This window comes from Arthrobacter crystallopoietes, from assembly GCF_002849715.1.
In the GTDB taxonomy this organism is placed as follows: Bacteria; Actinomycetota; Actinomycetes; order Actinomycetales; family Micrococcaceae; genus Crystallibacter; species Crystallibacter crystallopoietes.
The window spans coordinates 3117823-3175493 of sequence record NZ_CP018863.1; the positions used below are offsets into that span (position 1 = coordinate 3117823).

Genomic DNA, 57671 nt, shown 5'->3' on the forward strand with positions numbered 1-57671 from the left:
GCGCAGCTGGAAGCCTGCGTGCCGACAGTTGTGCGCGGTGCAGTCCACGAACTCGATGCCTTCACCCTCAGGATGAGTGTCCCACGGTGCGGCGGTCATCTCGGTTGCTGCGCCGCCGATGACCTTGAGTGCGCGGGGCACACCGTATAGGCCGGGGCCGCCGGTTGTGGTGAAGGCGTGCCTGCCCTTCCTGGCGATGAAGCCAGAGATTACGATGTTCTCGCAGGGGCCGAAGACGTTGACGCCGTACCCGACGAGGCCGATACCCGTATTGTCGGGCTGGTTCGCGGTTGAGCATGATTCCACATGGCTGTCAATGACGCTATCGAAGTAATAAGCTTGTGCCCACCGCAACCATCCGAGTGGACATCGCGGTGGGTGATGTTCTTTGCGTGCTTGAACTCCACGTTTCCCGCCGAGTGCTGCCCCGGCTCTGAGTCGGCAAACAGCATCGACTCCACGCCGCCACCTTCGTGCATGACGACTTTGCGGAGTGATGCCTCAGCGGCGACCGCGTAGTTATCTCTTACGGCACCGTGCAGTGTGATCTGCGTGGCGCTATTCACTGTCATCACGCGCACATACTCGCCTGCGTTCGCCACGGATGTTGGCGTGAATAGCCGGTCCACGCCAAGGATGAAGTGGTCGCCAGCTTTGATGCCAGTGGTTGATGCCACGGTAAGAGTTTTAGCCCCGCGCACAGCATCAGCGGTGAGTGTGGTGGTAGGCGTTGGCGTGTAGACGCCCTTGCCTCGGATGATGCTGCTGAGCGTCCAGTTCTTACGGAGAATCTTGGTCGCCTTGCCGGCGCCGCGCAGTGTTACCCCAGCGGGCAGCTCGACGCGACCGGAAGAGGTGATGCTGTAAGTTCCTGGGCGAAGGTAAACAATGTCGCCGGCTGTTGCGGATGCCGCCAGGGCAGCAATTGCAGCCCACGCATCCGTTGCCCCGGTGTTATCCACGCCGTTGGATACCGCGTCGATGATCGTTCCACCCGGTTTGATGGTCGTAGCCTCGTCCGCAATTGTGGCAATAAGTGCAGCTTGAATCTCTCCGAGAACCGTCACCCTCGCTCGATTTTTGGCGATAACGGGGATGGGGCCATATCTCGACCGAAAGTGCGAAAGCGTTGCGCCGGCTCGTTGCATGCTCCTTAAGGCTCAGCGAAGCCCAAGGTTTCGCCAACCCCGCGTTGCTAGAAATGGAGCGTCTCGTCACCATCCAGAAAGGTCCGGTGTGCACATGGTTACTGTTTCCATCACCAAGTCTGTCCGCCGGCACCTTAGCGCCGGGTCAGTTGTGCGGATATCCGATGCCGTTGCCATTACTCTCTCAATCTGTGTCGGCCTGTTCCTCGTGCCGGCATCGGGAGTGGGAGCGGAGGCGAGCTCCGATTGGGCAGCCTTCGTGCTCGGCTTCGCCTGGTTCTGTGCACTCGTCCTTACCTACCGGAGCGACATCCTGTTTCCACGCCGGGTAATGGCTGAGTGCTGGAGTGCAGTCAAAGCTACTTTCTGGGCCTACGCCTTCTTCGCCGCCTGGGTACTGCTCGTAGAGATCGACGTCGCACTGGGACTCTTCCTGATCGCCCTACCGCTCGGCGGCGCGTTCCTGATGACTGCCCGCTACCTGCTGCTGCGCGAAAAGTCGCGGAACCTGGACTGGGTTGATCGTGCTCTCGCCCAAGCAAACATCAAGGCGCCCAGCGACTCGGTATGACCGCAGGCGGAGCCAGCCGCTAGAGTGCTGGAATGATCCGCATTCTAACCATCTGCACTGGGAACGTCTGCCGCTCTCCAATGGCGGAGCGGTTGCTGCAGCAAAAACTGGACCAAGTCCGCCCCGGCGTCTTCGACGTCCGCAGTGCCGGTATTCAAGCCCTAGTCAATTCACCTATGGACACCCGTGCAGCTGGCCTGCTTCATGTCCTCGGAGGATCTTCTGAAGGTTTTACCGCCACACAACTCCAAGAATCTCATCTGGCAGACGTCGATCTGGTGCTGGCCATGAGCATCGAACACCGGGACCGGATCCTCAACCTGATGCCGCGCCTGCTCAAGCGGACCTTCACCGTTCGTGAACTTGCCCGCATGATCGACGCCCTCGAAGCGGACCCGGATGCGGAGATCCCCGGCGGGACATCGGACGAAGAAGTCGAATACCGGTGGAAGCGGCTTCCTCATCTTGCCGCGCTCAAGCGCTACCAGGCCCGCGCCGCAGACCAAAACGAAGACGAAATCGTGGATCCGTACCGCCGCGATGACTCCGTTTATCAGCAGATGGTGAAGGACCTCGTGCCTGCTCTGGACAAATTGGTCGCGTTTGAAGCGAGGATTACTCCCGACCTTAGATAAACCCTTTGATCGCCCGTATACTTCATACGGGAATGGCCTGTCGGGGAAAGGCAGGCATCGTAGGGGGAGCTTCAATTTAATGGGTATAACCGTCGAGGAACCGAGTCACGACATCAGGGAACACATTCGCACCGTGGAACCAGAACAGAAAACGGTCGGTTCATTGCCGGCCCCGTCACCAATGTCTGCAGGTACTGCTGGGCAGGACCGAAGCTGGGGGAGATCCCTCAAGAACAGACTGGTTCTGACCGACACAGTTGTCGTAGCGGCTTCTCTGTTCCTCGCCCAGCTTCTGCGGTTCGGTGTGACAGATCAGGAACTCCAGCTCGCCGGTGCCGCACAGACCTATGCAATGGTTTCTGTCGTCCTCGGGCTCATGTGGCTCGTCGCGCTCATGATTACCCAAAGCCGCGCTCTTCCTGTCCTCGGCGTCGGGAATGACGAGTACCGTCGGGTCATCAACGCCACCATCGGGACATTCGGCGCCTTCGCCATCGCCGCCATGCTGTTGAAATACGACGTCGCGCGAGGTTACCTCGCCATCGCCCTGCCTGTAGGACTCGGTCTGCTCCTCCTATCCCGGCATGCTTGGCGCCTGTGGCTGGGCCGGCAGCGCTCCAAGGGAAACTACACAGACCGCGCTATCATCGTTGGCTCGGTCTCGGACGTTACTTTCGTGGGCGACAAGATCTTTAAGTCCCCGCAGACGGGCTATCGGCTGCTCGGTGCCGCCATTCGAGGAACTGAGGAATCTCAGGTCACGCTTTCCACAGGCCACAGCATTCCAGTCATCAGCTCTCCGGAGTCCGTCGTTCAGGCGGTCAAGGACCATAATTTCGACACTGTTATAGTGGCCGGCACAGCACAGAACGGCCAGCGTTACCTCAAGGAACTGAGCTGGGAGCTCGAGGGAACCAACACATCCCTCGTTGTCGCCAGCAAGCTGGTCGACGTTGCTGGTCCGCGAATCCATTGGCGGCCGGTCGAGGGCCTGCCGTTGATGAATGTCGAGATGCCACAGTACGACGGCGCCAAGTTCACCTGGAAGCGGTCCCTCGATGTCGTTGCTTCGGCCTTCGGCCTTATCGTTCTTTCACCCGTCATGCTCGCCATCGCCATCGCGATCAAGCTCGACAATCCGGGCCCGGTGTTTTTCCGTCAGGAGCGCGTAGGCATCCAGGGCAGCCGGTTCCACATGATGAAGTTCCGGTCCATGGTTGTTGACGCCGAGGCACGGCTGAAGGAACTGGCGGAGCAGAACGAGGGCAACGGCACGCTGTTCAAGATGAAGCGTGACCCGCGGGTAACCCGCGTCGGTGCTTTTATCCGCAAGTACTCCCTCGATGAAGTACCCCAACTCTGGAACGTCCTGATTGGCGACATGAGCCTGGTCGGCCCGCGTCCGCCATTGGAGCGGGAAGTTGCTGTATATGAGCAGCACACCCACCGTCGACTTCTTGTACGTCCCGGCATTACTGGTCTGTGGCAAGTCAGCGGCCGCTCGGACCTCTCCTGGGAGGAGAGCGTACGCCTCGACCTTTACTACGTGGAGAACTGGTCCTTGGCCGGGGACCTGACCATCATTATGCGGACCATTAAGGCCGTTGTCGCCAAGGATGGCGCTTACTAAGAACGACGGCGGCGCCTTGCTTATGCACGCGCGTCACCTTCCGGGCGATAGGTAGCGAACAGGACCCCGGCTTCTGTGACTTAGTTAGAGAAGCCGGGGTCCTTTTATCTCGCCCGCATGCGACGACCGAGCAGTCTGCCGCTGTTGGTGGACTGCCTGCCGTGCCTCTGCTCAGCCGCGGAGGTAGGCTGCGACTGGCGAGAAGACCGCATTGCATATGGGCTAAGCCGAAAACATTTCGCCCCTGGTATCAAACAGATACCAGGGCCGAAGTTCGCGCTAGGAACGCTGGAACGAGAAGAACTAGCGACGCGATTGAGGCGTGCGACGCGCCGGGAGCGGTTCACCGCTCAGCAGAGCGGTAAATTCCTCTTCTGAGCCCGAATCGAAGTTTGCCACCGGTGCGGAGGCCGGCGCGGGAGCGCGGCGCGGCTGCTTCTGCTTCCGGCGGCCGCCCTTCTGCGTGGGCTCTTCTTCGTCCTGCTGATAGTACTGGCCGTAGTAGCCGTACTGTGCCGCATCTGCCCCCTGTGTAGGCACACGGTTGAGAATAGCGCCGAGCACGTGGGCATCGACCCGGGCCAGGTTACCCAGCGCCTTGTCGAAGGCGTCCACCGTCGTCTTGCCCGCGTTGAGGACCACCATTGCGCCGTCTGCCACCTTGGACAGAATCGCGGCGTCGGTGACGGGCAGGAGCGGGGGAGCATCGATCAGGACCGTAGCGTGCGCCGCGAGCTGCTCAAGCATGTCTGCCATGGCGTGGGAGCCAAGTAGTTCACTGGGATTCGGAGGCACTCGGCCCGCGCCGAGGACGGCAAGATTTGGAACTTGGCCCCATACCTGCAGTACGTCTTCGAGGTCCGCTTGACCGCTAAGCACATCTGTGACGCCGGCACCAGGAACCAAGTCGAACATGCTGGTTACAACCGGCCTCCGCAGATCGCCATCAACAACTACTACCCGCTTACCGGAGGCCGCGATCGTAACCGCAAGGTTAGCCGTGACAGTTGACTTGCCTTCGCCTGGCATCGAGCTGGTGACAACGATGATCCTTGGGGGATTGTCCACATCGACAAAACTAAGGTTCGTACGAAGTTCACGCAGGGCCTCTGACATTGCGTGGCTTGCTCGGTCACTCTGGAACTCAACGGTTCCGGTCTCGACAACCTTGCGGCGGTCCAGCATCCGCTTATCCACAGGAATAGTTCCGATGACGGGGACGCCAAACTGCTTCTCAATCATTTCCGCCGAACGGATTCGCCGATCCAAGTGGTTGCGAATCAGTGCATAGGCAAGGCCGAGCATCAGACCAATAACGGCCCCGATGGCTAAGGTGAGTTTGACGTTGGGTGAGACAGGCGAGGTCGGGAGGGCCGCATCTGCCAGCGCGACGATCTGCACAGCAGCTTGCTCTGCGCCGGTGCCGGAAGTCTCGATTTCTTCGACCTGGTTCATCAATGCCGTGACCCAAGCGTCGGCCAGGTTGCGCGCGTCAGCCGGGTCTTCGGAAGACGCCGTGATGCGGAGCTCCGCGGTGTCCAAAGGAGTTTCGACTTCGATACGCTCGATGAGCTGCGCCGGTGTCGTGTCGAGGCCTAATTCGTCGATGACGGCTTGGGCGACAGGACGCGTAGTGGCAACACTGGCGTAACTCGTCGCCTTTGACTTGGCGAGGTTGTCGCCGGCCAAAGTCTGATTGATGTCTTCACCCGCGCCGGCCGTCACCAGACCCATGGACTGAGCCTCGTAAACAGGTTTCTGCAGGAACGTCCAGCCGAAGGCCAGCAGGGTTACCAAAAGCGTAATGGCGATGATGCCGCGCCAGTATGTGTGCAGGACCCTAAGATAGTCCCGGAGTTCTAGCCCTTGCGGCTGCTCTTCGGTTTGGTTCAATTCCACGAGACTCTTGCAGTCCTTCCAATGGCGGTCATCTGGCCCCAAGTCAGCCTAAAGTCTAACGCAGGTTACATGAACGGAACGTAACGAGGTGCCGCCTAAGCTCATTCGAGTTAAAGATTTCACTCACGGGCCGCCCAGTGCGGATTCGGCGTTCGAGTGGCACGCTGATAGACTGTTTGCCGATGCCTAGGCGAGGGAGCTCCGCAGTTCTTGTGGAGTGTCCGTTATCGACGGTGGCTAGATAAGATCTTTCTAGACATTTTCCTGTAGCTCCGGCCATTGAACCGTTGAGAATCCTATTACTCCCAAGGAGACAGATATGTCTGATCTGAAACTGGCTGCTGAAGTCCGCAGCGAATTCGGCAAGGGCGCTGCCCGCCGCGCCCGCCGCAACGAGCAGATTCCCGCAGTGATCTACGGCCACGGTGCTGAGCCGATGCACATCCTGCTGCCTGCCAAAGCAACCACCCTCGCACTGCGTACGTCCAACGCCCTGTTGACTCTGGACGTCGAGGGCGAACAGCATCTCGCCCTCGCCAAGGACATCCAGCGCGATCCGATCCTGCAGATCGTTGAGCACGTGGACCTGCTCACCGTCCGTAAGGGAGAGAAGGTGCACGTTGACGTCAATGTCCATGTTGAAGGCGAAGTTGCTCCGGGCGCTGTCCTAGAGCTGGAAGAGTACACCGTAGCAGTGGAAGCCGACGCTACTGCGTTGCCTGAGTCGGTTACCGTTAACGTTGAAGGGCGCCAGGTGGGCGAGCACATTTACGCCCGCGACTTGGAACTGCCGCAGGGCACCACCCTTGTGATCGAGGCCGACGCCTTGATTGCCGCGATCTCCGCTCCGACCGTTGCTGAAGAGACCGAGGGGGCTGAAGGCGCGGCTGCAGAAGCTGCTGCTCCCGCTGAATCCGCTGAGTGATTCCTTTCAGTGAATAGCAACACCTGGCTTGTAGTCGGGCTCGGGAATCCCGGGCCCGGCTACAGCCGTAACCGGCACAATATTGGGCAGATGGTGCTGGACGAGCTCGCCACTAGAATTGGGGGATCGTTCAAGTCCCACAAAGCTCATGCCCAGGTCCTCGAAGGCCGGCTGCGGCTCGGCGGTCCCAAGTTGGTCCTGGCCAAGCCGCTCACGTTCATGAATCTCTCTGGCGGTCCGGTCTCGGCGTTATCGAAGTTTTTCGATATCACGCCCGACCACGTTGTAGCAGTGCATGACGAGATCGACATCCCCTTCAATACCCTCAAGCTCAAAATCGGTGGCGGGGAAGGCGGCCACAACGGTCTGCGCGACATGTCCAAAGCTCTCGGGACGAAAGACTATTATCGGGTCCGCGTTGGCGTGGGGCGTCCTCCAGGCCGCATGGATACGGCGGATTATGTACTCAGGGATTTTGGAACCACAGAGAAAAAGGAACTGCCGTTCCTGCTTGATGACGCTGCCGACGCCGTCGAGTTGATGGTCGAAGAGGGGCTGCTGGCAGCCCAACAGAAGTTCCATTCGAAGATCAGCTAGACGAAAGTGAGTTGAACGTCTAGTATCGATTGTCGGGAGGGCGATAGCCATCCTGCCGAGCGCTCTTGTCGCTCACAGCCTTAGTGGCTCCGAAAGCGGGGGCCGACGATGGGCGGCCTCTGAGACTGGGCCACCCCCATCCCATCGTCGGTCCCTTTTTCATGCCCGAATGCGATTCATCCGGAAGCAAATTAGGCGCCACTCACATGACCTCGGAGGGTAGGTCATGGGAAGATTAGGGCAGAGTTGTCTTGCGTATTCAGACAACGGATACTACCCAGTCAATCAAGGAGCACCCGCAGTGCCTGTGGTTTCCACTCCAACAACGCTGAAGCACTCTGTCGGCGCCATCGATAACGCGGAGGTCTTGCGTATCCGCAATGATTTCCCCATCCTGAACAGGGAAGTAAACGGACGCCCTCTGGTTTATCTCGACTCCGGAGCCACTTCCCAGAACCCGCTGAGCGTCATCGAAGCCGAGCAGGAGTACTACGAGCAGCGCAACGCCGCCGTCCACCGCGGTGCACACAGCCTTGCAGTCGAAGCCACCGACGTTTACGAGGCGGCGCGTGAAACTGTCGCCGGCTTCATTGGCGCCCGTACCAACGAACTGGTCTGGACTTCCAATGCGACCGAGGCCATCAACCTCATCACTTATGCTTTCTCCAACGCCACCGCAGGTCGTGGGGGAGAGGAAGCCGAGCCCTTCGTGCTGAAGCAGGGCGACGAGATCGTGGTGACCGAGATGGAACACCACGCGAACCTGATTCCGTGGCAGGAGCTGGCGTTCCGCACTGGTGCCACCCTGCGCTACGTGTCAGTGGACGACGACGGCGCCCTGCAGCTCGAGCGCGCCAACACGGTGATCACGCCACAGACAAAGATCCTGGCGTTCACGCACGCATCCAATGTTCTGGGCACGATCAACCCTGTTGAGACGCTGGTGACTATGGCTCGAGAGGTAGGGGCCTTTGTTGTACTGGACGCATGCCAGTCCGTTCCGCATCTGCCCGTGGATGTGAAAGCGCTCGACGTCGACTTTGCTGTCTTCTCCGGGCACAAGATGCTTGCGCCTACGGGAATCGGCGCGCTTTACGGAAAAGCGGAGCTACTCAACGCGATGCCGCCCTTCCTGACGGGCGGCTCCATGATCACCACGGTCACCATGAAGCACGCAGCCTACCTTCCCTCACCCACACGTTTCGAGGCCGGAACACAGCGCATCTCGCAAGCCGTCGCATTGGCGGCCGCTGTGAACTATCTGCAGGAAACGGGCATGGACCGTATCCACGCGTGGGAACTGGAGCTCGGTCAGCGCCTCGTCACCGGACTGGAGCAGATCGATGGCATCAGGGTCCTCGGCCCGGACGCTGGCTCCGAAAGGATTGGCTTGGCAGCTTTTGATGTCGACAGCGTCCATGCCCACGACGTTGGCCAGTTCTTGGACGATAAGGGCATCGCGGTGCGCGTTGGCCACCACTGCGCGCAGCCCCTCCACCGCCGGCTCGGCTTGGTGGCTACCACTCGGGCCAGTACCTATCTGTACAACACCACGGACGACGTCGAGGCCTTCCTGGAAGCCGTCGCCGGAGTCCGCCCGTTCTTTGGAGTGAAGTAAGTGAGTTCCGAGCTACAGCAGCTGTACCAGCAGATCATCCTTGAGCATGCCAAGCTGCGAAATGGCGCTGGACTGGCCGATACACCCGAGGGCGACAAGATGGGGGAGTCACACATGCTCAACCCCACCTGTGGTGATGAGATCACACTGCGAGCTTCTATCCACACGGACGGCGACGCCCGCACTCTTTCAAGCATCAGCTGGGACGGGCAAGGTTGCTCCATCTCCATGGCGTCCGCCTCGGTCCTCTCGGAGATGGCACTCTCCATGGAACGGGATGAACTGATGAAGCTTGTAGACCAGTTCCGGGAGGTCATGCGCTCCCGTGGCAGCATAGAGGCGGACGAAGAGACCCTTGGCGATGCAGCAGCCTTTTCTGGAGTTGCCAAGTACCCGGCGCGGGTCAAATGCGCCATGCTTGCCTGGGTCGCGCTGGAAGAAGCGCTCCTAGCAGCGAATCAGAACTGAACATAGAAGAAGGTCCGGAACCGTTGAACTGGTCCCCGAAAGTTGGACTGGCTAAATAGATACTAGGCCGCGAGGGCCTGGGCACGGTATTGCACCGGGCTCAGGCCCTCGAGCTTTGTCGAGATCCGGTCGTTGTTGTACCAGCGAATATACTCGTGCAGATCCGCTGCCAATGCGTCGGTGCTGAGGAACCGGATTTGGTGGAAGAGCTCTTCTTTGAGGTGTCCGAAGAAGTTTTCCATCACAGCGTTGTCGTAGCAGTTGCCCTTGCGGGACATTGACTGAACCGCGCCGGCACCCTCAAGGAGATCGCGCCAGGAACGATGCTGGTACTGAAAGCCTTGATCCGAGTGCACGAGTGGCTGCTCGCCGGGATTCAGACATGTCAGGGCCTGACGCAGTGAAGCGTTGGTCAGGGCCAGGTTTGGGGATGCGCCGATCGTGTAGGAGATGATCTGACGGTCGAACAGATCCATAACCGGTGAGAGGTAGAGTTTCCGCTCATTGACGCTGAACTCGGTCACGTCGGTTACCCACTTCTGGTTCGGCGCCGTTGCGTCGAACTCCCGGTTCAGCAGATTGGACGCCACGACGCCTTGGTCGCCCTGGTAGGAGTTGTAGCGCTTCTTCCGCCGAACCTTGCATTCCAGTCCAAGGACACGCATGAGCTTCAGAACGGTCTTCTTCGCGACGTTCCAGCCCTGTTTGAGCAGTTCTGTGTGGATGCGCCGGTGCCCGTACCGGGCATGATTTGCCGTGAAGATGCTCGTGATCTCGGCTTTGAGTGCGGACTGCCGGTCAGGCGTTTGGAAACGCGCCTGGTGGTAGAAAAACGTGGAGCGGGCCAGCCCGGCAATGTCCAAAAGCACGTCGAGGCGGTGTTCGGCCTTGAGAGCGATGACGGCGCGAACCTTTAGCGCCGTTCCTCGTCCCTCAAGGCCTGCACTTTTCCCAGGAACGCCACCTCGGCCCGCAGGCGCTCGTTCTCACGGCGAAGCCGCGCCAGCTCCGACTCAGGTTTCCTTGCTGCCCCGGGATTCGTCTTCGGGCGGCCCTTCGGCTTGGGGCGCAGCCCATCTTCGCCTTCGGTCCGGTACTGACGCGCCCACTTCTCGATCAACAGCGGAGAAGAGAGCCCAAGCTCCTTCGCAAGGGCGACTTTGGGCTCACCTCCGCGGTATCGCTGCACAGCATCAAGCTTGAACTCAAACGAGTACACCGGTCGGGTTGGCTTCGCCACCAGCGTCGAACCTCCGCGTATCCGCCATCGACCGTACAACCGTTTGATGGCACTTCTACCTACACCGAGCCGGGTCGCTACCGCCCAAGCACCCCAACCCGTTTCAAACAACGCTACCGCCGCCTCGCGCTGTTCCTCGGACAACGAACTTCTTCCATGCATAAAACTACTCCCCGAAAGTCAGAACTGATTTCTCAGTCCAACTTTCGGGGAGCTGTTCACGTTTGGTTCCGGACCTTCTTGCTAATTCAAGTTCGACTAGGCATTCTTGCGGCGCGACACTACCACTGCGGTAGCACCTGCACCGAGAGCCAGCACGCCAGCGCCACCCCATAGGAGAGCACTGGAATCAAAGCCGGTCTCGGCCAGACGGTCTCCGTTTGCTACAGCTTCGTTGTTAGCAGCAGAATTGTCGTCAGCGCCGGTGCCAACGTTGCCGCCCATACCAGCACCACCAGCAGTTGCCGAGGACACTTCCACGGTTGCGGACTTGGTAACGCCAGATTCCTGACCGACTGCCGTGAGGGTATAAGTGCCTTCCTCATTCAGCGTCACGGGCAGGGAGAAAGAGCCGTTCTCATCAGCGGTTACGGTCTCGTTGTCGACGACGGAAGCAGGAAGGATTACACCGGACAGGCCAGCACCGAAGGCACCACCGAGGCCAGCGCCACCCGCTGCGCCGGATGCGGCGGCGTCCGGAACAAAGGAGATGGTAACAACGATAGTTTCACCAGGAATGAATCCAGCAGCGCTGAAGGTAAAGGTTTCCCCCGGTGCAGGGGTGCTGTCAGACACCTCAGCGACGGCTGGAGCTGGGTACAGTGCGTCGCCAGCCTGAGCTGCGCCGCCACCAAGGAAGGTCAGCGATCCGGCGATGGCCAGTGCGGTCAAGGTCTTTTTCATGTGTGATCCCCCGTGGGTCAGATTTAAAGGTGCAGGTGTGAAGACAAACTAGCTTTGTTCGAGTATGACGCTACATCGATGAATCGTTTGAAGCAACTTGGTATAGGCAAAATCTATCAACGTTTAACCACACGTTAATACTAGGCAGTGCAGTTCGGGCCGGATTTCGTTGGAATCACCACTTCCGACCGAGCTTGCACAGTAGGAGTCACTCGTAACTGGGGCTCGTCCGTCTCGTACAAAGTTGAAAATTCAAACTCAACAGTAGTGGATTCCCCAGCCTTAAGTGAGACAGTCAACCCGGCAACAGGACTGTCCCCGTGACGATAGGAGCCGAACGATGACGTCTCGCCATCGACGCTAGCTGATTCAAGAAGCCACTCCGACGGACCATAGGCATACACGTTAGTCCTGATCGTACCTGGGGTCACGCCGAAGCTGCCTCCTCCTGTTACATATTCAGGCAGAGACTCCGCGGCATCCACAGGTGCGTTGTTGGTCAGCGTCGTCTGAACCGCATATCTATAGTATCCGTCAGGCTGGCAACGCTTAATGAGTTGAACTTCGCGTTCCACGTAGTAATCCATCTTGGCGCCGGTGCCGTCGTTGAAATAAACCCCAACAGTGGGCTCTTCCGCAGGAATGGAGCCGCTAAGGGTCGAGGCGCTAATGACTGCCTGCTCATCTTCGAACTCGGACCATACGAATAATCGCTGGTCCATAGCGCTCTGCTGTACGGCCTTTAGCATCTGCAGCGCATCAGTGCTCCCGTCTGACAAGTCAGCGAAGGTGTCGCTGGCGACTGCAGCAAAATAGGCATCTTGAGCTTGAGGTTCTTCGATTTCCCGGTACACATCGGAGAGCAATGTCTGAACCACGTTTGTGCTGTCGAGCGTTGTTGGGAGGCCACCGGTAGCTACGGGTAGGGAGTCGAGTGAACTTAACTTAACGGGGCCTGTGGCTACCAGGAGTTGCGACAGAACGACAGGGTCCAGAGCAATGACACCGTCGATCTCAGTCTTCGGGTGCTCCTTCTCCCACATTGCCTGCGCAGTAGTGGCTGCAGTCGGAAAGTCGGGAGTGAGGTTGACGTTCTGCATGTATGCACCGAGGCGGGTGGTATAAATGCGTTCCTGCTCTTGATCAACTTCCAGTGGGGGCTTAAACCTGCCGAGAGCTGACGCGCTGCCATGGTCGGTGAACTCGATCTGCCCGTCGCTCGTTTTGAGCACAACCAGCGCCCCTGGAATACCACCAGTTGCACGAACTTCAGCGTTGTTCTGTACCAAAACAAGATAGTTGCGGTCACCTTCTCCTCCAAGCATTGCCGGGAGGATCTCAGATGCCGAGGCCGCGCCGTTCAAAGTCCCTTGGACTCCCTCTAGCGCTGACGTAGCTTGACCAAGTGGCTCGGATAGTTGTGGGACGAGCTGGTTCTCATCGATCTGCTTGAGGCTTTCGTATGCGGCTGTCACGGTATCGGATGCTCGTGTCAGCTTTGGGGCAAGTTCCTGAAGAGGCCCTAACTCGATCTTTCCGTCTTTGGGGACGAACGCATCGAGTCCCCCAGGCCCGAGCGAATCCATGAGGGGAACGGCGGCGCTAACCACGACATCGGTGGCCACAGTTATGTCAGTCACTGCTGCAAAGTTTTGACCGAACCAAGGCAACATGCCGGCTGCCCTCCACAGCGGGTCGGTCCCGGCGCTACGTGCTTCAGCTGTGTGGGATTCCATCTGATTGAGCCTGACGGTGGCTTCTTCGATGTCGCCCGCTGCCATTGCCTCTTGCATCTTAGGCAGCAGTTGCGTAGTTAGGTCCAGATTGTCTTTTACCTGAAAGGCCCGAAAAGTTAACCAACTAAGGGATAACAGCACAAGGAGGACGATTATTGCGAGGGGAATAACTACTCGCATCAATTTTCGCTTGGAACGATGCCGCTCCCCGCCGGATCGTCGACCCATTCTCGTCGCCGCTGTTCTTCCTTGACGTGCTTCAGTTGTGGCATCTGCGGCGCCTGGCATAAACGTCCTTCGTGAAAGCGGGAGTGAGACCTCGACAATGCTATCCAACCGTCATAAGGGCGCCCAATCGGAGTGGATCCAACATACGTCAGAGGACGTCGGTGTCGCCGCTGGCGCGGAGGGATTCGACGGCCTTCTTGACCTGCTGGGCGTGTTCCTTGGTGGTGATCAGCAGCGCGTCCGGGGTGTCCACGACAACGACGTCGTTAATGCCGATCAGCGCGATCACGCGTTTGGTGTCGGAGACCACCATGCCGGTGGAGTTCTCCGCATACACCCGCGCGCCCTCGCCGAGCACGGTCAGGTTGTTCGTCTCCGACGCGGCGTTCAGCCGGCCGATCGCGGCGAAGTCCCCCACGTCGTCCCAGGAGAAGTCGCCCGGAATCATCGCCACGTCCCCGGCCGCTGCCGCCGGCTCGGCGACCGCGTAGTCGATCGCGGTCTTCGGCAGGCCGGGCCAGACCCGGCGGACCACCTCGCGGCGCTTGGGTGTGTCCCAGGCCGCGGCGATCTCCATCAGTCCGGTGTAGAGCAGCGGCTCGTTGGTCTCCAGGTGCTTGAGCAGCAGTTCCACCGGGGCCACGAACATGCCCGCGTTCCACGAGTACCCGCCTTCGGCCAGGTAGGCCTGCGCGGTTTCGGCGTCGGGCTTCTCCACGAACTCGGTCACCCCGAGCGCGTTCGGCGCGGAACCGATGTCCAGGTTCCCGTTGGTGCGGATGTAGCCGAACCCGGTGGAGGGGTGCGTGGGGGTGATCCCGATGGTGACGATGTAGCCCTCGGCCGCGGTGTGGATCGCCTCGCGCACCGCGTCCTGGAACTTCTCCACCGGGTTGATCACCTGGTCCGCGGCGAAGGAACCCATGATGATCCGCGGATCCCGGTGGTACAGGATCGCCGCGGCCAGCCCGATCGCGGCCGCGGAATCCTTCGGCTCGGACTCGAGCACCAGGTTGTTCTTCGTCAGCTCCGGCAACTGCGCGAGCACCGCCTTGCGGTGCGCGGTACCGGTGACCACCATGGTCCGGTCCCCGCACAACGGCTCCAGACGCGAATACGTCGCCCGGATCAGCGTGCTCCCGGACCCGGTCAGGTCATGCAGGAACTTCGGCGCCGCCGCCCGCGAGAGCGGCCACAACCGGGTCCCCACCCCGCCGGCCGGAATAACACCGTAAAACAGGTCAAGTGCATTCGACTTATCGGCACCGATCGTTGTCATCTTTGGTTATTCCCTTACCAGGTTCAGGACGGTGTCCCGGACCTTGTCCAGTGTTGCGGTGTCGATGGCTTCTGCGTTCAGGCGCAGGAAGGGTTCGGTGTTGGACGGGCGAAGGTTGAACCACCAGGAGCCGTCGCGGGCGGTGAAGGTCACGCCGTCGAGTTCGTCGATGTCCACGTCCTCGCCGGCGAACCGCGCGCGGACGCGGGCGACGGCGGCGTCCTTGTCCTCGATCTTGGAGTTGATCTCGCCGGAGGAGACGTAGGGCTCGTACTCGTGCGCCAGGGCGGAGAGCGGGGTCTCCTGTTCGCCGAGGGCGGCCAGGACGTGCATCGCGGCAAGCATGCCGGTGTCGGCGTTGAAGAAGTCGCGGAAGTAGTAATGCGCCGAGTGTTCCCCGCCGAACACGGCGCCCTCGGCGGCCATGACGGCCTTGATGAAGGAATGCCCCACCCGGGTGCGCACGGCGCGGCCGCCGTCGGTGGCGACGAGTTCGGGCACGGCGCGGGAGGTGATCAGGTTGTGGATGATGACCGGGCTGTCCTCCCCGGCGGCCTTGGCGCGGGCGATTTCGCGGCGGGCCACCAGCGCGGTGACGGCGGAAGGGGAGACCGGGTTGCCGGTCTCGTCGATCACGAAGCAACGGTCCGCGTCGCCGTCGAACGCCAGGCCGATGTCCGCGCCGTGGGCGACGACGGCGGCCTGCAGATCGCGCAGGTTTTCCGGTTCCAGCGGGTTGGCCGGATGGTTCGGGAAGGTGCCGTCGAGCTCGAAGTACAGTTCGACGATCTCCAGCGGCAGGGCCGGCAGCACCCCGTCGCCCAGGACCGCGGGGGTGGTCAGCCCGGCCATGCCGTTGCCGGCATCGACCACGACCTTCAGGGGCCGGGAACCGGACAGATCCACCAGGGAGCGCAGGTAGCCGGCGTAGTCGGCCAGCACGTCCTGGTCGCTGAGCGTGCCGGGGTCGGAGGCGGGGATGCCCTCGGTCAGGTAGCGTGCCGCGATGTCGCGGATCTCGAACAGCCCGGTGTCGGAGGAGACCGGGACGGCGCCGGGCAGGGCCATTTTCATGCCGTTGTATTCGGCCGGGTTGTGCGAGGCAGTGAAGACGACGCCGGCCGCGGACAGGGTGCCGCAGGCGAAGTAGAGCTCGTCCGTGGAGATCAGGCCCAGCATCTTCGGATTCGCCCCGCGGGCAGCGGCACCGCGGGCGAAGGCCTGCGCGAATTCGGGGGAGGACGGACGCATGTCGCCGCCCACCAGGACGGTCTGTCCGGCCAGTCCGAGGACGTCCACAAAAGCGGCGCCGGTGGCCTCCACCGTGGCCGCGGTAATCGTTTCGCCAACGATGCCGCGCACGTCGTACGCCTTGAAGGACTCCTGGAAAGAAACACTAAGATCGAGACTCGTCACCGCCCTAGCTTATAAGGAACCCCTGTGGATAACCGACAGGACTGTCAGGCGCGGCTGAAGTGATCAACTTCTCATCGGGAGGTAGAAGAATGGAACGTGTTCCCTGTGCCGAGAAGGCTTAAGTTCATGAGTGGGCAGGGATGGCTGATAGCATATCCACTGCGCCGAGAGCTTTTCGCACCAGCCTCATAGGTTTCTAATGCCTGAAGTCATACAGGGTTATTACAAAATAAGTCTGGTCGTAAATTGAGAAATGCGAAGGAATGAATTCGCACGATTAGCTAATTGGCGAAAAAGTATTTGATGGTTATCAGTTTTGATATAACATCGTAGCCCCTACTGGTGGCATGAGATGGGTCGGGGGAGTCAAGAAATGTATTGCTGGTTTTTATCATCAGAGGGAACTGAGGCAAGCAGCTAGTGTCAGGAATCATCGTCCATGAGTGGCTGGAAAAACACGGTGGAGCCGAAAAGGTCTTAGATGAGTTACTTGAATCATTCCCGACCGCTTCGGTTAAGTGTCTCTGGAATGATGATCCCACTCGCTATGAAGAGAAATCGGTTTCTGAGACTTGGTTGGCCAAGACCCCATTGAGAAAGAATAAGCGTCTCGCTCTTGCTTTCATGCCGTCGACATGGCGTCATCTTGGTGACGCAACGGCTGACTGGATTCTTTGTAGTTCGCATCTTTTCGCGCATCATGCGAGATTTAGCGGAGCCGCTGCCGAAGCACCGAAGTACGTATATGCGCACACACCCGCACGGTATATCTGGACTCCCGACTTGGATTCAAGAGGAAGGGGACTTATCGCACAAACGGCCTCAATCCCACTTCGTTCACTAGACAAACACAGGATCAAAGAAGCCACTGCAGTGGCGAGTAATAGTCAATTTGTCAAGGAGAGAATCGAATCGACGTGGGAGCGCGACGCTGTTGTTATATATCCACCAGTTGATGTTGCTGCATTTGCAGTGGATACAGCAATGGAACTAAGCCCGACAGATGAAGCTGCGCTCTATAATCTCCCCTCGGAATTTATTCTAGGCGCTTCTCGGTTTATTCCTTATAAGCAGTTGGACGAGGTCATCCGTGCTGGGCGGACATCCAACATCCATGTCGTTCTCGCAGGGAGCGGACCTAGCGGTCACGCTCTGCGAGCCTTAGCCGCGGAGCAACCCGGGCAAGTCACCTTTATTGATCAGCCTTCCAGATCAATGCTTCGCGAGCTCTACAAGCGGGCCCTTGCGTATATATTTCCGCCGGTAGAGGATTTCGGAATAATGCCAGTCGAAGCGATGGCAACTGGTACCCCCGTCGTAGCAAGAAACTTGGGTGGCGCAGCAGAAACCGTTGTCAACGGTGTGACAGGGATTTTAGTTGAATCATTTGATGGTAGTGAGATCAGAAATGCGATATATGCGGCAGCGAGCCTTCGTGGCGCTGAATGTACTCGTCGCGCATGGGAGTTTGATAAGTCAGTATTCCGAACAGAAATAAAGAACTGGGTTACGGGTTAGTTTTCTGCTTCGATTTGTCCTTAGAGAATAAATTTCATTCTGGAGTCCCATGAGCAACATCCACGTCGTGATTGTAACGTATAATTCAAACCGCTATTTGAAAAGACTTGCCCAAAGTGTGCGGGAAGCGTTCCCATTCGACGGCGTAGTGATCGTCGATAACAACTCCGCTGACAATTCGGTTGAATTAGCCCGTGAACTTGACTGGGGCGCTCCTCTTAGTCTGATCTTCAATAGGGAAAACACAGGGTTCGGCGCAGCGATGAACATCGGGGTACGTTCGCTGCCACAGTCCACAGACTATGTTCTGCTTGTGAATCCCGACGTTGAGCTAGACAGACAAGCCATACGATCGATGTGGGAGACAGCCGAGTCAGATGACAATATCGGCTGCGTGGGCGCGCAACTTGTCACGAGTGATGGCTCGCCCGTGTCTTCAGCTCGTGAGCTTCCAACTATTCTATCGGTAGGCATGCGGAAAGCCTTTGACATCGTCCCGCAACCGGATCAGGTACTCGATGCAGGCTGGATCTGTGGCGCATTGATGTTATGGCGTTATGACAAGTTCCTCCAGCTTGGCGGTTTCTCTCCCGACTACTTTTTGTACTTTGAAGATACCGATATCTGTCGTAAAGCGCACAATTTCGGGATACGTACCGTAATTGACGGTGGCTCAAAAGCCATTCACGACCAAGGTCATGGCGAGCGTCCCCACAGAAAGTTGCGTGCTATCAATAGGCGTAGTAGGTACCTATATGCGAAAAAGTGGCTTGGTTTGGGGGGGCGGTTTAGCGCTCGAATTGCGAATTGCATTGAAATTATTCGTGAAGTTGGACGAGATTAGAGGGTAGCATGAAGGTAATGTTCGACGGTCGCTTACTGAAATCGAAACCCTCAGGTGTAAGAGATATAGCTGTCGGTCTATCCAAAGGGTTGCGCGCTCTTGAAGGGGAAGGACGTCTTGATCTGATTGTTGCCGGTTCGCCAGGTGCGGATTCCTGTGACCTTCAGATCGAAAGCCGTGGATTTATGCACTTCGGCTTGCCAAGGGCAGCAAGGCAAAAAGGTGCAGATCGCATTCTTGTGCCACGTCAAACGATTCCTATTATCTCTAAAATTCCTATAGTGCCAGTTTTTCACGACATAGGTTTTTTGCGTCTCCCAGAGAAATACCGTCGCAATTTCGTGCGAGACTTTACGACAAAGATGGCGGGAAAGACGAGCACAAGTTTGGCAGTATCTGAGTATACAGCCAATGAAGTGTCGGAGTATGGGTTTCCGGTATCAATAACGCCGCTTCCCATACAAGCTATACATGATATTCGTTGGGCTCCCGTATATGACGATCCCTACATACTTTGCGTGGCGGCGCATGAGCCACATAAAAACTTAGTAGGTCTTGTTCGTGCTTGGAAAGCTGCAGATATTCACGACGCTCGACTTATTATTTGCGGAAGGTCGGGTGTGGAAACAACAGCGCTTATGGCTGCAATCGATACGGAAAACATCGAGAGGATCGAACTTGTTGCGAACCTGGAGGATGAAGCGTATGAAGAACTCCTCTCAGGGTGCGTAGGTTACATCCAGCCTTCCTTCGATGAGGGTCTGTGTATCCCGGCACTCGACTTGGCTGCAGCCGGCGCACCGACCGCTGTCAGTAGTTTAGGGAACTTAGGCTACATATATTCCAAAGGTGGCGCAGAGGTTTTTGACCCATACTCAATCGAGGAGATGGCGAAGCATTTGAATCGTCTGCTATATGACGAATCTTTCAAACGGGCAATTATTTCTTGGAATAAATCCAATATTTCGCTAACGGACTGGCGAGAGGTTGCGAATGTAGCGCTTGGAGCGATGTCATGAGGGATTTCACCGTGGTGACGGTAACTTACAATTCCAGCCACATTATTGGTGATTTTATTGAGAAGATGGGTTTTGAGAATGGTAGCGACACGAGGCTAATCATAGTAGACTCCGGTTCCGATCCTGAAGATGCCCGTAGAACTAAGGCGATAGCGGATCAATACGGTGCAGAGTTTATTCTGAGCCGCGAGAATATAGGCTATGGCGCAGGTTCGAACATTGGCGCACGTCTAGCCAAATCTGATTGGCTGCTGTTCATCAATCCTGACGTAGCTATATCTTTAGATCAGTGTGCCGCTTTGGTGACTCATGCGCAAGATGGCGGTGTTGATTGCTTGGGTCCACGTGTTCTCGACACTAATGGCCGGCTCAAGATTAGTTGGGGTAGAACCATCACACCTCCTTGGCGCACTCGACCTAGTGGAATCTCCTCACACCGAAATGGGCTTTCTATAACTGAGACTATAAGCGGTTGCTGTATGGCGATTCGACGTGATGTTTTCGATCGTTTAAACGGTTTCGATGAGAATTTCTTTTTGTTTTGTGAAGAGATGGATTTGCACCGCCGATTGAATGATGTAGGTGGCGTTGTAGCCTTGACGGATAAGGTCGAGGTGATCACTCCAGGTGGTGCTAGCTCCACTGGCGTAAGTGAACGTTGGCGCCATGTAGAGCGAGCCGTCGGCCACACGAATTATATGAGGAAACACTTCTTTCGCCTTGAAGGCTGGATTGCCGTTATATACAACATTCTTCGCATCGCCGTGCAGCCGAGGTTCCGGCCCATGCTAATGAGCCTTAGGCAGTACAATAAGGGAATCAGGAGACAAAATTGAGGATTTTTCGAGTGTTCCACGGTGGTGGAGTCGAGGCTTATCAGGCGCGTGATTTAGAACTGGCCAAGTTAGGCCATTCAATCATGCTTATGGTGCCGCGGGTGTTTCGGGAATTACCTACAGCCACCAGGGCGGTCCGACGTTCGGATGAAATCGAAGTCGTTCCCGTTGCACTTTATGGCTTTCGCAGAAATCCGTTCTTTTTTTACAACCCAGTGACTACGGCCCGTCTGATTCGGAAATTTCGTCCCGACGTTATCGATATACATGAGGAGCCTTATAGTCTAGCTGCGGCTTCCGTCGTCCTGGCTCGGTATTTAGCCAGAACAAAAAGTGCATACATTTTCCGCTCTAGCCAGAATGAGTTCAAAAAGTACCCTTTTCCCTTTTCCGCAATCCAGTCAACCGTCCTAAAGTTCAGCTCGGCTGCGTACGTACCATCCAATCAAGCAAAGGAAGTACTCGTTCGCAAGGGTTATAAGCCATCGATCTCGGTAATTGGAAATGGGGTGGAAGTTCCGGTTGGTATAGCCAAGACTGAATCATCAGGTCATATTCTTCGGGTGGTTTATGTTGGCAGGCTGTCGGATCGAAAAGGTGTTGAAGAACTTGTCCGAGCCGTCGTCGAAATTGACGGTCCCTTGGAGCTCACCTTGGTTGGTTCCGGTCCTATGGAGGACGAACTGCGTCAAATTGTTGAGAACAATAGGGAAGCGAAAGCCCGCGTGCATTTTGTCGGTGCTGTTCCTCATGAGTCCGTAGTCGACTGGATGAAACGATCAGACGTCATATGTGTTCCTTCACGGGAGCTTCCTGGTTGGAGCGAGCAATTTTCGAGAGCGTTGGTAGAAGGCATGGCAAATTATTGCGTCCCGCTCGTATCAACTTCGGGTGCATTGGAAGAGGTGTCCGGTGGGATAACTCGTCCGTTTGTATGGGGACAGACTCAGGATCTGGTGTCTAGATTGAGGGAGCTTCTCGCCCTTGAGTCTCTTGACGGGCTTAAATCGAAGGCGAATCTACAGGCGCAACGCTATTCATGGACGAAGACTAGCGAGCAGATCTCGGACATTTATGAGGAGGTAGCTAAATGAGCGAACAAGGCAGTTTGCTGTCCTTGGCTCATCATATGCTTGATGAAGAATTCCTCGGTCAGATCGAGTCTAAGGGAGCATATCAAGTTGTTACGCTCGCGCCGTGGCAGATGTGGCTGGCCCGGAGGAATCCGCTTTATGCAGACAGCATTAGGCATTGTGACGCAACGACGATCGATGGACGTTGGCTCAGTGCAATTCTGAAGCTTGCAGGACGGCAGCATGACGTATTGACTGGTCGTGAGATTGTTGAGGCAGTGTTCCAACGACACGTTCAGGGCCGAATCGCGGTCGTTGGTTCATCCGTGCAGTCCCATGAACGCCTCTCGGTACTCCGCCCAAATTGGCTGTGTATCGGTGGCTCGTTCGGTACAGAAGTTGACCTTGAAAAGTTGGAAGAGGTTACTAAGCGCATAACAGAGTACGGTGCCTCCGTTGTATTCGTAGCCCTTGGCAGTCCTAAACAAGAGGCTTGGGGACGATACTTAGCTGACCGGGCTAATGTGACTGTCATTGGTATTGGCGGTGCGATAGAAACGGTGGTGGGCCTTCGAAAGCCTCCTTCAAAAGGAATCCAGCGAGTTGGCGCAGAATGGCTTCAACGCACTATTCAAGACCCTGTACGCTTTCTACCTCGAATCGTCCAAGCCTTATCTGTCATGCCACGACTTGTCCTTGAAGCGCTGACGATACGACGAAGCGCGAACACTACTGAATTCTGAGCCTACACAACCTGCCCCCGTGAACGCGCCCATAATCGGCATAACACCAGCTCCGGCATAAAAGTGGTCTACGGCCACGGCGGTGCGCGGCAGCCACATCCTCAGTGCCTTGCGGAACGCTGCCGACGGGTCGATCGCCACGACTTGGCCGCCCAGGCGCCACTGCAGCGGCCGGGCGAAGAGCCACCCTCCCACGCCCTTGGAGTCGCGGCCGTTGACGCGCAACAGCACCTGCCCGGCGCCCAGGTCCACGATCGTGGTCATCCAGGGCTCGTACCGGGTCCAGGTCTTCGTCTCGGGATTCTGGAAGTAGCGCACGGACCGGAAGCGGTGTTCGTCTATGCCGATCGCTGCAGAGCCATGCTGTCGACGTCCGGAAGTCTCACCGCGGCGGCGCAGTCGAGCGCACTGCGGACCAGCCACCACGAGACTCCGTATGCGGCGGCGGTCTCGGAGACCGGGACTGCCCCCGGTTCAGTTGACTCCTGACTTGTGAGGATTCATTCCTTACAGAAAGGATGTTCCTGTGCCCAAGCCCTATCCCGCCGAGTTCCGCCGCGATGTTGTTGCTGTCGCCCGGAAGCATGAAGCACCGCTGGCGCAGATCGCCAAGGACTTCGGGATCTCCGAAGCGACCCTGCACAACTGGCTGAAGAAAGCCGACATCGAGGACGGCAGCAGCCCCGGCGTGACCGAGAAGGAAGCCGCCGAACTGCGGGAGGCAAAGAAACGGATTCGCCTGCTTGAGCAGGAGAACGAGATCCTGCGCCGGGCCGCGGCGTTCTTCGCGAGGGAACTGCCCCCAAAATGACGTACCCGCTGGTCCTTGACCTTGCCGCCGACGGAATCCCCGTGGCGGTGGCCTGCCGGGTGCTGGGCTTCTCCAAGCAGGCCTTCTACAAATGGAAGACCAGTCCCGTTTGCGACCGGGACCGGGCGGACGCGCATCTGATCAATGCCGCCCTGGACGTCCATCTGGATGACCCGGCGTTCGGGTACCGGTTCATCGCCGACGAACTGCCGGCCCTGGGCATCAGCGCCGGCGAGAACCGGGTCCAGCGGCTGTGCAGCAGCCAGCGGATCTGGTCCGTCTTCGCCAAGAAGCGCGGTCTCAGCCGCAAGGCCGGCCCACCGGTCCACGAGGACCTCGTGGACCGGGACTTCACTGCCACGGCACCGAACGAGCTGTGGCTGACCGACATCACCGAACACCGAACCGACGAGGGCAAGTTGTATCTCTGCGCGATCAAGGACGTCTACTCCAACCGAATCGTCGGCTATTCCATCGACGAACGGATGAAGGCCTCGCTGGCCGTCTCCGCGCTGCGCAACGCAGTCGCTTTGAGATCACCACGGGGAACTGTGGTGCATTCCGACCGCGGGTCTCAGTTCCGCTCCACAGCGTTCGTCAGGGCACTCAAGAGCAGCGGGCTGACCGGATCGATGGGACGGGTTGGCGCATGCGGCGACAATGCCGCCATGGAATCATTCTTCGCCCTGCTGCAAAAGAACGTCCTGGATCGGCGGCGCTGGTCCACCCGGCAGGAACTGCGCCTGGCCATCGTGACCTGGATCGAGAAGACCTACCACCGCCGGCGTCGTCAGCGGACTCTTGGCCGCCTCACACCCATCGAGTTTGAGACAATCGAAACCGGCCTTCAAGCCGCCTAAACCCATCAACCCCGAGAGTCAACGAAACCCGGGGCAGTCCCACCGCCCTTCCGGATACGAGTACGGCCGATACGACCTTCTCCCGCAGCCGGCCGGTGCTCCGGGCGTACCGGGGCACTTCCGCCGTCGATTCGAAGAAAGACAGCTGATCACACAGCGCCTCGTCGCAGAACCAGCGGTACTTGGACCAGATCAGTTCGAGCGGGCCGGCGACGGGAATGTCACGCAGTCGCTGCAGGCGCTGTTCCTTCCGGCGGGAAGAGGCCACTCCGCACATCGGGCAGCCGGGCGGCAGGTCGGTGCAGATCAGCACCCGCCGCTGGCCGAAGTCACGGACAGCGACGGAAATGATATGGAAATCGGGCAGGTTGAACAATACGGAGGCAGCGTCAACTGACACCCGGGTAGGCTCTATCAAGGTTTGTGGTCCCTGCTCCAGGATGAATGTTTAGACACACTCATCCCAGCAGGGCCACGGGCCCTTTTGCTAACTACGTCAGGAGATCATCTCCCCACGAACCTCGAAGAGCCCCCCAATGCTCAGCCGGCGGACGTCCGCCAGCGTTCGACCCAGGTATCTACAAGAAACGCAACACCGCTGGACGCGGCTTCAACCGGCTCAAGCACTTGCGCGACACAGCCACTCACTACGACAAATACGCCACGACATTCCTCTCGGCGGAGTCCTACTCAGCGAAATGATCACATTCCACTCCGTCCACAGGTCAACAGGCAGAACCTAAACGCGAGGAGCCAACAAAAGCACCTAGGCTCGTCATAATCTCTCGAGCCCGGCTGCTGCAGAATCTGGCAGGATGGTATGTGTGCGTGTTCACAGGTCACAGGAGAACGTCTTGATGGTTTGTCAAGACAAGCTTTTGGCAAGTGACCAAGCATCACGGGGGCTTATGAACAAATAGCGTGTCAGCCGCTGGCGGGTGATATGTCGATTCGATAGGTATAGGAGTGCACCAAAGCTGAGAATATTGCCTCCTAAACTAGCAAATGCCGCTCCAACGATACCGAAGATTGGATACAAGAAAAGAACTAGCGCAATAGTAGTTGCTATAGCCGTGGCTTCGCCGACAAGAGGACTTTGAGGGCGACCGTAACCTATCAAGCACTGGGTTACCACAATGATGCCAGCACGTGGAACCTGCGTGAAGAGGAGAACCATCATGACTGGGACGGCCGGCAGGAATTCATCGCCGAGTACAAAGGAGACGAGCCATGGGAGGCCGGCTGTGACGAAGCTCGCGACGATAAGCGTGCAAGATACAACTGTTGCTGTCGTCTTGGGAACCCTTGAGTTATCCCCACGAGCGACATGATTCCGCGTAGGAAGTGCTACAGCATTTGCTAATGCAGACAATATTGCCGCCAAAGTGGTGGCGACGGCGTAGTATCCGAGATCGGCGGCGCTGGCCAGTACGGTCAACAAGAGGAGATCGATGCGCTGGTTGAGTAACGATAGAGAACCGGAGGGCCAGCCTCGCAGTCCGAAAGATGTAGCGAGCCGCATTCTGCGTAACGAACTGCTTATTGGCGGAAAGAACTGACGACGGAATAAAGGTATAAGCAGACCTACTAGAGATGTACTGATGAGAATTAATCCAACATAGAGTGCGGATACTAGGTCCAGAATCAGCATACCTAACATGCCTAAGACTGCGACCGCCTGGGGAAGTACCTTCAGCACAGCGACCATGCGCCAAAAAGAGGCACCCATTGAAATCGCCGTGACGCAATATCCAAAAATAAACCCTGGCGAAAGAATGGCGTAAGCCATGAGAAGCCACCATGCTGTTGTTCCGTAAGGCTCAAGTACATTGACTACTACAATGTAAGGACCTACAGCCACTATCCCAATAATAAGTGCAAGACAGCCGGCAGTTCCTGTTAGGCGGCGCATATCATCGCCCTTAGCCGATCTTCTTGAAAAGTAATCGGGGAGACCCATGCATAATAGCATCGCGAAAATGCTGCCCGGAACCATCGCTCTCGCAAGTTCCCCTCGGCCCGCGGGTCCCAGAAGACGTGCTTGAAGCGCGGCTGACGCAAGCCCGAGAATCAAACCTACAATGTTCGAAGCAATTAGAAGCACACTTGGGTTGCTAAAGAGTTTTGCGACGAGTCGCATCGGCACCTTTTTCCGTTAACCATGATTTGGGAGGATGCGGCCATCGGGCAGCAGTCACAATAGCTAGTAGTGCAAGGAGCCCGCCAGAAGACCAGAGAAAGGGGACGGAGATACTGACGAATGCAATGGCAGCTAGTACGGCGATCATGGACCGGGCCAGCGGATGATTAGTTCGATAGAGCCTGACGCACAACGTAAAATACGGAATGGAGAACAGGAGAATTCCGATACTTCCCGACTTCAGGAGAATGTTCACATAGACATTATGGGTGTCACGCTTCTTTTCACTAATATCTTCACCGCTGAAGATGACCATTGACCCGGGTCCAGAGCCGATCAACATCGTTATAGGGTCTTCCGAAACTATACGTCCGACAGTTGCCATTTCTGTGACACGGTAGTTGGCCGAAGCCTCATCGGCCCTAGCCAAAAGGTTGAACCTAGATTCGGATCCGATAGCTCCTCCAGCCAAGAGCGCCGTTGTCAGCACTGCGATCAATGAAAGGGCCCTCAGCGTGAGCGATGTATGCCGCCAGTTGAGTATCAAACCGAAGGCAATACCAACGGCAGCAGCCAATACGATGCTAAGTGTTTGACTGATCAAGATTTCTAATATGACGAGGGCGAAGGACAGAATCTTGCTATTTAGCAAGAGAGGAGCTTTGCCAAAGGCGAGAAGTATCGCTAGAACCGGGATCAAGATCTCTCCACCTGGCCGGATATCCCCTGCGGCGCTGCTCGACACATTCACCAAAGCATAGGCACCCGGCTCAAGTACTCCTAGTACTCGAAGTACCCAACTCACTACCGCGACGAAGCACGTGCCGTAGGCCAAATAGCAAACCCATCTAGCTAAGTAAGTCCCACCGTATCGACGCGCGATAACTCCGAGAGGTATCAGGGCTAGGAAAGTCGCAATAATCCGCAGATCAATAACGGGCCCGGTGGTGTCAACATTACCCAACACCGGAAATGCTGATCTAAGGAGAAGCCACAGAGGCCAGGCTAGGAGAGGGGCCCATATTAGTTGTGGACCTGCTGAATTGGCACGCTTAAGATAAAGCCGAATGGATGCGACGAGACCCGCTATAAGGAGTAAATCGACCTCACTTAGTGTGCTTCCCGCTAATCCCATGGAAATAAGTTCTTCGCCGGGGCGGACCAAGATGATCCACCCGAGGCTCATAAGAATGGTCAATCGGGGTAGTAGCAGCGGAACAGCGACAGCAACCGACACGAGGCCGATAAGCGGCACTATCGACCCTGGCGACATTGCTCGCTCCTTATTGATTCTAAATTCATAGCCGGATCATGCTGCCCTATTGAAAGAGGGCACGACGGCTTGTATCGAGTCTGTAGGCGACGCGTGGCCTCTCTTTGACAGGTTTTGCAGGAATACCAAATGCAATAGTCCATTCCGGTATGTCTTTTGTGACGACAGCACCGGCGCCGATAACAGCACCAGCTCCAATTGCGACTCCTGGAAGTATAGTGACTCGGCTCCCGATGAAGGCATTGTCGCCAATGCTGACTGGCCCACCCGTCTGTTCGAATGCTTCAGAGGCTACGTCATGTTCAGCCGTCCAAATCCGAACTTCCGACGCGATGTTTACATTATCACCAATCAATATGCCGTTTCGACCATCCAAAAAAGCATCATTGCCTATAATTGAATTTTCCCCTATGACAACACCTTCTGGCTTGAAAAACCTAGCTCTCCAATAAAGTATTGAATTCTTTGGAAGGGTGACTCCAAGGAATCTTCTATAAAAGAAATTCCGCAGTTTATGGCTGGGCAAACGTCCCACAATCGTGGCAGCGTACAGGCAGCCCCAGTATCTGACATGGCTAAGTTTGGCTCTCGAATCCATTAAGGTGACGTTATCTTTCATCGTGACTCCTAATCACTTCGTTTTTTCCTGCTCCAGGAGACGAAGAAGATACGTTCCGTATCCGCTTTTCAAGAGGGGTTTTGCCAGTTCTTCCAGTTCTTTATCACTGACAAACCCATTACGCCATGCAATTTCTTCGGGTGCCCCGATTTTCAAACCCTGGCGGGCTTCAATTGTGCGGATATAATTGGAGGCATCGTTCAAAGATTCAAATGTTCCGGTATCGAGCCATGCAGTACCGCGAGGCAGGACTTCGACCGACAGCCTCTCTTGATCCAAGTAGATTCGATTCACATCGGTTATTTCAAGTTCACCCCGTTGTGAGGGGCGAAGGCTTTTAGCGATGCTGATAACGTCGTTGTCATAAAAATAGAGTCCTGGCACCGCATAGTTGCTTTTTGGAATGAGCGGCTTTTCTTCGAGAGACAAAGCGCGGCCCTCACCCGAGAACTCCACCACGCCATAGGCTGTGGGGTCAGCCACCCAGTATCCAAAAATGGCTCCACCGTTGATATTTGCATACTTCTGCAACTGGCTCCCCATGCCATGGCCGTAAAAAATGTTGTCACCGAGGACCAAAGCGGCAGAATCATGGCCTATGTGTTCTTCACCGATGATAAAAGCTTGAGCGAGACCTTCTGGTGACGGTTGTACTTTGTATGAAAGATTGATGCCGAAGCGCGATCCGTCACCGAGCAATCGTTGAAACTGATCGCTGTCCTGGGGTGTCGTGATGATGAGGATGTCCTGTATGCCTGCCAGCATCAACGTGGAGAGCGGGTAGTAAATCATAGGTTTGTCATAGACCGGTACCAGTTGCTTGCTGATACCGTGCGTAATCGGATGTAGGCGTGAGCCGGTTCCTCCGGCAAGAATGATTCCCCGCATGATAGTCATGTATATAGTGGCCGCAGGCCCCGCTGCAAACCCGAGGACGTTCAGCGGGTATCGTTTGATGTGTGAAAAAACTCTTGGTTACCGGGGGAGCCGGTTTTATTGGGTCGAACTTCGTGCGCCATGTGCTCGACAACACAGATCAACACGTAACCGTCTTGGACAAGTTGACCTATGCCGGGAACGAGACTTCGCTCGGAGGTCTACCAGACGAGCGATTCCGTTTTGTACAGGGGGATATTGTCGATGCGGCAATTGTAGAAAAGCTTGTCTCGGACACTGACGCTGTGGTTCATTATGCAGCGGAATCACACAACGACAATTCTTTGCAGGATCCGTGGCCCTTCCTAGAGACCAACATCATCGGCACTTATACACTTCTTGAAGCCGCACGCAAGCACAACAAGCGCTTCCACCACATCAGTACGGATGAAGTCTACGGTGATCTTGAGTTGGACGATCCAGAGCGTTTTACAGATTTGACGCCATACAACCCGTCGAGCCCCTACTCGTCGACGAAGGCGAGCTCAGATCTGTTGGTCCGGGCATGGGTGCGTTCCTTCGGGCTGCAGGCAACCATCAGTAACTGCTCGAACAACTATGGCCCGTACCAGCACGTGGAGAAGTTCATTCCGCGTCAGATTTCCAACGTTATCGATGGAATCCGCCCGAAGCTCTACGGTAGCGGCGAGAATGTCCGCGACTGGATCCATGCCAATGACCATTCTTCGGCCGTGCTGACAATCCTCGAGCACGGCCGTATCGGAGAAACCTACCTAATCGGTGCCGACGGCGAAAAGAACAACAAGGACGTCGTTGAACTGATCCTGACGATGATGGGTGAGCCTGCCGACGGCTACGACCACGTGGTCGACCGGCCCGGCCACGATCTGCGCTATGCGATAGATTCCACCAAACTCCGAAGGGAATTAGGCTGGACCGCGAAGTTCGCAGACTTTGAATCCGGGTTAGCGAGCACAATCGAGTGGTACCGGAACAATGAGGCTTGGTGGCGGCCTCAGAAGGCAGCGACCGAAGCAAAATACTTGGCCTTGGGGCGGTGAGCAACGTGAGCATCGAATTCTCAAAGAAACTTGCTGTAAGCGAAACACCTATCCCAGGCGTGTTGCTCTTCGAACTGCCGGTCCACGGTGACAACCGCGGCTGGTTCAAGGAAAACTGGCAGCGCGAAAAAATGCTTGCCGCTGGCCTGCCCGATTTCCAGCCGATCCAGAACAACATTTCGTTCAATGAAAAAGCGGGCACGACACGTGGCATCCACGCTGAACCGTGGGACAAGTTTATTTCCGTCGCTTCCGGGCGCATTTTCGGCGCATGGGTGGACCTGCGGGAAGGCTCGACCTTCGGCACGGTGTTCACTGCCAATCTGGATCCTTCGCGTGCTATCTTTATTCCTCGTGGAGTCGGCAACGCCTTCCAGACTCTGGAAGACAACACTGCCTACTCCTACCTGGTCAATGACCACTGGTCTGCCGATGCCCAGGGCCAGTACACGTTCCTGAACCTCGCCGATGAAACCGCCAACATCCCTTGGCCTATACCCCTGGAGCGGGCGGAGCTCTCTGACAAAGACCGCGTTCACCCCAGCCTGGCGGATGTGTCAGCCATGCCTCAGCGGAAGATTCTGGTTCTTGGTGCCGACGGGCAGTTAGGCAAAGCCCTCCGGAAGGAATACGGAGACCTGGAACATGTCGAATTTGCTGCGCGAGCAGACTTCGATCTGTCCGACCCAGAGGCGTATCGAACCAGGAACTGGCGCGACTACGACACCATCATTAACGCCGCCGCATATACCGCCGTCGACCAGGCCGAAACCGGTGACGGACGACAGGCGGCCTGGGCGATCAATGTGACAGCCGTCGCCGAACTGGCCAAAATTGCTACCCGTTACAATCTCACGCTGGTTCACGTCTCCAGCGACTACGTTTTCGACGGTACGACGGGGATACACACAGAAGAGGAACCTCTGACGCCGCTTGGTGTGTATGGGCAGACCAAGGCCGCAGGCGATGCAATCGTATCGGTAGTGCCCAGACACTACATCGTCCGCACTAGCTGGGTCATCGGCGAGGGTAACAACTTCGTCCGCACTATGGCGAACCTTGCCGCAAAGGGCGTGAGGCCCACCGTTGTCAATGACCAAATCGGCCGTCTCACCTTCACCCCCGATATAGCGGCTGGGATTCGTCATTTGCTTGAGTCGGGCGCTGGCTACGGTGCATACAATCTGACCAATAGCGGAGAGCCGCAGGCATGGGCCGATATCGCCAAAGATGTGTATCAATTAGCTGGAAGTGATGGGGCGGCAGTCACAGGTGTAACGACGGCCGAGTATTTCGAAGGCAAACTGGCAGCGCCGCGTCCTCTGAACAGCTCCCTTGGTCTGGACAAGATCCAATCGACAGGATTCTGCCCTGAGGCCTCTAATGTCCGTCTCAAGGAGTATCTGAGTAATTAGGGGACGAGGAAGTCTCCCCACTTGTGGATTTTAGTGGCCAGGGTCGATCCGTAGTAGGTAAATTCGGCAACTCCAGGAAAAGGCTCTACTGCGGGGCCAAGTTCCGGGAGCCGGAAGGCTGCATGAGCTGGGTGAAAACGGGTGCCTCGGCGTGGAAGGGCCACAACTTGGTCATCGCACCCGGCGACTTCAACGGTGAAGGGCGGGACGACTTGGTCTCCCGCAAGCCCGACGGAATACTGTGGTTCGCCCCGGGGTAACTTCGGCAGGTTGGTCCGGGTCGGCACCGGCTGGCAAATTTACAAGGAGCTGACAGCTGTTGGTGGGGGTTACAACCGTGGCGATAAGAACGACGTCCGCGGCGCCTTCAAAAACGGAACGCTGTGGTTCTACGCAGATACCGGAAAGATCGGCCGTGGCAACGAGGGCTACAAGCGCCAGGTCGAGATCGGCAGCAGCGCCTGGGCCGACTTATTCCGGCTGGAAGGCTTCGGGGAAATCAACCGGGACGGAAAGAATGACCTGCTGGCCGTCCGCCCCGATGGCAAGACCTACCTCTACATGGACCGGGCACAGGCCGTAGCCACAGCCGGCAGCGGTGGCTGGAACGGGTACAGCCGGCTCTTCTGCGCCGGTGACTTCAACCGCGACCGAAAGGCCGAAAGGCTGGGCACCAAGAGGGACGGTTAGGGATGGTTCTACATCGGTGCGCAGTTCAAAGTTGCCGGGGCTGTTGAGGGCGGGATCTACAGGACAAGCTTTGACTGTCCCGAGAGAATGGTGCCCGGCCTCGTTGGGGAAAGGCCGGGCACCGAGCTTGACCGTTCTCCTGCGGGTGCCAGCTCCCGCCGATCAAGATGAAGTAAGTCTGTCGTGGAGTGCTTGGAAAAATCCGAGTCACCAAGACGGGGGAGAGTCAATCCCCATTGGGTACCTAAAGTTGGGTATGGCTGGTCGTCTGTACAACGCGGCCCGACCCTTTTCGTTCCACCGGACATAGCCGGAACCGGGACTGACTAATAGTGTTCAACCTGGCTCGCGGTAGACCGTGGTTGGGGAGGGTAACGTCAGCATGAAAGGCAGCACTATGAGCAGCGCTCTGTATCGGGACTGGAACGAACTGCCCGGTCTGGAAGTCGAGATCAAGAAGGACGGGCGAAGCGTCCGCACCGGTTATGTCGGAGCGGTCACCCGTGGGGCCGATGCGCTGTGGCTGGAGAACCATGGGGCGCAGATGCGGACCCTTTTTGAGAAGGCGGAAGGCTATACCGCCTGGCCGCTGTCCGGCGAGAGCGAGTTGGCTGCCCGATGAACGCTCCCTGTAACACCACCATCGAGGTCCGGGCGGAGAGCCGGGCCGCCAGGGACGAGAGGCTCAATGCCGCCGTCGAGGAAATGACGGGGCTGGCGAAGATGTGCCGGACCGGTGGCATCCTCGTCACCCGCCACGAGCCCGGGCGGTTCACCGTGGCGATCAGCGATTCGGTTCCCTACGGCTACACCGAGCAGCTCGACTTCTGTAACTAATTTCGTTGTGGATCCATCGTCTGGTGGATCTGCAACGCAAACCATAGCTGGGCCAAGGACGATGTCTCGGCCATGTCCAGCCCGGTCAGCTCGCTGATCTTCCGGATCCGGTAAATGACGGTCTGCCGATGGGTGAACAGCGCTGCGGCGGTCTTCTGCCACGACCGTTGATGGTCAAGGTAAGTTTTCAAGGTCGTGAGCAGATCCGGCTGCTTGCCCCGTTCATACTCCAGGATTGGTCCGAGCAGGCGCTGCACCATCGCCTGTCCTTCTTCCATGCTGGTCAAGCCCAGCCACGAGGGGCCGTCCCCGTAGCGAACCAGTGTCCTGCCCGTGCTGGCCGCCGTGCCCAGCGCCCACAGTGATTCCTGCAAGGCGCGCTGCATTCCGGTGGCGCCGGTGGGCCGGCTCATTCCGATTCTGGCGTCGTCGGGCAGTGTGTGCCGCAGCTGGTCCTCGGTGCACTCGGGCGGCAGGATGATGTGCAGGGTGTTGGACTGGCGCAGACTGACATTCGCCAGGCCATGGCGCCACAGTTCGGCGTGGATGGTGGCGAGACTTTCTTCGTCCAGCCCCGAGATGGACACGATGAGAAACTTCTCGGCCGGTAGCTGGAAACTCGTGAGCCGGCTTTCCAGATCCGTAAGGGCATAGCGGCCTTCGAGTGCTTGGGCCAGGAACTCCGCTCCCAGGCGCCGCTGGTCTTCCAGGGCGAGCATGGTGCGGGACAGCTCCAGGCCCAGGACGGAAGCCGCGTGCAGCAGCACAACTGCGTCCGGGTGCGGCTCCGACAACGGCAGGACCAGCAGCAGCGCGTTGTCATGGGTGGGAACGTCCATCATGAGGACGTGGCTTCCATCCACGTGGTGCCACTGGAATTTCTTGCCCGACGCCGGAGCCGTTGCGATCAGCGGCTGCAGCTGCCCGGCGAGTTCGGCTGGCAGGGCTTCTCCGCTGGGGTGCCAGGGGTGGAGGCAGCGGCGGTCCACGACATAGAGCCGGGCATCCAGCTGTGCTGCTACCCCTTGGACCAGGGCCTGCCACTGGTCTGCGCGCGGGCCGGCCAATCGCAGCAGGTCGTAGATCCTGGCCGTTTGCCGCAGCCGGCGCGACTCCTCCAGCAGGGAGGACTCGGCCACGGACCGCGCGATGGAAATGAACGGTAGCGGGTACGGCACGTTGATGACCGGCAGCGGCAGCCGGTCGCAGGCTTCCAGGAATTCGGGTGTGAGTTCCGGCGCGTGCATCTTTTCGCCGATGGCCAGCGCGCTCGCCCCGGCGGCGACCAAGGCCTCTGCCAGCGCGACCTGGCCCGCGGGGTCGGCCGGGATGGAGAGGCCGTTGGTCATCATGATCTCCCCGCCGGTCACCCACTCCCACAGCCTCGGCAGGTCCGAGGTATGCGCCCACGTGATCCGCTGCTGCAGGCCGTCCGAGCCGGCCAGCAGACTCAAACCCAGCTGCGGCTCGGCCAGCAGCTCGGCAACCGTTATCGACATACGCGCTCCTGGAAGCGGGCAGAACGCCGTCGTACTTTGCGGCTTTTATACATATGTCTAAGTGTCCTCTCTCTTTGTAGTCAATCGAAGGGTACTGGCAGTGAGCCGGATCACGAATGATTGAACCATCACGATCCAGCTCAACGATGAGCATTCACGAGAGAGGGCGGCTATGAGCGCAACGAGCAATCTCATTGACGATGCCCCGCTGACCACATTCCATAAGAAACTGACCTTCTTTGCCTCGGGCGGTCCGTTCATTGACGGGTACGCGCTGTCGATCATCGGGATTGCCTTTATTACGATGACGCCGGGGCTGGAGCTGAGCACCGGGGAGATCGGGCTGATCGGCGCGGCGAGCCTGATCGGCATCTTCTTCGGCGGGGCCATCTTCGGCTGGCTGACGGATAAGATCGGCCGGCACAAGATGTACATCGCCGACCTGATCGCGCTGGCGCTGTTCTCGCTGCTGAACGGCTTCGCCACCGAGGTCTGGCACGTTGTCCTGTGCCGGTTCCTCCTCGGCATGGCCATCGGCGCGGACTATCCGATTGCCACCTCGCTGCTCGCGGAGTTCCTGCCCCGCAAGGTACGCGGCCGCCTGCTGGGCGCCACGTTTGTGGTCTGGGCGGTTGGTGCTGCGGCGGCTTTCGCGGTGGGCTACCTGCTGCGCGACATGGGACCGGACGCCTGGCGGTTCATGGTGGCGAGCCCGGCGATTTTCGCCGTCGTTACTTTGCTGTGCCGGCTGGGAACGCCGGAGTCTCCGCGCTGGCTGCTCTCGCGTGGCCGGCAGGAGGAAGCCCGTGCGGTGATCAAGAAGGTCTACGGGGAGCAATACGACATCAGCGACATTTCTTCCGACGCCGAGGCGGACGCCAAGAAGGCCAGCTTTGCCGATATCTTCAAGGGCCAGTTGTGGAAGCGCACGCTGTTCGTCTCCATCTTCTGGACGGCCCAGGTGATCCCGCTGTTCGCCGTTTACACGTTCGCGCCGGACCTGCTGGCCTCCTTCGGGCTGACCGGGGATGCCAACCTTTACGGCGGCTCCTTCCTGATCTCCATGCTGTTTGTGATCGGGGGAGTGCCGGGACTTTGGCTGGTGGAGAAGATCGGGCGGCGCAAGCTGCTGCTGGGGTCCTTCGGGGTCATCGCGGTGGCGCTGGCCATCCCGGCCTTCATCCCGGATGTGCAGGCCGGCCCGCTGTTCCTGGCGCTCGCCATCTTCGCTATTGCCTCCGGCGCCTCCAGCTTCCTCGAGGTGGTCTACCCGAACGAGCTCTTCCCCACGGAAATCCGGGCGACGGCGGTTGGCTTCGGCACCGCGATCAGCCGGGTGGGGTCCGCCGCAAGTACATACCTGATGCCGGTGGCGATCATCAGCTTCGGCGCCGCGGGCTCACTGCTGATCGGGGCCGTGATCTCCCTGGTGGGACTGGTAGCCACGTTCCTGCTCGCGCCGGAAACCGCCAACAAGACACTTTCCGAACTCACCTCTGACAAGAAGCCGGCCTTTCCGGCAGAACGTACCAAGGAAGGATCCTCGCTATGACCACCCACGATCCCATCGGACCCGTCGACGCCACTAAAGTTCCCCGCTACGCAGGTTTGGGCACGTTCGCCCGGCTGCCCCAGATTGATAGGGTTCCGGACTACGACATCGCCATTGTCGGCGTACCGTTCGACGGCGGAACCTCCTTCCGCCCCGGCGCGCGTTTTGGTCCGGCCGGGGTCCGCGAGGCTTCGCGGCTGCTGCGTCCGGGCTACCACGTGGAGCTCGACGTCGAACCCGTGAACGAGACCCAGGTGGTGGATGCGGGCGACATTGCCTGCACGCCGTACGACATCACCCGGGCTGTACAGGCGATCGAGGAGCAGGCGTTGCCGCTGCTCGGGCTGGACAAGCGGCTCATCTCGATCGGCGGGGACCACACCATCGCCCTGCCGATGCTGCGGGCACTGAACAAGGTACACGGACCGGTGGCCCTGCTGCACTTCGACGCTCACCTGGACACCTGGGACACCTACTTCGACCAGCCGGTCACGCACGGCACTATGTTCCGCCGAGCGTTCGAGGAGGGTCTGCTGGTGGAGGATCGGTCGATGCATGTGGGCATCCGCGGGCCGGTGTACGACCGGAACGACTTCCTGCGGGACCATGAGTTCGGCTTCCAGATCCTGCGCTGTTCGGACCTGGATGTCATCGGTGTTCCCGCCGCAATCCAGCGGGTCAAGGACCGGCTGGGCGACACTCCCGTCTACGTCTCCATCGACATCGACGTGCTGGATCCGGCCTTCGCGCCGGGGACGGGCACACCGGAGATGGGCGGACTGCACTCACGCGAACTCCTGGCGCTGCTTCGCGGGCTGAACGGCATCAACATTGTGGGGGCCGATGTGGTGGAAGTTGCGCCGGCCTACGATCATGCCGATGTGACGACGCTGGCGGCGGCGACGGTGGTCTTCGACCTGCTGGCCCTGATGGTCAACCGGGACAAGGGTGCCAAGTTTGTGGGGGAGGAGGACCTGCAGGGGGCAGCTGTCTAATCTGCGTTGTGTTCTGGCTGTTGCTGTGGGCCGGTGGGACTTTCCCACCGGCCCACAGCCATGCCTTGGATGTACGCGGTGCCCACAGATACGCTGATCACGGTCGCTGCCGCACCTGAGGTGTCAGGACAACCGGCGGATACCCCCGCGGATCAGTCTCCAGCTTGGCGTCGGCGAGTCCATATCGGGCTCCTGACCGGATGCGGATCGCAACCCGTCCTCGTGGCTCCTCATGGCGCTCCTAGCGGGACCTGGTTGTCGCTGTCCGGGTCGTGTAGCCGGTCAAACTGACAGTGACCTTGACGGTGATCTTCTTGCCGCGGTCCCGTGCCTGCAGGGTGTACCTGGTGCCTTTGACATGGGCGATCCGCTTGCCGTCGCGGAACCACTGATAGGTGTATTTCTGCGGGGCCGGTGACCAAGTGCCGGTGGAGACCCTCAGGGTCTTGCCTACGGCCTTCGTCCCGCTGATCACCGGCGCTTTCTTCAGGGCAAGGGTTCCGGCTCCGACCCGGACGGAGTCGCTGGCACGGCCAATGGCCATATAACCGGGCCGCTCGTGCCGGATCGCCACGTGTATGCGCTTGCCGTAGTCGCGGGCGGTCAGCTTGTAGGTCTTTGCGGTGGCTCCGGCAATCGGCTGACCGTTCGAGTACCAGCGGTACGTGGTCTTCGCCGGTGCTGGCGAGACGGCGCCCGGGTTGGCGGTGAGCGTGTTTCCCACGGCGGCCTTGCCTGTGGCGACCGGCTCGGGTGCCTTGAAGACGCCCTGGATCGGGCCGGGCACCTGGATGGTCAGGGTCCGCTGCGGATAGTAGGGCTGCTCCGCGGCGGTTCCGCCGATCGTGACCCGGGCGGCCAGCCGGCGGCCGATGTCGGCTGTCGTGTATGTGTAGAGCATTTCGGTGGCGCCGGGTATGACCGCGCCGTCACGGGTCCACTGGACGGCGATCGGCGTGTAGGTCAGGGAGGACAGGACGGCGAAGCCGCCCATCTGGGGATCCGAATGGAAAAGGAATGGGCCGCGGCCATCGGAGAGATCCACCGCATCGCGGGCAATAGCGTCCTGCTTGATCAGGCGGGTGATCATCACGTCACCCATGGCTGCCGGGTGGGCGCGGAACGGAACCCACGTGACCAGGCCAGGGCCGAGCCGGGTTGCCGTTGCCTGGACCGGGTAAAGGCCGGGATTCTCATCGTCGTACTCAAGGAAGCCGTCATACGGGTGCGGGTGCAGCGGTTTGCCATCGAGCCAGATTGGGGCTTCAACCATGGTCGGCTTGCCGCGCAGCAGCTCCAGCACTCCGTCACGGTGGGTAGTTACGTTGAGCCGATAAAGGTTCGGGATCACGCCCAGAGGCGAGAAGTCATGCACTTTGGTGTCGTAGAGGCCGAGATCTCTGACGGTATGCCTGTCCCGGTTGACGGCGGACAGGGGCGTCAGGTCGGTGATCCCGGAACCGCTCATGTAGAAGGTGTTCAGGAGCCCGGCGACACCGTTCACCCCGACGCCGGCCTCGGCTATGTCACTGTTGTCGACGTCGTAGACGTAAAGAGTGTGGAGGTTTGGCAGTTTCAGGACTTCCAACATGGTTCCTGGAGCGGGAGCCGTCAGCCTGATGGTGTGGACCTGTTCAGGTGAAGCCAGGCCGTCGAGGGTTCCGGTACAGGTGCCGCCCCAGATATATCCGTTCGTATTGGGCAGGCAGCCCGAATGCGCCCCGGCGGCTTCGGCATGGGCAGGTGTTGCAACCAGCGTGAGCAGGCCCAAGGCAGCGGCCACGACGGCCGCGACAATGCGTTTCAATTTTCCCCCAACGGTCAGCCACCAGACGATGGCATCACACTGAGAATAACCGATCCGCAGTGCTCTGGGTAGCAACGATTAACCCGCCTTCAGCTGTTCCCAGCCGCGTGCTGTCTCCTGCTGCCTAAGACAAAAGCTTTCGGTGGCAGTGCGTCTTCAGCTTGATGGCCGGCCTTCGGAATTTTGACGGTGACCCTGGTGCCGGCACCCAGTCGGCTGGCAACTTCGATGGTGCCACCGTGACGGTTCACTATTTCCTTAGTAACCACCAGCCCGAGCCCAGTGCCGTGGATGCCGGAACTGCGCGCCGAGCTGGATCGGAAATACCGGTCAAAGACGCGGCGCTGGTCTGCGGCATCCATCCCGTAGCCGGTGTCTTCGACCTCCAGCACCGAAGTGCCGCCATCTCGCCAGCCGCGGATTCTGATGGTGCTGTCCCGAGGGGAGTACTTGACTGCATTGGAGAGCAGATTATCCATCACCTGGGTCATCCGCCCGGGGTCTATCTCCGCCGGCAGTTCGTGGTCAATTTCGTTGATCAGGGCGATGCCCTTCGCCGCTGCGCCGGCTGCCGCGGAAAGCATACTTCTCCGGACCACGTCTGCCAGGTCTGCGGCTTGGGTCTGGATTTCGAGCGTCCCGGCCGATGAGGAAAGGAAGTCCGAAATCAGTTCCAGGAGCCGCTCGGCGTTGCGGTCAGCCACCGCGAGGTAATCGGCGGCTTGGCCGGGCAAGTCCGGATGCTCAAGTGCCAGGTCCACGTAAGCAAGGATCGAGGTCAACGGCGTCCGGAGTTCATGCGAAATGGCGGACATGAAATCGTCCTTGGCGGCCAGCGCGGCCAATTGGTCTGTCACCTCCTTGAACAAGACCACTGATCCCGGGGACTCCGGCGTCACCGGCTGGCCGGAGATCTTGCGGGCCGCAGCGGAGACCGCGATCCGCTGCGGTCCTTCGCCCAGCCACATGATCTGACCGGAGAATTCCTCCGCCCTGGAAGCCCTGTGCACTGGGCGGGCTTGCGGCGGCAGGGGAGATACGCCGTCGTCGTCGTAAATCTTTGAGTGGTCTGCCTGCAGATCCGGTGTTGCTGCTTCGCGTCCGGGTGCGGACGCGCGGACGGCGAATTCTTCCTGCTGCCGGTTGACCAGAGTGACAGCGCCGCGGGAGTCTACGGCGACCAATCCGACGTCGATGCTGTCCACGACTGCATGCAGCAGCTGCTCGCGTTCCCTGCTGGCCTGCAGAACCTTGTGCAGCTCGGCCTCGGCCGTAGCGATCTGGGCCCGCTGGAACTCCAGGTTGTTGGCGATGATGTGCACCGAGACTGATATGGCCAGCATGATGACCGGGGCGAGCACCAGGCGCAGCAGATGGGTGGCGTTCACGGCTTCGGAGAGCAGCACGGGTACGAGGACGGCCAGCAGGCTGCCGGCAAAGCTGATCAGGATCCGGCTTTTCAGGACGCTTACGGAAAGCCAGATCACCGGGAAAACCAGCAGCATTCCCAATCCGCTGAGCGCCTGGCCGTCGGCGTGCAGCAACAGCGCGATCAGGGCGAAGTCGATGATAGGGATGATCTGGAAACTCCGAACAGGCAGCCGCTCCCAAGGGATGAGTGCACAGAGCGCCAGGACCACGGCATGCAACAGCAGGCACAGGCGGAACCAGGGATTGGCGAACATGGCAGGCTCAGCCAGGGCAAAGACCCCGACAACCACGAGCATGCAGGAAACCAGCGGCAGCTGGCAGAGCACCACCCTGGCCCGAAGGCCGAGACTGTGGAAGTTCTCGGCGAAAGGCAGTTGGGCGCCGGGCCGGTGCATCTTCTCTCCTTGTCGCCCCTGAGCGGGGATCGGTTGGGTTGGCGGATGCTCTAACCGGGAATGCTGACGTGGGCGTGGTCCGCGGGGCCGCAGTCGGGCGCGATTGGCTTTGGGCGGAGCTTGCCGTAGGACAGGATAGCGGACCGGGAAGGGTCGGGCGGGTAACGGGGCGGGTGTCCGGCGGGAGGGAGGACGCGCCGCCGTCGTCGTAAATCTTGGAACAGTAGACTGACCACACACTTTCAGCGGATAGGCGGCACGAATGAGCGACACCGAAGGCGATGCACGTCGGCGGGAACTTGGCGACAATTCAGGCCCGGTTGAGGAGGAGGTGGAGGAATCCTTCGACCGCACGGTTGAGGAAGGCGCGCAGCGGCTGAACCGCTCCTTTCGGGACGTGCTCATCACCGGCTTGTTCGGTGGGTTTGAGATAGGCATCGGCATTATGGCCTACCTCGGTGTTCTCCATGAGACCGAGAACCACCTTCTCGCGGGACTGGCATTCAGTGCAGGCCTCATCGCCCTCCTACTGGCCAAGAGCGAGCTGTTCACTGAGGGCTTCCTGGTGCCCATCGCGGCCGTCGTCGCACGGGAGGCAAGCTACGCGCAGCTCGGGAAGCTCTGGGGTGGGACACTCATTGCCAACCTGGTAGGCGGTTGGCTGTTCATGGCGTTGATCATGACGGCATTCCCGCAGTGGAGCGAGACCATCACGAAGGAAGCCAACCACTTTCTCGACGCCGGGTTCAACTGGCAAACCGTATGTCTTGCCGTGCTGGCGGGGAGCACCATCACGCTGATGACCCGCATGCAGCACGGAACGGACAGCGTCACCGGCAAGATCGCGGCCGCTGTCGTCGGCGCTTTCCTGCTCTACGGGATGCAGCTCTTCCACTCGATCCTGGACTCGCTGCTGATCTTCGGCGCCATCCACGCGGGAGCTGACATCAACTACCTTGAGTGGCTCGGCTGGTTTTCCTATGTGGTGGTCTTCAACGTGCTTGGCGGGATCCTGCTGGTGACCGCGCTGCGGCTGGTGAGCGCAAGCAAGCTGGTGAAGGAACGCCGCGAAGACGCACCGGAGAACCCTGAGGCCGCGCACCACTCCGGATAGGTTGCGGTGAAGGGTTGCCGCCGTCGTTCTTCCCCCTCGACGGCGGGTACGATCCAACGGACAATGAAGCCATGAAAAAGCTCAGAATGCTTCCTATCCTTTCGGTTGCTGCGGGCGTAACCTTGGCCGCGACAGGGTGCGATGGCGCGGAAGATGGGCCCGCGACCACAGGTGAAGGCACGCAAACACAGGTGGCTCCGGAGACGACCAGTCCGTCCCCTGCGGCGACGTCACCGGGCGCGGCGACGAGCGCGGCTCCGGGGCAAACGAGTCCGAGGGCCGGGGGAGCGACAGGCACTCCGCCAACCGGAGATGCCAACGGTCGCGCCGCCGTCGAAACTGCGGTAACGGCCGTGCGTGGCAGCGCCGCTGTGGACGTTGACTACAGCGACGATCGGCAGGGCTGGGAAGTCGAGCTCATCAGCGGTGGCACCGAGCATGAAGTGCTGGTGCTAGCGGACGGCAGCGAAGTACTGGATCAACGGGACAAGGGGCCCGCCGACGAGGAAGACCGGCGCGCTGTCGAATCTGCGACGGTTTCATTAGCCGAGGCGATCGAGACCGCGCAACAAGCCGCCGTCGGCGACCTCGAGGAAGCCTCGCTGGAGGACGAGAACGACAAGCCCGTATGGGAGGTTGAAATCAGGTCCGAGGGCGGTACCCTCACAGAAGTGCTCATTGATGCCGTCAGCGGGGAGCAGCTCCGCTAAGAGAGATCTTGCTAGGTGTGCGACACCAAGCATGGCAGCTGGTGTCGGACGTGGACATGCCTTTGCTGCGACGCTATATTCAATAGCTAGACAAGCAAGATATATGTCCATCGAAGGATCAGCTTTATGCAAGACGAAGCGGCCCAAGACGGCCTGAGAAAAGCAGACGACATAGAGCAGCGGCCAGCGGGTTCGGGCCTGTTGAATGCCTTGAGTGATTATGGGGCGTCTGAAGTCGCCATGAGGCGCCGCATGCGCGGGTCCATGAATTTGGGGGAAACAGACCTGCTTGCCCTGCGGTACGTGATCGAAGCCGATGCGGCGAACAGGCCGATCGGACCGAAGGAACTGGGCCAGAAACTCGGCGTTACTTCTGCGTCCATGACTGCGCTCATTGATCGGCTCGTCAAGAGCGGGCACGTCAGCCGGGAGCCGCATCCCTCGGACCGAAGGGCGCTGCTGCTGCGACCGGCACCGGGTTCGAGCAAGGAAGTGCGGGGGTTGATGGACCTCACGCACCGCAGGATGGCGGAGATCGCCTCATCACTTTCGCCGGAAGACTCCAAGACCGTTGCAGACTTCCTGCAGCGTATGCGCGGCACCGTGGACGCCATTGATCCCACGAACCAGGATTGAGCGCCATGTGGACTTAACCGCTAAACCGTCATATAACTAGTCAGGCGAGATACTTTTTATCCGAATTATCAGTAGTCTGAGGAGTTCGCTGTGACGCAAGTAGTTGATGCCCCCGACGCAACCGGATGGGAAGGTTACCTGCACGGCTCCGCGTTTTCTTTGCAGCCAGCCGACATGTTTCCTTGGACGGGCGACGCGGCGGCTGTGCTCTCGCCCCCTGTGCATCATTGTGCGCCGAGCTCGAGCCGAGTAGCTGATGCACTGGGCGCGGTTCGACTGGCCGCAGCCAGGCAGGAAAGCTTGCAGTGGGAACTCGATGCGGCGCAGTTGGCGCTCGTTGAAGCGATCCGGAATGCTGCCGCCGCCGGAGCGGCTGTGTCCGCGCTCTGCCTGGCGGCCGACATGACGGAATCCGAGCTTGAAGACGTGCTGAAATGACCCCGCCGGTCATCACAGCCGGCCCTGAAGAGGTGCTCAAGCCGACAGCCGACGGGCCGGCGTGGGAAGACTCCTATCCAGCCGGCCGGCGCTACCGGTTGGGGCCGCTCTTGGGCTATGGCTCTGAAGGCGCGGTCCGCAAGGCTTTGGACACGCACACGGGACGCACCGTGGCCGTCAAGATTTTCCGAACCGACGCCGTGCACTCGGGCGAGCGGTTCCATCGGGAAGTCAGTATCCACCGGCGGCTGAACCACTGGGCCATCGTGCCCATGACCGACTACGGCCGGATGCCAGCGGCGGCCGGCGCCACCGAACAGGCATTCATGGTGATGGAGTACGTGGAGGGCCGGAACCTTCGACACCTGCTGCAAAAGGGTCCCGCAGATCCTGCTATGACGGCGGCATGGATGGCTTCCATCCTGCACGCGCTTTCGCATGTTCACCGCAAAGGTATTGTTCACAACGACATAAAGCCGGCAAACATCCTCATCCCATCGCTCGCGAACGAGCGCAGGGGCGCCGTCGCCAAGCTCACCGACTTTGGCATCGCCACCAGCCGACGGCATGCACCGCTGGCTTCCCTCTCCGGCACCGCCCACTACATGAGTCCCGAGGAGGTCCACGGCGCTCAAGCTACCGAAGCAAGCGATATCTATGCTTTGGGTCTGGTCGCTCTTGAGTGCCTCACAGGTGTAAAGCCCTTCCCGGGAACTCCCGTGGAGACGATGGTCGCCCGCGCACTCAACAAACCCCGCATACCGTACACCCTGGGCCGCAGATGGATAGTACTGCTGCAAGCCATGACGGACCTGCGGCCAGCAGAGAGGCCGACCGCCCGTCAAGCACTCCGAATGCTCCACCGGATCAACCGCTGACGCTCCCTGGACTGCGTCGAACGACGCAGTCCAGTCTGGTATGAGCTAACCGGACGGCGGAAAATAGGGATCACCAGGCACGCTCCGGGTCCATGGTGGCAGCAATGCTGAAGAGAAGGGACGAATCCCATGTATTCCCTGCAGATCGAGCATCAGGTACGGGACTTTTCGATGTGGCGGCAGGCATTCGACAGCGACCCGCTCGACCGGGCCGGCTCCGGCGTCCGTTCCTTCCGGATCTACCGGCCGGTGGGCGACGATTACGTCATGATCGAGCTGGACTTCGAGACCCAGGAGGCCGCAGTAATGTTCCTGGCCAGGCTTGAGGAAGAGGTCTGGAGTTCGGGCGGCGCAGCTGCGCCGGCCCTGGTGGGGACTCCCGAAACCAGAATTGTCGAGATTGTAGAGAATACGACCGTGGCTTGGTAACTTAGTCGCTACTTTTCGATAATGGACTCAAATGGCTGAGGGGAAGTTATTGGATCCGCGTGCCGATGGATGACCTTCCACTGACCTTCCTCTAGCCGGAATATCGTTGTTACCCGAAGCGAGACGGGCGACAACGTATCGGATTCGCCGACCTTCACCCTCGTCCGTTCGATCTCGACGATGTAGGCAAGATCCGACCCAACGTGTCCGGAAATGCGTTCAGAGCGATTGGGCTCTCCATTCCGCAGATGGGAAGCTGCCCGGTCCATCACCTTCTCGACTTCGCTCCAACCACGAATAGGCGGTCCGAAGGGGTTCGCCAGCGTGACGTCAGGTTGCCTGGACCAGATGAGCTTCTGACGGGATGGGTCTCCCGTGATGAGCGCGTTGACGGCCTGATGGTACTGCTCTACGGCGGTATCGAAATCGGATCCAGACATTGCTCCTCCAGCCTCCGGCTTCAGTCCGACTTCACCTGAGACAGCTGAAGCGTGGATACATACTGGCACCATATGCGAAGTGTGTCCACCATTCCGGGGGAACCAAGTGGGGGTGGCACTGCCAAAACGTTGTTCTCTCTGGTGCTTCGGTGCCGGCCGTGCCAACCTGAAAAAACGAAAGTGTCTCTAGCTCAGCTACATCGGACCATTCCACGGCATGGAGGATTGCATCGTGAAACCTCTGCACACTATCGTTCCGACCGCCCTCGCCACCCTCGTCCTGAGCCTGACCGCTTGCGCCGGCTCTCCGGAAGGCACCGGGGATGAACCGGCGCCCGGACCTACTGAAGAAGCGACGGGGAACCCAACGCCTGCGACGGAAAGCCAGGTTCCAGAACCTACAGGCGAGCTGGGTTCCGGCGAGTTCGCTCCCTACGCTGAGGGTGCCACTGCCGTTACCTATGATGAGCGTGTACCTGAGGGCAGCTCCGCCGAGGTCAAGGTCAATGAGGACGGTGCTGAAACCACAGTGACCTTGTCGGTGAAGGGGCTTGAACCCGAATCGGAATTCGGTTCACATGTTCATGTCGCTGCGTGTGGCTCCGATCCCGATGATGCCGGTCCGCACTATCAGGATCAGCAGGATCCTGCGACACAGGGTCAGGACGTCGTAGCGTCGACGGACCCGGTCTACGCCAACCCGAAGAACGAAATATGGCTGGACTTCATCACCGATGCCGAAGGTAACGCCGAAGTCGAAAGCACCGTCGGCTGGCAGTTCCGCGAGGGCGAAGGCCGCTCTGTTGTCATCCACGCCACGCATACCGGTATGGAGGAAGGCGAAGCGGGTGAAGCAGGAGACCGCCTCGCCTGTATCACTATCCGTTAGCCCACAGCACGAACGTATCGGGGATCTCCAAGGGCGGGAATACCGAGGAACGGGCCAGCGGGCTTCGCCGTCGTCATATACTCAAAGCATGCTGATCAGGTGCCTCAACCGTGTCCTCTACGCCCAGGAGTCCGCCGTCGTGCAGTGCGGGGGCGAGCTGTGAGCGGCGGTCTCGTCGCCCTGCTGGACGACGTCGCAGCCCTGGCCCGTATAGCGGCGGCCTCGGTGGACGATGTCGCAGCCGGGGCTGCCAGGGCCGGGACCAAGGCCGCCGGCGTGGTGATCGACGACGCGGCGGTCACCCCGCAATACGTATCCGGGGCGGACCCGTCCCGCGAACTGCCGATGATCAAGCGGATCTTCTGGGGCTCGCTCCGGAACAAGCTGTTGATCATCCTGCCGGCGCTGCTGCTCATCAGCGCCTTCATCCCGTGGGCCATCCCGTTCATCCTCATGCTGGGCGGCACCTACCTCTGCTACGAGGGTGCCGAGAAGGTCTGGCACAAGGTCCGCGGCCACCATGAGGCCGAACACGCGCCGGCGGTCGAACAGGGACCGGAAGCGGAGGCCAAGGTCACCAAGGGCGCGATCACCACCGACTTCATCCTGTCCTGCGAGATCATGGTCATCTCGATGAACGAGGTGGCCGACCAGTCCCTGTGGGTCCGGGCGTTCATCCTGGTTGTCGTGGCGATCGCGATCACCGTGCTTGTGTACGGTGCCGTCGGGCTCATCGTCAAGATGGACGACATCGGCCTGCACCTGACCACCAGGAACTCCGCGGGTTCGAAACGCTTTGGCGGCATGCTTGTGAAGGGCATGCCGGCAGTGCTGGCCGCGATCACCTTCGTCGGGACGATCGCCATGCTTTGGGTGGGCGGGCACATCATGCTCCAAGGCGCGTACGACCTCGGCTGGCACGCTCCGTACGACTTGGTCCACGTCCTCGAGCACCCGTTCGCCGGGATCGCGGTGGTCGGCGGCTTCCTGGCCTGGCTCGTAAACACCCTGTGCTCGGCCGTGCTCGGGCTTGCCTGGGGCCTCGTCGTCATGGCCATCGTGCACCCGCTGGTGAAGTTGCTGCCGTTCGGCAAGAAGAAGGGCGGGCACGAAGAGGGTGACATCCGCGCCGCTGTCGCCGGCTACCGGCCGCCGGAACGCGACGCCGGAAAATAACACGCGGGAAGAGGGCCCCCGCTCAACGTTCCCGCTTCAGCATGAACATGTCGCCCGTGCTGCTGGTGGAGAAGTGCGCGATTCCGTTGCCCGAGACCTCGCGCGGGATCAGGACGACACCGTCGTCCTCCCGTAGCTGTGGGTCGCCGCCTTTTGCTGGGTCGTAAACGGCCATGAAATCAATGCCCCGCTCGCTCATGGTGCCGTAGACGAGGCCGTCCGACGCGAGTGTCCATACGCGGAAGGCTGTCTCGTTTTGTTCGATGGCCAGTTCCGTACCGTCCTCGGAGATGATCGCCATCTCATTCTCGGGGTCGGCCGCGATGAAGGAGCCGTGGTACGACTGATCGAAGGAGCCACGCACACAGGCCCCGGTCATTCGTTCGGAGAGTTCCAGCAACTCCCCGGTGCGCACGTCGAGAATCCGGCAGGCTCCCGGCACTCGGAGCGGCGGGTTGGGATCGGCGCCGAAGCCGCTGCCCTCGCGGACAGAGAGGAATGGACCGGCGGAGGAGTCAGTCGCCTCGACGAAGTAACCGTCGAGCTCCCAGTCGCCGCCGGACACCCCGGCCGGAACCACCTCGGACTGCTCCCGCGAGTAGATGTCGGTCCCGTACATACGTCCCATCCATACGGTCTCGGCCGCGAAGGAGTCGTCAACTTCCGTGTTCTGCGGCGGGGGAGGAGGCGCGAATTCCCCAGTGGTCGGATCGAAGACCTGCACGTCGTCCCCGGTGATGCTAACCAGGGCGCTGAGCTTCCGGTCCAAAGCCCCACCGTCGTGGAAGGTGCGCAGCGTCGCCTCTGCGGTCTCCAAATCGAACACGGTAATGACGGATTTGCGCGGCCCTTCGTCCTCGTCGTCATCGCCGCCTTCTTGGGCTGTGCCGGTTTCGCCTATGGAAGGTGCCGAGACCGGTGGCTCCGAACCTTGCCCGCTGGTCGGGGCCTCGGTACTGCTCTGCCAATGGATAAGGTACTGGTTTCCGTCAGTGTGGTGGACGAAGAGGACGCCGCTGGAAGGGTCTTCCGGGTCCGGTGTGAACTCCGTGGGGTCTTCCGTGCGGTCAATGACAATTCCGTCTGAGCCATAGGTGGTGAGGCGGTGGATGCCGCTTTCCTCTTGCGCGTGCACGGCCATCGCAGACGGGAGGCCGTATGCGATGGCGAACTGGCCGGGCTCAATCCAACCCGGTCCACCGAACCATTCCCTGGGGACGCTTGGTCGGACCAGCAGCGGCTCCCCGTAGGAGGAGTGCCGGGCGCCGGGGGTCGCGGGTAGTGGGGCTGTGGCCGTCGCTGCTGGTGAGTCCGCCGGCGGCCGGCTGGCGTCGGTGTCGGAATCGCCGGTGCAAGCGGTGAGCGCGGCCAGGGGGATCAGACCTACTCCGGCAATTTTGAGCGCAAAGCGGGATTTCATAGGACGTCCCTTTCCCGAGGGCACCGCACGCGTAGGGCGGTGCGATGGCACACATGCTCCCAGCGGCGGCGGTCGCGGTCAACGGGACAGGCAGCTGTGGCAGGAAAAGTGGAACCAGTGGTACAGCAGGGGTTGTTGAGACGGTGCGAGGAGGTGTTTACCCGTATTCTGCACATGCCCGGGGTTAGGCTTTCCACGGTCTGGACCGCCTACTCGACCGCGGGCTCCTGCAGGGCGGCGAGCACGTGCATGTGCTCACGGTTCGACGGGTAAAGGAGTTCGTAGGTGGCGTACAGCTTTTCGTAGAGCGGGGCGGTCGCCGGATCCGGCTTCACCGTGGCCACCGTCCTGGCCCAGTCGGTCCCGGCAGGCACAGCCCCGGTGCCGATGGCGGCGAGCAGTGCGTCCCCGTAGCTGGCACCGATGGTCTGTTCCGGGACCAGTTGTTCGCGTCCGGTGATGTTGCTGACGATCTCCGTCCACAGTCTGGCCTTGGTGCCGCCGCCGACGGCCGCGACGCGCCGGATCGGTTCGCCAGCGTTCTCCAGGTACTCCAGAATCTGCCGGATGCCGAAGCCGATCCCTTCGTAGGCGGCACGGAACAGATGGCCGCGAGTGTGGCGCAGGGACAGCCCGGTAATCAGGCCGCGGGCATCGGGATCGAAAACAGGCGTGCGTTCGCCGGCAAAGTAGGGCAGCAGCAGTAGTCCGTCGGATCCAGGTTGCACTGCGGCTGCCTCGGTGACGAGCTGCTCGAAGGGGACGTCGCCGAAAAGCCGCTGCAGCCAGGTGGTCAGGCTTCCCGACGTCGACATGCCCGCGGCCAATGTCAAAGACCCCGGGTCCACCCCGGCCGTGGTCCAGAGCTTGGGTTCGGCGCGGAACTCCCCGAGGACCTGGACGAAGAACATGGTGGACCCGTACATCAGCATGAGGTCGCCCGGTTGCCGGACGCCGGCGCTGAACGCCTCGGCCCAGGCATCCACCGTGCCTGCGCAGACCGGCAGGCCTTCCGGAAGCCCTGTCGCCTCGGCTGCCTGACGGTGGATGCGGCCGCCTACTTCGGCTGGCCAAACCAGCCGGGGTTTCGGCAGGTGACCGGCGACGGCGTCGTACCGTTCCGGATGCCACCGATTGGCCCGGAGGTCGTACAGCGGATCGCACTGGCTGGCAGTGTGGTGGTCCAGAACCAGCTCTCCCGTGAGCTTCGCCAGGATGAAGGAGTTCAGGCTGTGCCAGTTCCGCGCACGGGCGAAGACCTCCGGTTCCCGGTTGCGCAGCCAACGGATCTTCGGTCCCACGGCCTGCGACGACAGGACCTTCCCGGCATCACGAAAGATCGCCTCGGCACCGAACTCCTCCGTGAGCTCGCGGATTTCGACGACGGCCCGCGCGTCTATTCCGTACAGGATCGCCGGGCGCAGCGGGGCCAGGTTTCCGTCCGTGACGACCAGGCTGGGACCCATCGCGCTGACGCACATGCCGGCGACAGCCCCGGCGTCGTTCCTGGAGAGAAGCTCCCGGCACAGCCGGACCACCTCCGCCCAGGCCCCGCCTTCGGCGTCGAATTCGGCCCACCCGGGCCGCGGGTAGTCGACGTCATGCGTGACCGTTGCGCTGTCCAGAACCCGGCCCACGTCGTCCGCCAGTACCGCCTTGCTGCTGCCTGTACCGATATCGATGCCCAGAAACATGTCACTCAACGGCTGACCGCTAGGCGCGGCCGTGCGAGGTGCGGGACTTGCGTGAGACGGCGTCGAGGATCACGGCGAGCAGCAGTACCAAGCCGGTGATCATGTAACGGAAGGAGGATTCAAGGTTGAGCAGGGTGAGGCCACTGGAGATGGACTGGATCACCAGGATGCCCAGAAGGGCGGAGAACGCGGAGCCGCGGCCGCCGAACAGGCTGGTCCCGCCGATCACCGCGGCGGCGATGGCATTCAGGTTCACGTCGCCGGTGCCGCTGCTCTGCGCGGAGGCTGCCAGCCGGCCGGCAGCCAGCATGCCGCCGACGGCCGCGAACGTCGAGCACAGAACGAAGATGGACACGTAGATGCGGTTGACGCTGATGCCGGCCCGCCGCGCAGCTTCCCGGTTGCCGCCGACGGCATAGACGGAGCGGCCCCACCGGGTCCGGGTGAAGGCGTAGTGCATCACCAGCACCAGGGCTGCGAAGAAGACGAACATCCAACCGACGCCGCGTGCCTGGTTCAGGTACCACACCGCGAAGAGCAGGATCACGGCCAGCAGGACTGTCTGGATCACCACCAGCCGCATCGGCCGCCCGGACAGTCCTGCCTTGACGCGCTGGCGGGAGAGCGTGAGCTGGCTGAGGAAGAAGCCTGCCACACCGAGGACCGCCAGCACGTAGGACAGCCATCCCGGCACGAACGCCTGCTGGCCGAACCAGACCAGGAAGGAATCGAACGGCAGATTGATGGTGCCCTCGACGCCGAGCACAAACAGTTGCAGGCCGAGGAAGCCGAGGAGGCCGGCCAGCGTGATCACGAAGGACGGCACCCCGAACCTGGTGTACACCAGCGAATAGACCAGGCCGATGGCAGCTCCGGCGGCCATCGCCGTGAGGATCGCCAGCCCGATCGGCCAGTCCTGCTTGATGAAGGTGACGCCGACGATCGCGGCCGATAGGCCGCTGACGGAGCCGACGGACAGATCAATCTCGCCGACCAGCAGGACGCAGACGATGCCCAGCGCGATGACTCCGACGGCGGCGCTCTCCAACAGGAGGTTGACCAGATTGGCGCTGGAGAGGAAGAAGGGGTTGAGCAGCTGGAAAATGCTCCAGATAACCAGCAGTCCGACGACGATGGGCAGCACGCCCAAGTCGCCGCCGCGGACCCGGTTGATCCCGACCTTGACGGCGCCCTTGAAGCCCTCGGTCCGGATCAGCCGTTCATCCTGCAGATCGGTGGCCACCGGGACGACCGGACTGGTTGGATTGGTTGTCATGGTGCGGCTCCTTCTTCCGGTGCTGGTCCGGACCCTGGTTGCCCGGGGCTTCCGGGGGCTTGGCCGGGCGGCAGCGAACCTCCACCTGGTCCGTCCAGCCGGTCGGCCCCGCCCACCGTTCCTGCCGTCCCCGCCGCGTTGGCGGCGGCTGCGGCGCCGGTTTGGGCGGCGCGCTGGGTCACGACGTTGTCGGTGGCGCCGGTGATGGCGGCGATCAGTTCATCGGTAGACACTTCCTTCATACGGAACGTGCCGTTGTTCTTCCCCAGGCGCAGCACGGCGACGCGGTCGGCGACCGCTTTAACGTCCTGCATATTGTGGCTGATCATGATTACCGCGAGGCCGTTCTCGCGCAGCCGCTCGACCAGATTCAGGACTTCGGCTGTCTGCGCCACGCCGAGAGCAGCCGTCGGCTCATCGAGGATGATGAGCTTGGGGCTGCCGAGCAGCGACCGGGCGATGGCGACGGTCTGCCGCTGGCCGCCGGACAGGGAAGCAACGGCGATGCGGACCGAGGGGATCTTGGCCGAGAGCTGGCGCAGCAGTTTCCAGGACTGGACCTCCATCTCCACTTCGTTCAGCCGCCATGGCCCCAGCTCCCGGCCAAGGAAGAGGTTGTCGACGACGCTGAGGTTGTCACAGAGGGCGAGGTCCTGGAACACAGTGGCAATGCCCAACTGGATGGAATCCACCGGCGTGTGGATGGTGACATCCTTGCCGTCGAAGTTCACGGTTCCGGTGTCCTGAGGATGCACGCCCGCGAGAATCTTGACCAGAGTCGACTTCCCGGCGCCGTTGTCCCCGACAAGGGCGACGACTTCGCCGGCATGGACATCCAGGTCGATGTCGGTGAGGGCGGCCACGGCACCGAAGTGCTTGCTGACCCCCCGCATGGACAGCACCGGAGCGGTTGCCTCCGGGCGTTCCGCTGAGACAGTGGACACGACGGCTTCCCCTTTCCCTGTGACGTCCTTACTCAATACCGAGCTCGTCGCAGCCCTTCTTATATTCGCCAGTGCAGACTTCCGAGGCCTCGTAGATGCCGCCGTCGAAAATCACTTCCTTGACGTTCTCCTTGGTGACCACCGTTGGCACGAACAGCGCCGACGGGGTGTCGAAGAGGGTGGCGTCCGGTTCCGGCGTTTCGCCGTTCAGTAGTTGGACTGCAACTTCGGCCGACTTTTCCGCGACGATCTTGATCGGCTTGGAGATGGTGTTGTACTGGTCGCCGCTGATGATCCGCTGGATCGCCGCAACCTCCGCGTCGTTCCCGGTGACCGGCGGGAACGGCGAGACACCTGCGGCCTTGAGCGCCGCGATCGCGCCACCGGCCGTGCCATCGTTGGCGGCGACGACGCCGGTGATCTCCTCACCGAACTGGGTGATCTGGCCGGCCACCCAGTCCTGAGCCTTGGACGGCTGCCATTCGGGAGTGTCATAGGAGGCCAGCACCGGATGCTCGCTGGCATCGATGGCTTCCTTTGCACCCTCCTTGATCAGCTGTGCAGCCCGGTCTGTCGGCGAGCCGTTGACCATCAGTACCCCGCCGGTCTCCTTGCCGTCGGCATCCAGCTTCTTGACCAGGTCCTCGGCAATGAGCGAACCGATCTTCTTATTGTCGAACGAGACGTAGAAGTCGGCGGGGGTATCCGGAACAGGCCGGTCGTAGGTGATGACTTTGATGCCTTGGCCCTTCGCGGTGTTAACCAGTGAGGCGGCAGCGGTGCTGTCAACCGGGTCGAGAACCAGGACCTTGACGCCCTGGGTGATCATGGCGTTGGCCTGCTGCTGCTGCTTGTTCGCGTCACCGTCCGCGTTTTGGTAGAGCACCTCGCACCCGCCGCACAGTTCTTCTACCTTGGCCTTGAACAACGGGCTGTCCTGCTGCTCATAGCGGGTGGAGGCCCGGTCCGGCATCAGGAAGGCGATCTTTCCCTCGGCCTCGCCGCCGTTCCCGCCTCCGCGGCCTTCGCCGCCGCCACCGCCACCGCAGGCAGTCATGCCGGCTGCCAGCAACAGGGCAGTGGTGAGGCCCAGGATTCCCCGTGTGTGCTTCTTCATCGGTGCTCCTCTTGTACTGGTGGTGTGCCCGTTGCGGCTGGTTGTGATTCCGGCTCCCGCGGTCAGAGCTGCTGGGGGTAGATCATCGCCTTGAGCGATTCGGGTTCGGTGGACGTGTTGTCCAGTGCGGCCGCGGTTTGGGGACTGTGTAAATAACGGTGTATTCGGCTCGACACGCCGGGCGGTTGCTCGGCGGGGAGGAGCCGGCCATGACAACACTTGAGGTTGTGCCGAACAGTGAGAATCTGAGGGATATGTCCGAGGCCGAGGCCGCCCGCGAGCTGGTGCGGATGGCAAGGGAGCAGGGCCTGTCGCTGACCGGTCCTGACGGGCTGCTGAAGCAATTGACCAAGACGGTCATCGAGACTCCGCTCGATGAAGAGATGACCGAGCATCTTGGCTACGAAAAACATGATGCCGTGGCGAAGGAGACCGGCAACTCGCGCAACGGGACCCGGTCCAAGACGGTGCTGACCGAGACGACGGGCCCGGTAGAGATCGAGGTGCCGCGGGACCGGGACGGGTCGTTCGAGCCGGTCATCGTCAGGAAACGCCAACGCAGGCTGAACGGGGTCGACGAGGTCGTTCTTTCGCTCTACGCCAAGGGCCTGACGACCGGGGAGATCAGCGCCCACTTCGCCGAGATCTACGGTGCCTCGGTGTCGAAGGAGACCATTTCCAGGATCACCGACAAGGTGCTCGAGGAAATGGCCGATTGGCAGAACCGGCCGCTCGATGAGGTTTACGCCGCGGTGTTCATCGACGCGATCATGGTCAAGGTCCGGGACGGCCAGGTCGCCAACCGGCCGATCTACGCCGCGATCGGTGTCAGCCTTGCCGGGGAGAAGGAAATCCTTGGCTTATGGGCCGGCACCGGCGGCGAGGGCGCGAAGTTCTGGATGAGCGTGCTCACCGATATCCGTAACCGCGGGGTCAGGGACACGTTCTTCCTTGTCTGCGACGGGCTCAAGGGCCTGCCCGAAGTCGTCGGCAATGTCTGGCCGCTGACCATCGTGCAGACGTGCATCATCCACTTGATCCGCAACACCTTCCGCATGGTCTCGAAGAAGGACTGGGACGCCGTGAAACGCGAGCTCAAACCCGTCTACACGGCCGTGAACGCGGACGCGGCCAGGGCTGCCTTCGACGAGTTCACCGAAGGCTGGGGCGAACGCTACGCTGCGGTCATCCGGCTCTGGGAGAACGCATGGAACGAGTTCGTCCCGTTCCTTGATTACGACGTGGAAATCCGGCGGATCATCTGCTCGACCAACGCGATCGAATCACTGAACGCCCGGTATCGGCGGGCGGTGAAAGCGCGCGGGCATTTCCCCACCGAACTGGCCGCGCTAAAGTGCCTGTATCTGGTCACCCGGTCTCTTGACCCGACCGGTACCGGCAGAACCCGATGGACAGCGCGCTGGAAGCCTGCTTTGAACGCGTTTGCCATCACCTTCAGCGACCGGTTCCCGACCGCTGAAAGCTACTAATGGAAACCGCCGGATACACCGTTAATGGGATAGTCCCGCGGTTTGCGGCAGTGAAAAGCTGTGCGTCACCAGGCCCTCCAGGTTGATCCGGCCGGACGAAACCAGGGCGATGCCCAGGGGCCAGGTGTTGTTGTACCGGTTCACCATGGAGATGGTGATTTCTTTCCAATTGAGGATGGACAGCGGCAGCGGCACCTCTTCGGTCTTGGCAATGCCGATGACAGCGGCCCGCCCGGCCTCGTGCAGCCGGCCCAGCGCGGAGGCGAGGACGCCATTTGCACCCGAGCATTCCAGCAGTACGTCGAAGGTCCGCGAGGTCGACGCGTCGCTTTTCTCCACCATGAACCCATGGTCGGCGGCGATACCGAGCCGGTAGTCGGAGATGTCCGTCAAAGTGACGCTGCCCGCGCCGAGCGCCCGCGCAGCTTCGGCGGCGAGCAGGCCGACCGGTCCGACGCCGGTGATCAGCACGTCGTCTCCGGCCTGGAGGTTCGCCCGCTGGCAGCCCCACAGTCCCACGGACAGCGGCTCGATCAGCGCGCCGTCCTCGTAGCTCATCGAATCAGGGATCGGGAAGTAGCAGCGGGCATCCATGGCCAGGTATTGCAGCAGTGCACCGTCGTAGGGCGGGGTGGCCAGGAACTCCAGATTGGGGCAGAGATGGTAGCGTCCCGCGCGGCATTCTTCGCAGCTGCGGTCCGGCGTGCCCGGTTCCACTGCCACCCGGTCTCCAATGCGGACATTTTCGACTCCTTCGCCGACGGCCACCACCTCGCCGGCAACCTCGTGGCCCAGGATGAACGGGCCGTCGACGACGAACGGGCCGATCTTTCCGTAGCGGTAGTAGGCGACGTCGGAGCCGCAGACCCCTACGGCTTCTACACGGATCACGGCCTGACCGGGAGCGGGATCCGGCGTCGGGCGTTCCTGAATCTCGATGCTGTTCAAGCCGGTCATCACGGCGGCGGCATTGCCCATCTACGACTCCTTTGAAGCAGTCACTGGGTGAAAGGGTCCCGCTTGAACATGTGATTCAAGGCACATGCACACGCATATGCTAACCCCGGCGGAGGCACCACGGCTATGAAATCGCAGGTGGGACTTTCGGCGGGGGACAGCCGAACGTAACCATCCCGAAAACTAGGGGTGCAGGTGTCCTTCGTCCGGGGCTTACCGGTCAGGTGAATGGACTGGACACTAGGTATAGCCGTCCCAGCAGCGAAGATTCCCGAAGGGACGGCCGGTCGAGCCGGAGCCTACGTTTCCCAACCCGCAGGCTCCGGCTCGACACCCGTTATTGCCTGAGTCCGGCTGGCACATTCGAGCATGATCGAGATGGCGCCCCCGCCTGAACCGCAAAATTGGCGAGGGCACTTCATCCCGTTCCTGGCGCGTGACTTCTCGGACGCCGGTGGAACCTGGGTCGTATAGTCCGCCGGGCTGGCCGCACCCGCGCTGGTGCTCCTCCGCCGACACCCGACGGCGGCAGGGGGAGTGGGAGCCCAACCCCTTCCGGGAGTATTCTCTCCCTAGTCCGGTGGGAAGCCGGCATGCTGGAAGCGGAGCGATGGCGTCTCGTAACAGGTTTGTCTTCCCTTAGATTGGGACCGAGCATCACCACCACAAAAGGGGTGAAGGTGAGTACGAGGACGATAACGTAAAGAGTAATTTCCATGTCGAGCTCCTGCCCTTGGCATCAGGTTAAGCGCCAAAAACACGGTGCACAAGGGGCTAATTCGCAGGCCAAAGTAGCCGCTCTGCGGCAACGAATCCGACCTCCAGATGTGACCATTAGCAGGGGAGCCAGCAGCCAATTTTCCAGACGCTGGGGACGCCCCGGCTCAGTCCCTCCCGTAGAGCACGTCGACGATCCGCAGCATGATCGATGCGATGTCGGCCGGGTTCACGGCTCCAGGGGCGGCCGCCGTGATGCCGCGGTTGATTTCGCGTGACAGGGCCTCTTCCGAGGAGATGCCGGGCGGGAGCCGCATCAACCACACGAAGCCGCGAGGGGGTGCCGGTACGCCGGCGTCCCGGAGATAGTCCTCCACACTCTCGTCGATGGTCTGCCGGTCATGTACCGTGAACGGTTCCATTCGGGTTTCGGTGACGCCGCCGGTTTCAAGCGTGACCCGCACTTCCCGGCCGGTGTCATCGGCGGGCAGCTTGCAAACGTTTTCGGTGCCGGCTGCCCATGCGGCGAGCATGCCCCAGCCATTTTCGGGTACTTCGGCCCACTCGCCGTTGCGGGCGCCGTCGGGGACCTCGTCCCAGTTTGTTGGACTCATTGCGGGAATCCGAGCCCGTCAGCCGGCTGGAGCTACCCGCTGACAGGTGCCGGGTCCGCGAAGGCGTCCGGCTGATCGGCCAGCTTCTTGTTGAACGCCCGGCCCAGGAGGTCGCTGCCTTGCT

General features: G+C 60.1%; 57 protein-coding genes and 1 pseudogene (2 of these 58 only partly in view). 31 read left to right on the top strand and 27 right to left on the bottom strand.

Annotated features, from left to right (window positions below):
- Window positions 1-306, bottom strand: partial view of a hypothetical protein gene (locus AC20117_RS14600; protein WP_139186722.1) — the beginning only. It extends 738 nt beyond the left edge of the window; the window shows 306 of its 1044 coding nt (coding positions 1-306); its start codon is at window positions 304-306; the stop codon falls past the left edge of the window.
- Window positions 210-1067 carry a glycosyl hydrolase family 28-related protein gene (locus AC20117_RS14605; protein WP_158300468.1) on the bottom strand — a complete coding sequence of 286 codons (858 nt, stop codon included), beginning with the start codon at window positions 1065-1067 and terminating at the stop codon, window positions 210-212. Before AC20117_RS14605 ends, AC20117_RS14600 begins: the two co-directional genes overlap by 97 nt.
- Before the next feature lie 175 nt (window positions 1068-1242).
- Here AC20117_RS14605 and AC20117_RS14610 point away from each other — a divergent pair, with 175 nt between their 5' ends.
- The 3 genes from AC20117_RS14610 (at window position 1243) to AC20117_RS14620 (ending at window position 3984) form a co-directional block, all read left to right on the top strand.
- On the top strand, window positions 1243-1719 hold the full coding sequence (locus AC20117_RS14610) for a hypothetical protein (protein ID WP_074699114.1): 477 nt from the start codon (window positions 1243-1245) through the stop codon (window positions 1717-1719).
- A gap of 32 nt (window positions 1720-1751) precedes the next feature.
- Complete coding sequence (locus AC20117_RS14615) at window positions 1752-2354, top strand: arsenate reductase/protein-tyrosine-phosphatase family protein (RefSeq protein ID WP_074699113.1); 603 nt, start codon at window positions 1752-1754, stop codon at window positions 2352-2354.
- Window positions 2355-2658: 304 nt separating this feature from the next.
- A complete protein-coding gene (locus tag AC20117_RS14620; protein WP_236777317.1) occupies window positions 2659-3984 on the top strand; it encodes a sugar transferase in 1326 nt (441 codons plus the stop codon).
- 303 nt (window positions 3985-4287) lie between these two features.
- Here the strand turns inward: AC20117_RS14620 and AC20117_RS14625 are convergent, their stop codons facing one another.
- Window positions 4288-5883, bottom strand: coding sequence for a tyrosine-protein kinase domain-containing protein (locus tag AC20117_RS14625; protein WP_101632607.1), 1596 nt, complete (start codon window positions 5881-5883; stop codon window positions 4288-4290).
- Window positions 5884-6202: 319 nt separating this feature from the next.
- On the opposite strand from AC20117_RS14625, the gene AC20117_RS14630 reads away from it, so the two are divergent.
- The 4 genes from AC20117_RS14630 to sufU all read left to right on the top strand — a co-directional run bounded on the left by AC20117_RS14630 (window position 6203) and on the right by sufU (window position 9491).
- Window positions 6203-6808, top strand: coding sequence for a 50S ribosomal protein L25/general stress protein Ctc (locus AC20117_RS14630; RefSeq protein WP_074699110.1), 606 nt, complete (start codon window positions 6203-6205; stop codon window positions 6806-6808).
- A 9-nt stretch (window positions 6809-6817) separates the two neighbouring features.
- A complete protein-coding gene (gene pth, locus AC20117_RS14635; RefSeq protein ID WP_074699109.1) occupies window positions 6818-7405 on the top strand; it encodes an aminoacyl-tRNA hydrolase in 588 nt (195 codons plus the stop codon).
- A 301-nt stretch (window positions 7406-7706) separates the two neighbouring features.
- The gene (locus AC20117_RS14640) at window positions 7707-9023 is read left to right on the top strand and encodes a cysteine desulfurase (protein ID WP_074699108.1); all 1317 of its coding nucleotides are present in this window, start codon (window positions 7707-7709) and stop codon (window positions 9021-9023) included.
- Entirely contained in the window at window positions 9024-9491 is a 468-nt protein-coding gene (gene sufU / locus AC20117_RS14645) for a Fe-S cluster assembly sulfur transfer protein SufU (RefSeq protein WP_074699107.1), read from the top strand.
- Window positions 9492-9553: 62 nt separating this feature from the next.
- Here sufU and AC20117_RS23720 read toward each other — a convergent pair whose 3' ends face one another.
- The 6 genes from AC20117_RS23720 to AC20117_RS14670 all read right to left on the bottom strand — a co-directional run bounded on the left by AC20117_RS23720 (window position 9554) and on the right by AC20117_RS14670 (window position 16293).
- Window positions 9554-10360, bottom strand: coding sequence for an IS3 family transposase (locus tag AC20117_RS23720; RefSeq protein ID WP_236777318.1), 807 nt, complete (start codon window positions 10358-10360; stop codon window positions 9554-9556).
- A 44-nt stretch (window positions 10361-10404) separates the two neighbouring features.
- Window positions 10405-10731 carry a helix-turn-helix domain-containing protein gene (locus AC20117_RS23725; protein ID WP_211482271.1) on the bottom strand — a complete coding sequence of 109 codons (327 nt, stop codon included), beginning with the start codon at window positions 10729-10731 and terminating at the stop codon, window positions 10405-10407.
- Window positions 10732-10989: 258 nt separating this feature from the next.
- Entirely contained in the window at window positions 10990-11634 is a 645-nt protein-coding gene (locus AC20117_RS14655) for an LPXTG cell wall anchor domain-containing protein (protein WP_074699105.1), read from the bottom strand.
- Between the two features lie 140 nt (window positions 11635-11774).
- Window positions 11775-13550 carry a DUF4012 domain-containing protein gene (locus AC20117_RS14660; protein ID WP_236777319.1) on the bottom strand — a complete coding sequence of 592 codons (1776 nt, stop codon included), beginning with the start codon at window positions 13548-13550 and terminating at the stop codon, window positions 11775-11777.
- 196 nt (window positions 13551-13746) lie between these two features.
- Window positions 13747-14877 carry a mannose-1-phosphate guanylyltransferase gene (locus AC20117_RS14665; protein WP_074699103.1) on the bottom strand — a complete coding sequence of 377 codons (1131 nt, stop codon included), beginning with the start codon at window positions 14875-14877 and terminating at the stop codon, window positions 13747-13749.
- 6 nt (window positions 14878-14883) lie between these two features.
- Window positions 14884-16293: a phosphomannomutase/phosphoglucomutase gene (locus AC20117_RS14670; RefSeq protein ID WP_074699102.1), complete on the bottom strand. Its 1410-nt coding sequence runs from the start codon at window positions 16291-16293 to the stop codon at window positions 14884-14886.
- Between the two features lie 420 nt (window positions 16294-16713).
- Here AC20117_RS14670 and AC20117_RS14675 point away from each other — a divergent pair, with 420 nt between their 5' ends.
- Genes AC20117_RS14675 through AC20117_RS14700 form a run of 6 tightly spaced genes read left to right on the top strand, consistent with a single transcriptional unit; the run spans window position 16714 to window position 22326 of the window.
- A complete protein-coding gene (locus tag AC20117_RS14675) occupies window positions 16714-17811 on the top strand; it encodes a glycosyltransferase (RefSeq protein WP_074699101.1) in 1098 nt (365 codons plus the stop codon).
- A 49-nt stretch (window positions 17812-17860) separates the two neighbouring features.
- A complete protein-coding gene (locus AC20117_RS14680; protein WP_074699100.1) occupies window positions 17861-18655 on the top strand; it encodes a glycosyltransferase family 2 protein in 795 nt (264 codons plus the stop codon).
- Window positions 18656-18672: 17 nt separating this feature from the next.
- A complete protein-coding gene (locus AC20117_RS14685) occupies window positions 18673-19674 on the top strand; it encodes a glycosyltransferase (protein WP_158300469.1) in 1002 nt (333 codons plus the stop codon).
- The gene (locus tag AC20117_RS14690; RefSeq protein ID WP_074699098.1) at window positions 19671-20510 is read left to right on the top strand and encodes a glycosyltransferase family 2 protein; all 840 of its coding nucleotides are present in this window, start codon (window positions 19671-19673) and stop codon (window positions 20508-20510) included. Before AC20117_RS14685 ends, AC20117_RS14690 begins: the two co-directional genes overlap by 4 nt.
- A gap of 11 nt (window positions 20511-20521) precedes the next feature.
- On the top strand, window positions 20522-21604 hold the full coding sequence (locus tag AC20117_RS14695; RefSeq protein ID WP_158300470.1) for a glycosyltransferase family 4 protein: 1083 nt from the start codon (window positions 20522-20524) through the stop codon (window positions 21602-21604).
- On the top strand, window positions 21601-22326 hold the full coding sequence (locus AC20117_RS14700) for a WecB/TagA/CpsF family glycosyltransferase (protein ID WP_074699096.1): 726 nt from the start codon (window positions 21601-21603) through the stop codon (window positions 22324-22326). Before AC20117_RS14695 ends, AC20117_RS14700 begins: the two co-directional genes overlap by 4 nt.
- A 57-nt stretch (window positions 22327-22383) precedes the next feature.
- On the opposite strand, the pseudogene AC20117_RS14705 reads toward AC20117_RS14700, so the two are convergent.
- Window positions 22384-22781 (bottom strand): annotated as a pseudogene (locus AC20117_RS14705) (transposase); the annotation flags it as partial.
- Window positions 22782-22852: 71 nt separating this feature from the next.
- Between AC20117_RS14705 and AC20117_RS14710 the strand changes: the two are divergent.
- Window positions 22853-23997 (top strand): IS3 family transposase gene (locus AC20117_RS14710; RefSeq protein ID WP_101632608.1). Its coding sequence is split into 2 segments (ribosomal slippage): window positions 22853-23126 and window positions 23126-23997, totalling 1146 coding nucleotides; the frame shifts between segments, so codons are not numbered across the junction.
- On the opposite strand, the gene AC20117_RS14715 is transcribed toward AC20117_RS14710, so the two are convergent.
- The 5 genes from AC20117_RS14715 to rfbA all read right to left on the bottom strand — a co-directional run bounded on the left by AC20117_RS14715 (window position 23948) and on the right by rfbA (window position 28917).
- The gene (locus AC20117_RS14715) at window positions 23948-24397 is read right to left on the bottom strand and encodes a transposase family protein (protein WP_074699092.1); all 450 of its coding nucleotides are present in this window, start codon (window positions 24395-24397) and stop codon (window positions 23948-23950) included. The genes AC20117_RS14710 and AC20117_RS14715 overlap by 50 nt on opposite strands.
- Window positions 24398-24862: 465 nt before the next feature.
- Complete coding sequence (locus AC20117_RS14720; protein ID WP_074699090.1) at window positions 24863-26137, bottom strand: oligosaccharide flippase family protein; 1275 nt, start codon at window positions 26135-26137, stop codon at window positions 24863-24865.
- Window positions 26112-26888, bottom strand: a complete 777-nt coding sequence (locus AC20117_RS14725) for an O-antigen ligase family protein (RefSeq protein ID WP_158300471.1) — start codon at window positions 26886-26888, stop codon at window positions 26112-26114. Before AC20117_RS14725 ends, AC20117_RS14720 begins: the two co-directional genes overlap by 26 nt.
- Window positions 26889-27456: 568 nt before the next feature.
- Window positions 27457-28029 carry an acyltransferase gene (locus tag AC20117_RS14730; protein ID WP_083339515.1) on the bottom strand — a complete coding sequence of 191 codons (573 nt, stop codon included), beginning with the start codon at window positions 28027-28029 and terminating at the stop codon, window positions 27457-27459.
- A 12-nt stretch (window positions 28030-28041) separates the two neighbouring features.
- A complete protein-coding gene (rfbA, locus tag AC20117_RS14735) occupies window positions 28042-28917 on the bottom strand; it encodes a glucose-1-phosphate thymidylyltransferase RfbA (RefSeq protein ID WP_074699088.1) in 876 nt (291 codons plus the stop codon).
- Between the two features lie 71 nt (window positions 28918-28988).
- On the opposite strand from rfbA, the gene rfbB reads away from it, so the two are divergent.
- The 6 genes from rfbB (at window position 28989) to AC20117_RS14760 (ending at window position 32929) form a co-directional block, all read left to right on the top strand.
- Entirely contained in the window at window positions 28989-29987 is a 999-nt protein-coding gene (gene rfbB / locus AC20117_RS14740) for a dTDP-glucose 4,6-dehydratase (RefSeq protein ID WP_074699087.1), read from the top strand.
- A 5-nt stretch (window positions 29988-29992) separates the two neighbouring features.
- Complete coding sequence (locus AC20117_RS14745; RefSeq protein WP_074702833.1) at window positions 29993-31402, top strand: sugar nucleotide-binding protein; 1410 nt, start codon at window positions 29993-29995, stop codon at window positions 31400-31402.
- 122 nt (window positions 31403-31524) lie between these two features.
- Window positions 31525-31662 (top strand): hypothetical protein, encoded by a 138-nt coding sequence (locus AC20117_RS23360; protein ID WP_158300472.1) that lies wholly within the window; start codon window positions 31525-31527, stop codon window positions 31660-31662.
- A 10-nt stretch (window positions 31663-31672) separates the two neighbouring features.
- A complete protein-coding gene (locus tag AC20117_RS14750; protein WP_074699086.1) occupies window positions 31673-32092 on the top strand; it encodes a hypothetical protein in 420 nt (139 codons plus the stop codon).
- Between the two features lie 397 nt (window positions 32093-32489).
- Complete coding sequence (locus tag AC20117_RS14755; protein ID WP_074699085.1) at window positions 32490-32714, top strand: hypothetical protein; 225 nt, start codon at window positions 32490-32492, stop codon at window positions 32712-32714.
- A complete protein-coding gene (locus tag AC20117_RS14760; protein ID WP_074699084.1) occupies window positions 32711-32929 on the top strand; it encodes a hypothetical protein in 219 nt (72 codons plus the stop codon). The genes AC20117_RS14755 and AC20117_RS14760 overlap by 4 nt, the downstream gene beginning before the upstream one ends.
- Here AC20117_RS14760 and AC20117_RS14765 read toward each other — a convergent pair.
- Entirely contained in the window at window positions 32926-34428 is a 1503-nt protein-coding gene (locus tag AC20117_RS14765) for a PucR family transcriptional regulator (RefSeq protein WP_074699083.1), read from the bottom strand. The genes AC20117_RS14760 and AC20117_RS14765 overlap by 4 nt on opposite strands.
- Before the next feature lie 172 nt (window positions 34429-34600).
- On the opposite strand from AC20117_RS14765, the gene AC20117_RS14770 reads away from it, so the two are divergent.
- Window positions 34601-35980: an MFS transporter gene (locus AC20117_RS14770; protein WP_074699082.1), complete on the top strand. Its 1380-nt coding sequence runs from the start codon at window positions 34601-34603 to the stop codon at window positions 35978-35980.
- A complete protein-coding gene (gene speB, locus AC20117_RS14775; RefSeq protein ID WP_074699081.1) occupies window positions 35977-36975 on the top strand; it encodes an agmatinase in 999 nt (332 codons plus the stop codon). Before AC20117_RS14770 ends, speB begins: the two co-directional genes overlap by 4 nt.
- Window positions 36976-37216: 241 nt before the next feature.
- Here speB and AC20117_RS14780 read toward each other — a convergent pair whose 3' ends face one another.
- Complete coding sequence (locus AC20117_RS14780) at window positions 37217-38782, bottom strand: hypothetical protein (protein ID WP_074699080.1); 1566 nt, start codon at window positions 38780-38782, stop codon at window positions 37217-37219.
- An 89-nt stretch (window positions 38783-38871) separates the two neighbouring features.
- Complete coding sequence (locus tag AC20117_RS14785) at window positions 38872-40608, bottom strand: sensor histidine kinase (protein WP_074699079.1); 1737 nt, start codon at window positions 40606-40608, stop codon at window positions 38872-38874.
- A gap of 262 nt (window positions 40609-40870) precedes the next feature.
- Between AC20117_RS14785 and AC20117_RS14790 the strand changes: the two genes are divergently transcribed.
- From AC20117_RS14790 to AC20117_RS14810, 6 genes are all read left to right on the top strand, one after another.
- Complete coding sequence (locus AC20117_RS14790) at window positions 40871-41722, top strand: formate/nitrite transporter family protein (RefSeq protein WP_074699078.1); 852 nt, start codon at window positions 40871-40873, stop codon at window positions 41720-41722.
- A 371-nt stretch (window positions 41723-42093) separates the two neighbouring features.
- On the top strand, window positions 42094-42432 hold the full coding sequence (locus AC20117_RS23365) for a PepSY domain-containing protein (protein ID WP_158300473.1): 339 nt from the start codon (window positions 42094-42096) through the stop codon (window positions 42430-42432).
- A gap of 252 nt (window positions 42433-42684) precedes the next feature.
- Window positions 42685-43068 carry a MarR family winged helix-turn-helix transcriptional regulator gene (locus AC20117_RS14800; protein WP_335644188.1) on the top strand — a complete coding sequence of 128 codons (384 nt, stop codon included), beginning with the start codon at window positions 42685-42687 and terminating at the stop codon, window positions 43066-43068.
- A gap of 90 nt (window positions 43069-43158) precedes the next feature.
- Entirely contained in the window at window positions 43159-43506 is a 348-nt protein-coding gene (locus AC20117_RS23370; RefSeq protein ID WP_139186720.1) for a hypothetical protein, read from the top strand.
- A complete protein-coding gene (locus AC20117_RS14805; protein WP_083339513.1) occupies window positions 43503-44384 on the top strand; it encodes a serine/threonine-protein kinase in 882 nt (293 codons plus the stop codon). The genes AC20117_RS23370 and AC20117_RS14805 overlap by 4 nt, the downstream gene beginning before the upstream one ends.
- Window positions 44385-44513: 129 nt before the next feature.
- Window positions 44514-44813 (top strand): hypothetical protein, encoded by a 300-nt coding sequence (locus AC20117_RS14810; protein ID WP_074699075.1) that lies wholly within the window; start codon window positions 44514-44516, stop codon window positions 44811-44813.
- Window positions 44814-44821: 8 nt separating this feature from the next.
- Here the strand turns inward: AC20117_RS14810 and AC20117_RS14815 are convergent, their stop codons facing one another.
- Window positions 44822-45253, bottom strand: coding sequence for a YybH family protein (locus tag AC20117_RS14815; RefSeq protein WP_074699074.1), 432 nt, complete (start codon window positions 45251-45253; stop codon window positions 44822-44824).
- A 232-nt stretch (window positions 45254-45485) separates the two neighbouring features.
- Between AC20117_RS14815 and AC20117_RS14820 the strand changes: the two genes are divergently transcribed.
- Both AC20117_RS14820 and AC20117_RS14825 read left to right on the top strand, forming a co-directional pair.
- The gene (locus AC20117_RS14820; RefSeq protein ID WP_236777320.1) at window positions 45486-46142 is read left to right on the top strand and encodes a superoxide dismutase family protein; all 657 of its coding nucleotides are present in this window, start codon (window positions 45486-45488) and stop codon (window positions 46140-46142) included.
- Window positions 46143-46301: 159 nt separating this feature from the next.
- Complete coding sequence (locus AC20117_RS14825; RefSeq protein ID WP_074699073.1) at window positions 46302-47318, top strand: DUF808 domain-containing protein; 1017 nt, start codon at window positions 46302-46304, stop codon at window positions 47316-47318.
- A gap of 22 nt (window positions 47319-47340) precedes the next feature.
- Here the strand turns inward: AC20117_RS14825 and AC20117_RS14830 are convergent, their stop codons facing one another.
- From AC20117_RS14830 to AC20117_RS14850, 5 genes are all read right to left on the bottom strand, one after another.
- Window positions 47341-48738, bottom strand: coding sequence for a hypothetical protein (locus AC20117_RS14830; RefSeq protein WP_074699072.1), 1398 nt, complete (start codon window positions 48736-48738; stop codon window positions 47341-47343).
- A 209-nt stretch (window positions 48739-48947) separates the two neighbouring features.
- Window positions 48948-50432: an FGGY-family carbohydrate kinase gene (locus AC20117_RS14835; RefSeq protein ID WP_074699071.1), complete on the bottom strand. Its 1485-nt coding sequence runs from the start codon at window positions 50430-50432 to the stop codon at window positions 48948-48950.
- Between the two features lie 19 nt (window positions 50433-50451).
- Window positions 50452-51708: a sugar ABC transporter permease gene (locus AC20117_RS14840; RefSeq protein WP_074699070.1), complete on the bottom strand. Its 1257-nt coding sequence runs from the start codon at window positions 51706-51708 to the stop codon at window positions 50452-50454.
- Complete coding sequence (locus tag AC20117_RS14845) at window positions 51705-52601, bottom strand: ATP-binding cassette domain-containing protein (protein WP_083339900.1); 897 nt, start codon at window positions 52599-52601, stop codon at window positions 51705-51707. Before AC20117_RS14845 ends, AC20117_RS14840 begins: the two co-directional genes overlap by 4 nt.
- Before the next feature lie 79 nt (window positions 52602-52680).
- The gene (locus tag AC20117_RS14850; RefSeq protein ID WP_074699069.1) at window positions 52681-53769 is read right to left on the bottom strand and encodes an ABC transporter substrate-binding protein; all 1089 of its coding nucleotides are present in this window, start codon (window positions 53767-53769) and stop codon (window positions 52681-52683) included.
- A 209-nt stretch (window positions 53770-53978) separates the two neighbouring features.
- On the opposite strand from AC20117_RS14850, the gene AC20117_RS14855 reads away from it, so the two are divergent.
- Window positions 53979-55259 carry an IS256 family transposase gene (locus AC20117_RS14855; RefSeq protein WP_074699068.1) on the top strand — a complete coding sequence of 427 codons (1281 nt, stop codon included), beginning with the start codon at window positions 53979-53981 and terminating at the stop codon, window positions 55257-55259.
- Window positions 55260-55280: 21 nt separating this feature from the next.
- Here AC20117_RS14855 and AC20117_RS14860 read toward each other — a convergent pair whose 3' ends face one another.
- From AC20117_RS14860 to AC20117_RS14870, 3 genes are all read right to left on the bottom strand, one after another.
- Window positions 55281-56237, bottom strand: a complete 957-nt coding sequence (locus tag AC20117_RS14860; protein ID WP_074699067.1) for an NAD(P)-dependent alcohol dehydrogenase — start codon at window positions 56235-56237, stop codon at window positions 55281-55283.
- A gap of 863 nt (window positions 56238-57100) precedes the next feature.
- Entirely contained in the window at window positions 57101-57547 is a 447-nt protein-coding gene (locus tag AC20117_RS14865) for a DUF5956 family protein (protein WP_074699066.1), read from the bottom strand.
- A 32-nt stretch (window positions 57548-57579) separates the two neighbouring features.
- Window positions 57580-57671, bottom strand: the 3' end of a protein-coding gene (locus AC20117_RS14870) for a hypothetical protein (protein ID WP_074699065.1). It continues 319 nt past the right edge of the window; the window shows 92 of its 411 coding nt (coding positions 320-411); its start codon lies off the right edge, out of view; its stop codon occupies window positions 57580-57582.

Bases quoted from the DNA above. Each gene is read 5' to 3' on its own strand.
- AC20117_RS14630 (WP_074699110.1), top strand. From the start codon at position 6,203: ATGTCTGATCTGAAACTGGCTGCTGAAGTCCGCAGCGAATTCGGCAAG.
- speB (WP_074699081.1), top strand. From the start codon at position 35,977: ATGACCACCCACGATCCCATCGGACCCGTCGACGCCACTAAAGTTCCC.
- AC20117_RS14860 (WP_074699067.1), bottom strand. From the start codon at position 56,237: ATGGGCAATGCCGCCGCCGTGATGACCGGCTTGAACAGCATCGAGATT.
- AC20117_RS14680 (WP_074699100.1), top strand. From the start codon at position 17,861: ATGAGCAACATCCACGTCGTGATTGTAACGTATAATTCAAACCGCTAT.
- AC20117_RS14720 (WP_074699090.1), bottom strand. From the start codon at position 26,137: ATGCGACTCGTCGCAAAACTCTTTAGCAACCCAAGTGTGCTTCTAATT.
- AC20117_RS14770 (WP_074699082.1), top strand. From the start codon at position 34,601: ATGAGCGCAACGAGCAATCTCATTGACGATGCCCCGCTGACCACATTC.
- AC20117_RS14830 (WP_074699072.1), bottom strand. From the start codon at position 48,738: ATGAAATCCCGCTTTGCGCTCAAAATTGCCGGAGTAGGTCTGATCCCC.
- AC20117_RS14840 (WP_074699070.1), bottom strand. From the start codon at position 51,708: ATGACAACCAATCCAACCAGTCCGGTCGTCCCGGTGGCCACCGATCTG.
- AC20117_RS14655 (WP_074699105.1), bottom strand. From the start codon at position 11,634: ATGAAAAAGACCTTGACCGCACTGGCCATCGCCGGATCGCTGACCTTC.
- AC20117_RS14660 (WP_236777319.1), bottom strand. From the start codon at position 13,550: ATGCGAGTAGTTATTCCCCTCGCAATAATCGTCCTCCTTGTGCTGTTA.
- AC20117_RS14730 (WP_083339515.1), bottom strand. From the start codon at position 28,029: ATGAAAGATAACGTCACCTTAATGGATTCGAGAGCCAAACTTAGCCAT.
- AC20117_RS14855 (WP_074699068.1), top strand. From the start codon at position 53,979: ATGACAACACTTGAGGTTGTGCCGAACAGTGAGAATCTGAGGGATATG.
- AC20117_RS14790 (WP_074699078.1), top strand. From the start codon at position 40,871: ATGAGCGACACCGAAGGCGATGCACGTCGGCGGGAACTTGGCGACAAT.
- AC20117_RS14815 (WP_074699074.1), bottom strand. From the start codon at position 45,253: ATGTCTGGATCCGATTTCGATACCGCCGTAGAGCAGTACCATCAGGCC.
- AC20117_RS14800 (WP_335644188.1), top strand. From the start codon at position 42,685: ATGCGCGGGTCCATGAATTTGGGGGAAACAGACCTGCTTGCCCTGCGG.
- AC20117_RS14845 (WP_083339900.1), bottom strand. From the start codon at position 52,601: ATGCGGGGGGTCAGCAAGCACTTCGGTGCCGTGGCCGCCCTCACCGAC.
- AC20117_RS14700 (WP_074699096.1), top strand. From the start codon at position 21,601: ATGAGCGAACAAGGCAGTTTGCTGTCCTTGGCTCATCATATGCTTGAT.
- AC20117_RS14665 (WP_074699103.1), bottom strand. From the start codon at position 14,877: ATGACAACGATCGGTGCCGATAAGTCGAATGCACTTGACCTGTTTTAC.
- AC20117_RS14690 (WP_074699098.1), top strand. From the start codon at position 19,671: ATGAGGGATTTCACCGTGGTGACGGTAACTTACAATTCCAGCCACATT.
- AC20117_RS14835 (WP_074699071.1), bottom strand. From the start codon at position 50,432: ATGTTTCTGGGCATCGATATCGGTACAGGCAGCAGCAAGGCGGTACTG.
- AC20117_RS14765 (WP_074699083.1), bottom strand. From the start codon at position 34,428: ATGTCGATAACGGTTGCCGAGCTGCTGGCCGAGCCGCAGCTGGGTTTG.
- AC20117_RS14785 (WP_074699079.1), bottom strand. From the start codon at position 40,608: ATGCACCGGCCCGGCGCCCAACTGCCTTTCGCCGAGAACTTCCACAGT.
- AC20117_RS14760 (WP_074699084.1), top strand. From the start codon at position 32,711: ATGAACGCTCCCTGTAACACCACCATCGAGGTCCGGGCGGAGAGCCGG.
- AC20117_RS14615 (WP_074699113.1), top strand. From the start codon at position 1,752: ATGATCCGCATTCTAACCATCTGCACTGGGAACGTCTGCCGCTCTCCA.
- AC20117_RS14755 (WP_074699085.1), top strand. From the start codon at position 32,490: ATGAGCAGCGCTCTGTATCGGGACTGGAACGAACTGCCCGGTCTGGAA.
- rfbA (WP_074699088.1), bottom strand. From the start codon at position 28,917: ATGCGGGGAATCATTCTTGCCGGAGGAACCGGCTCACGCCTACATCCG.
- AC20117_RS14810 (WP_074699075.1), top strand. From the start codon at position 44,514: ATGTATTCCCTGCAGATCGAGCATCAGGTACGGGACTTTTCGATGTGG.
- AC20117_RS14610 (WP_074699114.1), top strand. From the start codon at position 1,243: ATGGTTACTGTTTCCATCACCAAGTCTGTCCGCCGGCACCTTAGCGCC.
- AC20117_RS14805 (WP_083339513.1), top strand. From the start codon at position 43,503: ATGACCCCGCCGGTCATCACAGCCGGCCCTGAAGAGGTGCTCAAGCCG.
- AC20117_RS14850 (WP_074699069.1), bottom strand. From the start codon at position 53,769: ATGAAGAAGCACACACGGGGAATCCTGGGCCTCACCACTGCCCTGTTG.
- AC20117_RS23360 (WP_158300472.1), top strand. From the start codon at position 31,525: ATGAGCTGGGTGAAAACGGGTGCCTCGGCGTGGAAGGGCCACAACTTG.
- AC20117_RS14865 (WP_074699066.1), bottom strand. From the start codon at position 57,547: ATGAGTCCAACAAACTGGGACGAGGTCCCCGACGGCGCCCGCAACGGC.
- AC20117_RS14685 (WP_158300469.1), top strand. From the start codon at position 18,673: ATGTTCGACGGTCGCTTACTGAAATCGAAACCCTCAGGTGTAAGAGAT.